Source organism: Candidatus Manganitrophaceae bacterium (assembly GCA_016200325.1).
In the GTDB taxonomy this organism is placed as follows: domain Bacteria; phylum Nitrospirota; class Nitrospiria; order SBBL01; family Manganitrophaceae; genus Manganitrophus.
Genome location: JACQEZ010000005.1, coordinates 57,672 through 111,500 on the forward strand (window position 1 = coordinate 57,672; position 53,829 = coordinate 111,500).

Below are 53,829 nucleotides of genomic sequence, written 5' to 3' on the forward strand. Positions count from 1 at the left end.
CGGTCGGCGGCGATCTTCTCCGCCCGCTCGAGGTGGGTATCGACGACCCCAACGAGCTCGACCCCGGGGAGCTCCGAGTAGATCCGCGCATGGTGCTCCCCCAGATAGCCGACCCCGATGACCGCCACCCTGATCTTGTTTTTCGTTTGTTCCGTCATGTCGTTGTCTGTCCTTGCTGCGGCGGCCCCCCCGCGTGGCCGGAGCGATCAGACCAGCCGACGACCGCGATCCCCGCGGCCGCAGCCTCCCGCAGGAGCTTTTCTTTTTCGAGCAAGAGGGTCTTCCCCGCTTCGACCGCCAAGACAGCGGCCCCGACTTCGATCATCGCTTCGATCGTCCCCGGTCCAACGGCCGGAACGTCAAAACGGAAATCTTGTTGCGGCTTACAAATCTTGATGACGACCGCTTTTTCTCTCCCGAGGCCGCCGCCGCGCCGAATGGTGGCGTCGGTCCCCTCGATCGCCTCGACAGCAAGCACTACGCCGTTTCGGACAACGATGCACTGCCCGATGTCGAGCGCGCCGATCTGCTTGGCGACCGGCCATCCCCACTCGATCTCTTCCCGCTCCGCCGCGGTCATACGCCGGGTCATCTCCCCCTCCACGGCGAGCAACGAGGAGAGATAGAGGGTCGACTCCCGAATCCGGATCTCTTCCCGCTCCAGCTCTCCGGCGAAGGCCCGGAGCATCGCGTCGTCTTTTTTCTCCCGCATCCGGGCAAGCAGGGTGAGCGCCCGAAAATCGGGCCGCATCTCGAAGAGGCGCGTCTTCCGAATGCCGCCCGCCATCACCGCATCCGAGATGCCGGCCTTCTTGAAGAAGGAGATCAGCTTTCCGATCTGGCCGACGCGGATCCAAAGGATCTGATCGACCTTGTCGGAGAGCTCCGGCTCGGTCTCCCCGGTATGGGCGACGGCGACGACCGAGAGACCGGCCTGCTTGGCGGTCTCGGCGAAGATCAATGGGAAACGCCCATTGCCCGCGATCAACCCGATCTTACGTGGAGCGATTTCCATCTGGATGCCGCAAGCCTCCCCGCCCTGTCTCGCTGCTGCCTGATCTGATCATCGAGAGATTCCCCTCTCCGACCGCTCCACAAAGGAGACGAGCGATTCGACCTCGCCGACCTCTTTCCACTTCTCCCGCGCCTGCTTGGCCGCCTCGCGAAACGTCAACCCAGAGCGGAAGAGGAGCTTATAGGCCCCCTTCAGCGCCTCGATTTTCTCCTTCGAGAAACCGTGACGCTTCAGTCCGATGAGGTTGAGGCCATACAGCTTCGCCCGATTGCCAGCGACGCTGACGAACGGGGGAACATCCTGCGCCACCGCCGAGCATCCGCCGATCATCGAATAGGCGCCGATGTTGACGAACTGATGGATCCCGGACAGTCCGCCGAGGATCGCATGATCGCCGATGGTGATATGTCCCGCCAAGGTGGCGGCATTGGCCAGGATCACCTGGTTGCCGACGATGCAATCATGCGCCACATGGACATAGGCCATGAAAAAGTTTCGATCGCCGATCACCGTCTCCCCGCGCCCCTGCGCCGTCCCCCGGTTCAGCGTCACATACTCCCGAAAGGTATTCTGGCGGCCGATCTTCAGCCAGGTCGGCTCCCCTTTGTATTTTAAATCTTGCGGCGCCTGGCCGATCGAGGCGAAAGGGTAGAAGGTGCAGCCTTCGCCGATCTCCGTCCACCCGTCGATGACGACATGCGCTCCGACCTTTGTCCCACCGGCGATTTTGACATGCTCGCCGATCACCGAATAGGGGCCGACCTCCACCGTCGGGTCGAGCTCCGCTTTCGGGTGGACGAGGGCGCTCGGATGAATGCTCACTTCTCTATTCCTCCCTTGGCCCCCTGGCCGAGCATCGCCTTGAGCTCCGCTTCGGCGGCGAGCTTTCCGTCGACGTATGCCATTCCTTTCAATTTCCAGAACGGCGGCCGTTCTTGAATGACCTCGACCTCGATCCTCAGTTGGTCGCCGGGATAGACCGGCTTCCTGAATTTTGCCTTGTCGATCCCGAGGAAGAATACCAGCTGCCCCTCGCTCCCCTTTGCCGATTTGAAGGCAAGGACCCCGCCGACCTGCGCCATCGACTCGATGATCAACACCCCCGGCATGATCGGATGCTTCGGAAAGTGTCCCTGAAAGAACGGCTCGTTGATCGTCACATTCTTAAAGCCGACGATCCGCTTTCCCGGCTCGATTTCGATAATCCGGTCGACCAGCAAAAAGGGATAACGGTGCGGCAAGATTTCCGTGATCTCTCCGATATCGATGACCTGCTCCTTAATATCCATCAGTCCCTCTCGTCAGGTTGAGCGATTCTTTGTCGCAGTGTCTCGACTTCCTTCTCCAGCGCTTTGATCCGTTCCCGCATTTCGGGAAGATGGGGAAAGGAGGCCTGCGCCTTCAACCAATCCCGATGCGGAAGGGGCGGAAACCCGGAGACGTTCTCCCCCTCCGGGATATCTTTGGTCACCCCCGACTTCCCCCCGACCACGACATTGTCGCCGATGGTCAAATGACCGGCCACACCGACCTGCCCCGCCAAGGTGACGCGCCGTCCGATTTTAGCGCTCCCGGAGATCCCGACCTGAGCCACCAAGATCGAATCGGCGCCGATGACCACATTGTGGCCGATCTGAACCAGATTATCGACCTTCGTTCCGGCCCCGATCACCGTGTTTCCCAAGGTCGCCCGATCGACGGCGACATTCGCCCCCAGCTCGACATCGTCTTCGATGATCACCCCGCCGACCTGCGGAACTTTATGATATCGCCCCTTGTGCGGGGCGAAGCCGAAGCCGTCGCTGCCGATCACCGTCCCGCTATGAAGGATCACCCGCTTGCCGATCCGAACCTTCTCCCGGATGGTGACGTTTGGATAGATCAGGCTCTCCTCCCCGACCTCGCTCCCCTCGCCGATGAACACACCGGCGCCGAGTTGAACGCGATCGCCGATCCGGACCCGGTCTTCAAGGGTCACGAAAGGCCCGATCGCCACCCCTTCACCGAGAATCACCCCCTGGCCGATCGCCGCCCTCGGATCGACGCCGGCAGGCGCGCGGCGGGAGGGATGGAAATGGGAGAGCAATCGGGTGAAGGCGAAATAGGGATCGTCGACCAACAACAAGGCGCAAGGAGCCCCCTCAATCCGCTTGCCGACGATGACGGCCGAAGCGCGGGTCTTCATCGCTTTGGCGAGGTACTTGGGGTTCGCGAGAAAAGTAATCTCCCCCGGCTCCGCCTCGTCGATTCCGGCGATTCCACGGATGGGCAGATGCGGATCTCCGGCGACCTTTCCCTGGACAAGATCGGCAACTTCCTGCAACGCCATTTCAATCATGATCGAACATCTCCGGCGGGCAAAGCGCGTAAGCGCCTCCACCCGCCTTGAAAGGGTCGCCTTACTTGGCCGGCGCAGCCGGTGTCGCGCGGTCGACCTGCTCGATCACTTTGGGAGTGATATCAAAACTCTCCTTGGCATAGAGGACGGAGCCCCCTTCGCCATTTTTATCGAGCACGAAGGTATACCCTTCTTTCTCGGCGATCTGCCGAACCGCTTCTTCCAATTTTTTGTTGAAGTCGCGCAGGGTGTCGAACTTCTTTCCCTGCACTTCTTTGTTCAGGTCGGTCGCCCTCTTCTGGTACTCCATCAGCTTTTTTTGGAAATCATCCTGTTTGACCTTCTTGGCCTCCGGGGAAAGAAGCGCCCCTTGGCGGGTGAGGTCCTCTTCGAGCTGCTTTAACTCCGTCTCCTCCAGGTCGATGATCTTCTGGCGGCTCTTTACATATTCTTCCATGTTGGTCTTAACGCGCTTTCCTTCCTTGGAGCTCTCGAGCACCTTCTGGGCATCGACGAAACCGACCTTTAGATTCTGAGCATGTCCTTTTCCCAGCATCAGCGAAAACAAAATAACCATCGTAAAAATTGTTACTTTTTTCAATTCTTCCTCCTTGATGGAACGGGAACCGCGGACTCCCTCCGAATCCGCCTCCCCGGTCCTTGTTCTAAAAAAGCGTTCCAATGGAAAATTCCGGAATGAAGCCGGTATTCTCACCCGGCTCGGGATTTAAATTTTTCCCCATTTCAATCCGAAGCGGACCGATGGGAGAAATCCACCGCAGCCCGAATCCGGCCCCTTGCCTAAGCTGCGAGAACCGGATCGCTTCCGAATCATCGAAAGCCCGACCGAGATCATAGAAAAAGAGCCATTTGATTTTCGCCTCGGGCACCAAGGGAATCAGGTACTCGACATTAAAGAAGAGCTGCTTGTTTCCCCCCAAAATTTCGCCGGTGTCGGTCACAGGACCGGCCTTGCCGAACTTGAAACCTCTGACGGTATTGATGCCGCCGACAAAGAAGCGCTCTCCGGCCGGGAGCTCTTTTCCGGCGATGCCGATGGCATATCCGAAGCGGCCATGCACGGAGAGGACATGCTCCCACCAGAGGGGAAAATACCGGCTGGAGTCGACGATGACCTTGTAGTAATCGTTGTCGCCGCCGAGAAAAGTGCCGGCATACTCGAAAGAGATGGAGTTGCGGCTCCCCTCCTTCGGATCGAAAATAAAATCACGGGTGTCCCTCGCGAGTGAGAAGCCGAGTGCGCTCGTCAGCGTTTTTCCCAGTTTGGCCTGCTCTTTAATTAGATCAGGCGCCTGGTCTTGGACATTACGGATATTGAGCGTTTCCAAGGTGTAGCTGACGCTTGCACTGACATACTCCCCGAATTGGCGTCCGAAGATGAGATCGCCGCCGACCCGCTTCTCCTCATAGGAGTTGAAGCTCCGAACCGAGTTAAAGAGATCGGTGGTCTCCGAGACATTCGTGTCGAAAAGATAGGGCTCCCTGAAGGTGAGGCTATATGTTTTTCGGCGCCCTCCGATTTCGGCCTTCGCGCGCACGAGCTGCCCCCGGCCGAAGAGATTCCCCTGGGTGATCTCCGTCGTCGCGATAAACCGATCGACCGAGCTGTAGCCGCCGCCGATGCTAAAGGTGCCGGTCGGCTTCTCCTTCAATTTTACATTCAGATCGACCCATCCCTTCTCGACCTGCTCCGGGACAATTTCGATGTTCTCGAAGAAATTAAGGTTGTTCAGCCGCTGAAAGCTCCGCCGCAACAATTTGGTATTAATCAGCTCCCCTTCGTTGACACGGACCTCCCTTCGAATCACCTTGTCACGGGTCTTATCATTGCCGGTGATCCGGATCTCCCGGACCTTGACCGGGTCATCCTCGGCGACCTGAAAGGTGATGTCGACCGTTTTATCTTCAAGATGCGGGTTGAGTTGGGGGACGACGTTGGCAAAGATATAGCCTCGCTCTCCATAGAGGTCGACCATGCTCACAATGTCTTGCCGGACCTGTCCCCGATTGAAGATCTCCCCCTCTTTGCTCTTCGTCAATTCAACCAGCCGATCGGTGTCGAAGAGCTGATTTCCCTCATAGTGGATCTCTTTGACTTTGAATTGGTCCCCTTCTACGATCGGAAAGGTGATGTCGAACCACTGCTTGTCCTCGCTCAAGTCGACCTTCGGCGGCGCCACCTGGACCTGAAGGTAGCCGTGGTTCAGATAAAACTCTCGGAGACGATCGACGTCGCCGTCGATTGTCTCCGCTTTATAGCGGCCCGACTCGGTCATCCAAGAGGTCAGCCAGAAATATTTCGATGTCTCGATCTGCTTTCTCAACTCCTTGTCGGTAAAGGTCTGGTTTCCCCTCATCCGAATCTGACGGACATAGGCGCGATCCCCTTCTTTGATCAGGAAGGTCAACAACGCCTGGTCTTCCGAGACCCGTTGGATGATCGGGGTGACTTCTGCACTATAATACGCCTCCGCCTCATAGGCTTTCTTGATTTTTTCCACGTAGGTGTTGATCTCTTCCGTATCCAAGAAGGTCTGCGTTTTGATCGGCACCTTCTCCTTTAATTTGTCCTTATCGAGATGTTCATTTCCCTCGTAAACGACATCGATGAGAAGCGGCTTTTCATGAACCGAGAAGGTCATCGCGAGTCCCCCCTCAAATCCCTCGGTCTCCACATCGACCCGATCGAAATATCCCAATCGATACAGGGTCTTTACATCCTCCCGGATCTGCGCCGGGGAGAAGAGATCTCCCTCCTTGAGAGAGATCTTCGATAGGATCGTGGCCCTATCGATCTTTCGGTTCCCTTTCACGTCAATCAGCTTGATTCGAATCTCGTTGTCCTCTGCATGACCCAGGGAGGAAAAACCAACCAAGATAAGCACGAAAAGAAGGGAGACCGTGCCGAGAAATTTTAGCAACGGGTTTGCTTTCCTCCAAGTTCAAAATCTCCGTAATTTAACATTTTTGTCATTCTCTGTAAATAAAAAACACGCCGATTCAACTGGATGAATGCAGTCATCGGAGAGTAGAAGGGAAGGACACCATCGCGAATTGAATAAGGTATCGGAGAGTTTATTTCTTCCTGTTCATCAAGTAAGATTGGATTTGATCCAGTGGAAGGGTGTTGATGACATCTTCTTTAGAGAGCCATCCTTTACGGGCAATGCCGACACCGAACGTCATATCGTTGATTCCCTCGATGCCGTGTGCATCCGGGTTGATGCTCAGCCGCACACCCGCTTCTTTGACCGGCCGGCACTGACGCCAATCGAGATCAAGCCGATACGGGCTGGCATTTAATTCGATAATTACCCCATGCCGACGCGCCGCATCGATCACCTCCGGAAGTGCCAGCGGATAACCTTGCCGGGAGAGAAGAATCCGCCCGGTCGGGTGCCCTAAGAAGGTCACTTTCGGGTGGCTCATCGCCCGGACGACCCGGTCGGTCATCTCCCGCTCGGACATGTTGAAACGGGAGTGGACGGAGGCAATCACGAAATCAAATGAGGATAAAACGCGATCGTCGTAATCGATGCGGCCGTCGGGAAGGATATCTGCTTCGATCCCTTTGAAGATGTGAATCTTCTTGAAACGTCCGCGAAGCCGCTCGATCTCTTCATGCTGCTGTTGAATCCGATCTTCTTTCAGCCCATTGGCATAGCTGGCGGTCTCGCTGTGATCGGAGATGCCGATATATTCAAGGCCTGCGCGCTCCGCCGCTTCGATCATGTCGGAGAGCGAGGCGGAGCCGTCGCTGTAGGTGCTGTGAACATGGAAGATGCCGCGAATGTCCTTTTCTTCGATCAGCGGAGGAAGCAGACGGCGCGCCGCCGCCTCGATCTCACCCCGGTTTTCTCTCAGCTCCGGCTCGATGTAATCCAACTCCAAGGTGGAGAAGATCTCCTTTTCCTCCTGGCAGGGCAAAATATGGTCTTCCAAAAAGAGACCATATTCGCTGATCCTGATTCCGTAGCGTTTTGCCCTCTCTTCCAGCGCGGCGTGATACTCTTTGCTCCCTGTGCAGTGGTGCAAGACATGAGGGAACCGATCGTCCGTCGTCGCATGGAGGTCGGCCTGGATCCCCGACTTTAAGGTCACCCTCGCCCGCTCTTCCGACCGCGCGACTTCCCGCTCCACCTCCGGCAAGGCGCAGAAAAAAGAAATCAACTCGGAGGGAGAATCGCCGCTGACGATCAGGTCGATGTCCTGGACGATTTCATTTCTCCTCCGGAGACTCCCCCCCAGCGCGGCGCGAATCACCGAGGGGTTCCCCTTCACCTTCTCCAACAGCGCTTCCCCCGCTCGGCGCGCGACATGAACGTGATAAAATCCGATCCGCTTCTTCAGAGAGGCGATCTCTTGCAACGTTTTCTCTTGAATTTTTTTTCCAAATCCGGTCAGGTCGGCCAGACGGTTTTCAATGCAGGCATATTCCAAATCGACGAGATCTTTGATGCCGAGCTTTTCGTAAATGGTCCGAACCCGCTTCGTACCGAGCCCTTTGATCTTCAACATTTCCAGAAGGCCGGGGGGGGTCGTCGCCTTCAGCTCGTCATAAGCGCCGAGCCGGCCGGTGGCGGCGGCCTCCGAGATTTTCTCAAACATCGCTTTGCCGATCCCTTTGCGCTCCAACAGAGATCGATCCTTAATCGCTTCATTCAGGTCGGTTTCCATCTCTGCAATCGCGCGGGCGGCGTTCAGGTAAGCGCGGCATTTAAAGGGATTTTCCCCCTGCAACTCCAGCAGGAGCGCCGACGCTTCAAGTTGTTCGATGAGGAGTTCTTTCGTAATCATGAATGCTAGGTGGTCGGCTTCTTCCGCTTTTTCTTAATGAGCCAATTGACGAACATGTAAAGAAAGTAGGAGCCGAAAAATGCCCCGATCAAGAAATAGAAGTTACCGATAATGTGCGAGTAGTTCTCGGCCATATAAAAAATAACCGATAGGATGAGTGTAATTGAGAGAACCAGCAGCCATAAGATGAGCAGTGGATTCATAGACCCCCTTGCGTCAATTTAAATAATTTATTTTAGTGCTCTTTTTGTAAAACGGCAACCCTCGAAGGGGGAGTGCGGATATATCCCGCGTCCGAAAAGCTGAAGTAACGTGAATCTCCGATGATCACATGGTCTAATACATGAATTCCCATCAGATCACCGGCCGAAACCAGACGCTTCGTTAGCTCCTTGTCCTCCTGACTCGGAGCCGGATCACCACTTGGATGATTGTGTAAAAAGATCACCGACGCCGCGGAGTCACGGACGGCGGGGTTAAATACCTCTCTCGGATGAACGACGGTCAGCGTCAAGCTCCCCTCGGAAACCACCACATCTCGGATGACTTTGTTCTTTTGATCGAGCAGAACAATTTTGAATATTTCTTTTTTTACATTCTGAAAAAATCCTGAAAAATGGCGGAAGATATCTTGACTGGAGTTGATTTTTATTTTTTGGGCGGCCGGCGGTGCGAGGGCCCTTCTGCCGAGTTCAAATGCCGCTTTCAACTGTGCCGCCTTGGCAGGACCGATGCCTCGGATCGAACAAAGCTCCTTTATACTTAAATTAGCAAAGTTCTGCAATTCCCGGAATTGATCGAGAAGCTCTATCGCCAGCTGGACCACATTGGTCCGGTCGGAGCCTGTCCGGAGAAGAATCGCCAGGAGCTGCGCGTCGGAGAGGACATGGGGACCCTCTTTGATGAGTCGCTCCCGGGGTCTCTCGCCCGTCGGCCAATCTTTGATTTTGACCATCCAGACCTCTAGAATTTTTCGGTAGATTCTTACCCAACGAGGTGACAAATTTTGTCACAATCTAGAAAAAATAAGACTATTTCCAATCGATGTTTTATTTTATTTAATAGTTATTTCAGTAGCATAGAACATTTTAACTTCAGTGGCATGTCAATTGCTAATCTAGAATAATTACACCCCTAATTCAGGAGCGGCCAATGAAGTGTCCCAAATGTGACGGTTTAATGTATTTAGAGCGACTCTCTGACTTCTTCATCGTTTTCCACGCTTGGAAGTGTATTAACTGCGGCGCTTTGATGGATAAAACGATCATTGATAATCAGAAAAAGAGCGCCCCTTTCTTGGAACCGGTGGCGACGGCAGCGGACGGCGAAGAGATCTAGGGAATCACTCCAGTGAACGCCTTCTTTCAGAATTAGCTTGTCCCGTCACAGGAGAATGGAAACGAGAAGCTTTTTTTCTCGCCACTTTCTCGGACGGCCACATCCAGCTCGAGTGTCACCTCTTTACATTTTTTAGGGCTCACCTTCTTAAAGAAGATGAGCCCTTCTTTTTTGCCTCCCGATTCAATCTCGCCCCCTCTGACCCTCGCCGCCCGGATCTTCTTTGTTTCATCTTCGATAATGGCGCTCGATTTTGGAATCAGGGTGACGACCGGCTCTCCGCTGCTATTCATATAATATTGAATTGCCTCTTTTTCATTCAGGGAGAAACTCTTTTGGTCTACGCTGGCGAGACGGGCCGATCCGGGATCGAATGTGATCTCCGTATTGGTTCGATTAATAATCCGAACTTCAAAGGCGGTAAAGTAAGAAGAGAGATCGACCCCCCATTTTTGTTCGTCTTCCGATCGAATCCCGCTGGTCACGACCGGCTTCACCACAACCTGGATCGTTTCCGAGCCATCAGGTGCGTTCGAATGATCCAGAGGCGACAAGGAGGGGGATAAGGAAGTACATGCGACAACGAGGGTAAATAAAAGAAAGATCAGGGACTTCATAAGGTCCTCCGAGCGTGGTATTATAGTTAAACTTAAAATGAAAGTCAAAAGAAGCAATTTATTATTCTACGCGCTTTCTTACAAATTTCAACCATAGATAACCGATGCGAATCGTCTCCGGTGCTTTAAAGGGAAGAAAGCTCTACGCGCCACCCGGCTTGGATGTGCGCCCGACCTCCAACAAGGTGAAACAGGCGCTCTTTAACATTTTATCCGACCGAATCCAGGAAGCCTCCTTTCTCGATCTTTATGCAGGCATCGGGTCGGTCGGCATCGAGGCGCTGAGCCGGGGCGCCGGCGAGGTGACGTTCATCGAGAAGAGCAAGCGGCACATCCAATATCTCAAGAAGAATCTTTCCATCGCCTCCTTTGATGATCATTTCAGAATCTTATGTATGGAGGCCGTTCAATTTCTACGGAAAAAAGAGGCCGCGCGCCCCTTCGATTTTGTTTTTGTCGATCCCCCTTATGAGGGCGAAGAGATTGAAAAAACGTTGCCATTGCTGGGAGAGGGTGATATGATAGCCGACAACGGATGGGTCATTGTCCAACACTTCCATAAGAAGGTCTTCTCCGAAGCATTCGGTCGGCTGCACTTTCTGAAGAAGTACAAGTACGGTGAAACGATCCTCTCTTTTTATGGCAAAAGCTGAAAAACTTAAACTCGCCGTCTATCCCGGGACATTCGATCCAATCACAAATGGGCACATCGATATCATCCGACGGGTCTCACGGATCTTCCCGAGCGTGCTGGTTGCGGTGGCTCCCAATCCGAAGAAAGCGCCCCTTTTTACCCTTGAAGAACGTCTCAGGATGATCCGAACGGCAACCGAAGGGTTGTCCGACCTCGCCATCGAGCCGTTTCAGGGCCTCCTCACCCATTACCTGCGCGAAAAAGGGGCCACCGCGATTGTAAGGGGGGTCCGGGCGATCTCCGATTTTGAATTTGAATTTCAGATGGCGATGATGAACCGAAAGCTCGACCCGAACATTGAGACGGTCTTCCTCATGCCGAGCGAGGAACACTCTTATATCACATCGACGTTAATCAAAGAGGTCGCAAGTTATGGAGGCGATGTCTCCGACTTCGTCCCCAAAGGGGTCTCTCAAAAACTCTTGGAGAAGTTTCCAACAGGAAAAAAATGAAGTTTGCCCGACGCATTGATCAGATCAAACCCTCCCCTACGATGGCGATGGCGGCCAAAGCAAAGGCAATGTTGGCCAAAGGGATTCCGATCACCGACTTTGGACTCGGAGAGCCCGACTTCAATACCCCCGAGGTCGCCGCGGAAGCGGCGATCCGCGCCATCCGAGATGGTTTCACCAAATACACCCCTCCCTCCGGAATCGAGGAGCTCAAGGAGGCGGTCTCTAAAAAGTTAAAGTCGGAGAACCGCCTTGACTATGAGAAAAAAGAAATTATTATCTCTTGTGGGGCAAAACATACACTTTACAATATTGCGCAGGTGCTCTTTGAGCAGGGAGATGAGGTCATTATCCCCGCCCCGTATTGGGTCTCCTACCCCGATCAGGTTTTGCTGAACGATGCAACCCCGGTCATCGTTCAGACGCGGGAGGCAGATCAATTCTTGATGACCCCGGAGCAGCTCAAGCGGGCGATCACGCCGAGAACCAAGGCGGTCATTCTGAATTATCCGTCCAATCCAACCGGATCGGCCTATGCCGCAAAACAGCTCGAGGGGTTGGCCGAAGTTCTGACCGGTGCATCTGTTTGGATTGTCTCGGACGAGATTTACGAGAAATTTCTCTATGACGGCGCAGCACACACCAGCATCGCCTCGTTGGGGCCGGAGTTGAAGAAAAAAACCGTTGTCGTCAATGGCATCTCGAAAGCCTATGCGATGACCGGATGGCGGATCGGATACGCGGCCGGTCCCAAGGAGATCATCGACGCCATGGGAACCGTTCAGAGCCAGAGCACCTCCAACCCAACCTCTATCTCTCAAAAGGCGGCGGTGGCGGCGCTGACGGGAGGGGTGACTTTTATTAACACGATGGTCGAAGAGTTCAATCAAAGGCGACTGTTGATGGTCGATCAGCTCAATGCGATCTCCGGCGTCCGCTGTCCCCGTCCCGCCGGAAGCTTTTATGTCTTCCCGAATATCAAGGGACTGCTTGGCACCCGGTATAAGGGATATCAGATCGATCGCTCGAGCGATCTGGCCTCCTTCCTGCTTGAAGAAGGAGGGGTCTCGACGATCCCTGGAGAAGCCTTTGGCGCCGACGGATACCTGCGACTCTCCTACGCGGTTTCGAAAGAGGTCATCAACGAAGGCCTTAAAAAGATTAAGAGCGCAGTGTCGAAGCTCTCTCGGTAAGAAGGAGGTATCTGGTTTGCCAATTTATGAGTACGAATGTGAGAAGTGTAAAAAGCGGATTGAAATGCTGCAACGGATCGCCGATCCCCCTTTGGCGGCCTGCACCGAATGTGGGGGACCGGTTCATAAAGTGATCTCCTCCCCCTCCGGTCTCCTCTTCAAGGGGAACGGATGGTACGTCACCGACTATGCCAGAAAAGGGGAGAAAAAGGACGGCGACGCCGCACCGGCGGCAAAGGCAAAGGGAGAGGAAAAATCGACCTCCAACGGCACCAGCGGAAGCGCCCCGAAGGAAGCGGCCCCCAAACCGAAGCCAACCTCCCCGTCCGAATAATCGTTTTTTTCTAAAGAATAAAAAAGAGGAGGGGTCGACAAAGACCCATCCTCTTTTTCGTTGTAGATGAACGGACTGCTTCGATGCGGCTTATTTTTTTCCGGTGGTGCTCGCCTTGCCGGCCGATGCCATCCGGATGGAGCGCGCGACCATTTTCCCATCTTCCTCCGTCGCCTTGGCGACGACTTTGTCCCCCGCCTTCAGATCGGCAAGCGATTTCTTAATCTTACCGGCCGTAATGACCGTCTTGTCGGTCACATTCATCGTGACCTCTTTGTCCTTGTCTTTGATCTTTAGATTATTCCCTGCCGGATCCACCTCAGTGACCTCTCCCTTGATGCTGGTCAATTTCCCCTTTTTGGCGGCCGGCATCGCCTTCATGTCACCCGACTTCATCTCGCCGGCCGGCTTTTCCGTCGCCATCTTTCCGCCCGCGGCCTCTTCCGCCGTCACCGTTGCGGCGGTGAAAGCGCCGACACACAACAACGAGAGAATGAAAGAGATTGATTTACGCATTTTAAAACCTCCTGCTCAAATAAATGATGAATGGATCTAATCTAAACGTGCTCACAACCTGAATTTGAGCAATCCCTATGCCAACCGTGGATCAAAAGCAAAGGGAATGATTTCATTATACTTATGCAAATTATCGCGAAGGATTCCAAAAGCGCCGCGAGTTTTATTTCCCTTTTGGTGCGGGAGGTATCCCTTTTGGAACAGATTCTTCCTCTTTTCGGAGATTAAACTTCTCAAGCCGATACTGCAGTGTCCGATAGCTGATTCCGAGGAGCTTCGCCGCCTTTGCAATGACCCCGCCGCTCTTCTCCATCGCCTTGATCAGCAATTCCTTTTCAAAATCTTCGAGAGAAAATCCTTGGGGCGGAATGTCGAAAGGGATCCGATCGTTCGCAAAGGTTTTCAACCGGACCTCCTGCGGAAGATCTTCCGGCTCGAGCGTCTCTCCCTCACAGAGGAGAACCGCCCGCTCGATGGTCGACTCGAGCTCCCGGACATTCCCCGGCCAGCTGTAATCGAGAAGAAGGCGAAGCGCCGGGCGGGCGATTCCCCGGATCTTCTTGTCCGAGCGCTGGTTGTATTTCTCTAAAAAATGATGGGTCAGTGCGGGAATGTCGGTGGCGCGCTCGGCGAGCGACGGAAGGCGAATCGAGATGACATTGAGCCGGTAAAAGAGATCTTCCCTGAAATTCCCCTCTTGAATCTCCATCTTCAGATTCTTGTTCGTGGCGGCGATCACCCGGACATCGATCTTGATCTCTTCTCTCCCGCCGACGCGGCGGACCTCGCGCTGCTGAATCGTCCGGAGGATCTTCGCCTGCATCGTCAGAGAGAGGTCCCCGACCTCATCGAGAAACAAGGTTCCGCCGTCGGCCGCCTCGAAGAGCCCGATGCCCCGGCCGGTCGCCCCGGTGAACGCCCCCTTCTCGTAGCCGAAGAGCTCGCTCTCAATGAGGGTGTCGGGAATCGCGGCGCAGTTGATGGCGAGAAACGGCCGATCTTTTCGAAGGCTGTTGTAGTGGATCGCCCGCGCGATCAGCTCTTTGCCGGTGCCACTCTCTCCCAACACCAAGACCGTCGCCGTGCTGTTGGCAATCTTCAAGATCGTTTTAAAAATATCCTGCATCTTGATATGGTTGCCGATGATGTTCGAGAGGCCGAACCGCTCGGAGAGCTGCTCTTTCAAGAGCTTGTTTTGGGTGACCAGGTTCATCTTTTCAAAAGCCCGCGCCACCGAAATGAGGAGCTCCTCCCGGTCGAGCGGCTTCGTCAGATAATCAAACGCCCCCTTCTTAATCGCCTCGACGGCCGAGTCGATCGTCCCATGCGCCGTCATGATGATCACACAGGCGCCGGCATTGATCTTGAAGAGACGATCGAGGATGAAGAGGCCATCGTTGTCGGGCATTTTCAAATCGCTGAGGACCAGATCGAACGACTCGTCTTCAAATAACTTCAGCGCCTCGGTCGTGCTCCCGGCGGTCTGAACGCCGTATCCCTCCGACTTGAGAATGACCTTGAGAATATCCCGTTGCGACTTCTCGTCATCGATAACGAGGATCTGCCCCTTTCTCAAATAGACCTCCTTCGGACCGGCAGTTTCATGGTGACGATGGTCCCCTGTTGAAGTTGACTTTGAACCAGGATGCTGCCGCCATGCTCCTCCACGATTCTCTGGGTCATGGCCAAGCCGAGTCCGATCCCCAACTTCTTCGTCGTAAAATAAGGCTCGAAGATCTTCCTCAAGTCCTCCTCACTGATCCCCGCCCCATTGTCGCGAAAGGTCAATTCAACCTGTTCGGAGACGGCCGGCTCCTCCTTCTCCCCCGCTTCGGACGGCACCCTGTGGATTTGAATCTCCAGCTTCCCCCCCTGGGGCATCGCTTGGATCGCATTCAGGATGACATTGATTAAACATGTTTTCAAGAGCTCTGGATCGCCGTCGATCTTCGGAAGGACGGCGACCTCGCCGACAACGATTTCGACTCTCTGCTCGCCGGCCTTATGTTGGGCCAATCCGAGCACCTCTTGAAGGAGGGTTTCGAGGTCGACCTCGGCGTAACTCAATCGAAGCGGCTTCCCATATTTGAGAAAGTTCTCGATCATGTGATTGAGCCGGTAGATTTCCACCTTCACGTTCGAGATAATCTCCTCCGCCTCTTTTTGCTTGAGGGTATTCCAATCCGGGAATTGCGATTTGAGATGATCGATGCTCAAGTTGATGAGGTTCAGCGGATTCCGGATTTCATGGGCAATGCTGGAGGCCATCTGGCCCAAGACGGAGAGCTGCTCCGCATGCCGAAGCCGCTCCTCCAACTCTCTCTGCCGGCGAAGCTTATCGACCATCTCGTTAAAACTCCGCGTCAAGTCGCCGATCTCGTCGCGGCGCTGCGCGGGAAGGGTTTGGGAGAGGTCTCCCGAAGCGACCTTCTTGGCCGCCTGAACCACCTCCGCGATCGGCTGGGTATATTTGATCGAGAGAAAAATCGAAAGACCGATGCCGACCATGAAGATGAAAAGGGTGGTGATCAGCCGGCGCTCGTGGTTGTCTTTCAAAAACTGACCATAATCTTCGAGCCGCATGTCGACATGGACGAAGCCCATCCGCTCGCCGTCGACGACGATCGGCACCAGCAGGTTGTACTCCCGGTGCGGTCCGGTGCTGTCCTGCTCATCCCCGACCTTCGCCGTGATGAAGAGGTCTTTATGTTTCGGATCGACCTTTGTAATGATCTTCGACCCGACCCGCTTCGGGTTGGAGCTGGCGATCACCTCCTGCTCGTTGCTGATAATCGAGATCTCCTTGACCCCTTTGTTCTTCAGGCGGCCGACGTAATCGGCCAGGCGCGCCTCGTCGCTCCGCTCCGTGCTGGTCAACTCCTCCACGCTGATCTTGATCGCCGTGGAAAGATCTCCGATATTCTCCTCCACCTTTCGAATAAACTCATTCTCGCTCCGGACGTTGTAAATGTAGGAGACCGCCAGCGATAGGAGGGTCAGGAGGATCATCATCAAAACGAGCTTGGTGGTGAGATTGACCCGGTCTAAGAAATAACGCATCTCTGTCCTTATCCGAACTTATTCGATTATGGCGGCGAGCTGCGCCGCGGAAACACGCCCTTCGCGCACGATCCGCGGCGGGGTGACGGTGACGTCCAACACGGTCGATGGAAGGGGGGTGCAGGGGCCGCCGTCTAGAATCGCGTCGACTGATTCACCGAGGGTCTGCTCGACCTCTTGCGCCGACGCCGGCGACGCGTCGCCGGAGCGATTGGCGCTCGTGGCGGTAATCGGGATACCGACCGTTTGGATCAGTTGAAGCGGAAGGGGTGCGCTTGGCAGACGAACGCCGATCTTTCCGCTCCCGCCGGTTAATAAAGGGGATAAGCGCTTCGACGCCTGAAAAACGAGCGTAAGGGGACCGGGCCAAAAAGCGTCGATGAGTTTCTCCGCGATCGGAGGGATCTCTTCAATCAAAGGGGAGAGCATCGCCCGATCGGCGATGAGGAGGAGGATCGGTTTGGAGTAGGCCCTCCCCTTGATCGTAAAGAGGCGGCGGACGGCATCGGCGTCGAAGGGGTCGGCGGCAAGTCCGTAGAAGGTGTCTGTCGGAATGGCAACCACCCCCCCCTTATGGATCAGCGCGGCAATTTCTTGAAGGACCCGCCGCTCCGGATGGTTCGGATCAACCGGGATGACCTTTCTCATGAAACCGTTTCCCCTTGGCTTCGACTTCTTCAGCAAGGGACTTCTTGTAAGAGAGAAGGCGCTTGGCGAGATCGGAGGAGCGGCGCGCGAGAATCTGCGTCGCCAGAATCCCGGCGTTTTTGGCGCCGGCCTTGCCGATTGCCACCGTCGCAACCGGAATGCCGCTCGGCATCTGGACGGTGGAGAGTAGGGAGTCCAGACCATTCAACGGGGAAGAGCTGATCGGAACGCCGATCACGGGAAGAATCGTCTCTGCCGCGATCACCCCGGCCAGATGGGCCGCGCCCCCCGCCCCGGCGATGATCACATCGACCCCGCGCGTTTCGGCTTCGTGGATCAGCCTTTTCGTTCGCTCGGGAGAGCGGTGGGCGGAAGAGAGGGTCATCTCATACGGCACCTCGAATTCCTTCAAGATTTTGGCCGCCTCCTGCATGACTTCCCAATCCGAATCGCTCCCCATCAAAATGAGAACAGAACCTTTTTCCGTCATCGCATCCCCTCGTAAATGAATACGCCAAGTTAACATAGCTTTAAGAAGGGTGTCAAGGGAACCGGCGGCTAAGGGAGGCCCTTATTATTAGCGGAGACGGGTTGGATAACCCCTGGCTTTGAATGCCGAAAGTGGAGGAGTAATATGATGATAACTCGGTCGGAATCGGCAGCTCCTTCCGACTCAGCTCCTACATGTTTTTATTGAGATCGCCTCAAGCAGAGCCGCTCATCCTCCATCATTTATCATTAACGATGTAAAATTTTTATACTACTCCTTCATAGAATACCGTCCCTTCTTTGCTCACTCCGTTTCGGATCATTAGATCTTCCTTCGCTCCGATCTCTCACCTCCACTCTATTGGCTTATCTCCCATTGGCATTGATCTTGCTGATTCCCAGGTTAGGTATTGAACGAAACAGGATAATCCAGGGAGAGGTATTGCTTATGTTACCGACGATAGAAAAGTTAGTCTCGGGAAAGATTCATTCCATCGAATCAGAGCAGAGCGTCCGGAATGCGGCGGAAGCAATGGCGGCGAACCGGATCGGAAGCCTTCTCGTCGCAGAAGATGGAACCTATATCGGAATTATTACGGAAGTCGATATCATCCGGAAGGTGGTGGCGAAGGGACTCGATCCGGCCACCATGGCAGTTCAGAAAGTGATGACCTCGCCGCTGATCACGATCGACGCCGACCGGTCGGTCCTCGATGCGAACGACATCATGGAGCGGAAGAAGATCCGCCACCTGGTGGTAACCCGAAGAGGAAAGGTGATCGGGATGGTCTCCGTCCGGGACTTTCTCCATCCCCTCGATTTTGAGGAAGACGAAGAGAGCGGGTATGAACGGGCGAGCGGCTTTTGATTTGGATTTTTAAGTGAGGAGGAATTGCAATGTATCAGATGCGTTTTTTGAAAACTTTCTTCCTGAGCACGAGCTTTCTACTTTTCGGAATACTCGGACTTGCGCAGGCGGCCGGTCGGCCAGTTGAGCCTGATCAATGGGTGCTCGGGGATTATCTTCTGGCTGGCGCGCTGTTTCTGATTGTGATTGCTTTTCTGACGGGCGCTTATGCGCTGCTGTTCAGCAACAGCCGGCCATTAATCAAACGGGCGTTTCTTTATCCTTTGTTTAAGGTAATAGGAATGGAGGGGGAGAAGAAGCCGCTGATTACGAAAAAATAAGCTTATCCAAAAACTCGTTGTCACGAATAATCATCAGAAACGTCGGAGAGGAATAGAACCACATCAAGAACAAGAGGACGAACCACCCCCGCAGCCACCGGATCCGGATGAGGTACCTCCCGAAGAAGGGTATCTAGGCAAAAAGTTCGACACGTGTTAACGAAAGGGCTTCGAGAGGGGCCGTCGGATTGTCTCCGACGGCCCCTCTCCTTTTTGTTTTTACAACAGAATCTCAATGTGCATTCTGAGCGTTACAAATCATTCTCCAAGACCCCAGATAGGACTCGAACCGATCTTACCTCTGTGGGATTAAATATTCTTCCAAAGGAGGGTCGAGTTCAGGACGGAAAGAATCATTCATTAACACGAATCTCCCACTTGTTGACAACTGCATTTGAACCTCTCTTTCCAACCGGTCCTCTCCAGCTTGACGACACAGTACCAGGAGAAGGCTGAGATCGCCTGTACCTTAGGGAGGCAATTCTTTGACTCCGGAGATTTTGAAGTCGCGCTCCTTCAATGGGAACGAGCAAAGGTTCTTCTGCCCTCGCTTGAAGCATACTCAGGCATCTCCCAAAACGCTTCGTTACGCCATCAGATTCTGGGCGCACGCTTAGCGAATCACCTGCTGCTTCCGGAGAGATTTCATAATCACGGACACATAGTTCTCGATCAGGTCCCGATGATCGCTCCGGATCAGGGTCTCGCTGGCCGCGGACCAGATGAGCTTGTCCGTGGCGACGTCGTAGAGGTTCGCTTCCGCAATGGCATATTCGTCCTCCGTCATGTAAGCCGGTTGGTAGATCGTGTCGTAGCCTCGGCTGTAATAACCGCCCCAGGAATTGTAGTATGCGGGGTATCCCGGGCTGTGGTGTCCCGCTGCAGGAACATAATTCAGGTCGGTGCGCCTATCGACCACCCTCGTCAAGAAAAGGACGTCGGCGCCCACTTCTTTGAGCTGCGCGGCAATCACCTCTTTTTCGGCCAGTTCTTCACCAGGCAAAATCGTATAGCCCGCCACGGCGTCAACCCCGCCCGCCTTCAACTGTTGAACGAAAGTGTCTTCAATGAGCCGCCGGTTCGCCGGCTTTTGGAGCATCCCCAGAACCAGAATCTTTCGGGGCGTATTTTCATAGTCGGGATCCTTCCAGACGGACGTCAGCTTTGTCGATGCGCACGAGGTCGCCAGGAGCGATGCCGCGAGCAGCCACGAGACCAGACCGGTACAAATGTTCCTATTCTTCTTCATCTCTTTCTCCTTTTTTGGATCTGCACCGCAGGCGCGCTCCCCGCCTGTGAGGGCGCGGTTGGCGAGCGGATAAAACAAGGGCAAACCCACTCCGATCGAAGAATTCCTCGGATGGAAGGCGTTTCCTTCTTCCCCCTCCCGAGGGGCAGAGAACGCGACCAGCATGGGTACGCCTCTCACGACGCAGATTCGTAAACGTTCATATCGTTCTACTTGTGGAAAGAGATACTCTTACAGCATCCAGGAAATGACATCCAACCTCCAGGTGTTGAAATCCGGGAGATGCGACGCCTCGTCGATATCGATCCATACCTTATTGTAATTGGCCCGTCATCCGAACGGGCGGTTGATCTCGAACAGAACGGCGACGGCGGTGTTGTAGCTCAGGTCGTTTTCCGTCTTGGTCGAAACATCGTCGCTCCGTGAGCTCCTGCTGATGACACCGTTTAATTGAAAATGATCGTTGAAGTTGTAGCCGAGGGTTCGCCCGCCCGCAATCATGGCCTGTCACGCTTCGGCCCGGATCGGCTGGAGCAATCCCTCTGTCAGAGCACTCGCCGTCCCTTCGGCTCAAAAATTTTAAATCAATTTTAAGAGAATCGTTCCCCTCGCGATGCAACGGCTCTTACAGACCAGATCAGACGGACTAAGCAAAAATGGAAGATAGTTTCACCGAGGCAAACCACTCCATAAAGAAAGCCCCGGCGAAGGAGAGGAAGATAACGGGCTGCCCCAAGCCGAATGCTTACGTCGTCGTCTGTCCGGAGGGGGCCGTTCCTGACCCAGATCGGGTAGGCCCTTCCGGCCGAGAAGACAGGGTTCGTGAAGGCATGGAGGAGGGCAGGTGACGGTTTTTCTACAGAGCTTCGGCCACGTGTTTGCAGCCCTTTTTCCCGTGGTCAATCCCCCGGGCATGGCGTTGCTTTTTCTTGCCATGACCCGACGGGCGAGTCGGGCAGAGCGGACCCTCCTCGCCGGACGGATTGCGGTATACGCATTCTTGGTCGTGAACGTGGCCTACTATGTCGGAACGGTGATTCTCCATTTTTTTGATATCTCGTTGCCGGTGCTTCGGGTGGCCGGCGGTATCGTGCTCGCCTCCTCCGGCTGGCGTCTTCTGAATGAAACCCGATCGGGCAGCGACGCCGGCCTGGACGTCGGCGGCGGTTCGGGCGATTGGGCCCGTGTGGCGTTTTATCCGCTGACGATGCCGGTCACCACCGGACCCGGGACAATTTCGGTGGCGATTGCGTTGGGCGCCATTCTGCCGAAGAAAGTTCCGGTCATGCTGGGAGCCCTGGCGGCGAGCGGTCTCGTATCGGGCGCCATCTATCTCTGCTACCGATATGCGGACCGGATCGAAAACCGGCTGGGGCAGACCGGCTCTGAAGCGCTCTCCCGCCTCTTTGCCTTCATCCTCATCTGCATCGGCATTCAGATTTTGTGGAACGGGTTCTCGGAGCTGTGGGCCTCGTTGCCCGCGAAATAAGAGTCCTCAACGGCGTGGAAGGTCGGTCACACAAGAAGGGGTCAGATCTTATCTTTTGACATTTCTATTAGACAATAGGCCTGGCACAGCCAGTAATATCGCCGGTTGATCTTGTATAGAATGCGTCTAAAAAGAGCTCCCGGTCTTCTTTACTCTGTAAGGATGGCTTTTTTGTCGTTCCCTCGGGTGGTGATGTGGTAGAGGGCTCCGTCATATTCGATACTCAAGGGTCTGGCCATGAGGCTTATTTAATGCTCCTCCAGTGAAAAATGCCAAGATCAAAGACCTGACCCTTCTTCTACAAAGTTTTCTAGACGTTTTTAAATGACCATGGACAGAAGTAGGAATGAATCAAGAACAAGAGGACGGGCCACCCCCGCAGCCACCCGATGACGTACCTCCTGATGAAGGATATCTATTTTCACCTGCCCTCAGCTTGGGAGGTTGCATGGGGGGTGGATTAAAAAAGCCGGCGAAAAAAACGGGACCGAGAATTGGAACAAAGATAATAATTGTCCAGAATAATTTTTCTGACACATTTCTAGCTGCGCGCCATAGATAAAAACTGCATCCAAGTGAGACCAGTAAGCTTACTAATACGACAATATTCTAAATATTTAATAAAGGGGGTAAATCGAAAGGCTCGATTTAAAGTTCGCGCTTGCATACCCGGTCAGTAGGGCTCGGCACGGCGGGTGTGTTGCTGGAAATTACTCGAAGATGTGGCTGAGAGAAATTTGAAGTTCGGGAAGGAGGGAGGTGGAGAGGACATCATTCGTCTCTCGGGAGAGCTCGGCGGTGCGTAGACAACCTTGATCGGTCATCCGATAAACCTTCACCGTCTCCAGCTCCGGGTCAACGACCCGATATTCTGAGACGCTATATTGCTCATAAAGCTTCCGCTTAATCACCTCGTCGATCTTCCGAGTCGATTCAGCGACAATTTCAATCACAAGGTCGGGCGGGCCCTGGACATTTCTGGCTACTCCGCCGATGCCCCAATATCCTTCCGATATTGCATCCCCCGAAAGGAAATGCAATCGACCGCCTGATAGGCGCGGCGGCGCGCCTCCGGAACCGTCTTGCCGAGCGCGGTCACACCCAACACCCGCCCTCCTTGGGTGATCCACTCCTCCCCGCGCCGCGCGGTTCCGGCGTGGAAGACGACGACATCGGCGACGATATCGGATAGATCGATTCGGTCAAGGCCGGAGATCACTTCCCCTTTTTGGTAGGGGCCGGGATAGCCTTCGGAGGCGAGGACGATACAGACCGCTGCCTCTTCTCGCCATTCCAGCTTCATCTGGTCGAGGCGATGATCGAGCGCCGCCTCCATCACATCGACCCAATCGGTTTTCAAACGAGGGAGAACCGCTTGCGTTTCCGGGTCGCCCCAACGGGCATTGAATTCTAAAACATGAGGACCGAGCGACGTAAGCATCAGCCCGGCATAGAGAACCCCGCGATAGGGCGTTCCCTCCGCCGCCAAGCCGCGCAGCGTCGGATAAATGATCCGCTCCATCACTTGCGCTTCAATCTCGGGAGTGATTCTCGGCGTCGGCGAGATCGCCCCCATCCCGCCGGTGTTCGGTCCCTGGTCGCCATCATAGATTCGCTTGTGATCTTGCGCGGAGGCGAGCGGCAGGGCGCGGATGCCGTCGGTGATCACGAAGAAGGTCGCCTCGATCCCTTTGAGATACCGCTCCAGAATAATTCGATTGGCCGCCTCTCCCATCGACCGGAAGCCGTCGAGCCCTTCTTTCGCCTCTTTCAAGTCGCGGGCGATCACCACCCCCTTACCGGCGGCCAGCCCCTCGACCTTTAAAACAACCGGCATCGGAATCGAAGTGATCCGAGCGTAGGCTTCATCCAGAGTGACCACCTCCGCCGCGGCGGTTGGGATCTGATATTTTTGCATTAATTTTTTGGAGAAGACCTTGCTTGTCTCGATTTCGGCGGCGGCGCGGTGCGGCCCGAAGATCCGAAGCCCGTGCGCCTCGAACCGATCGACGATGCCATGCGACAGCGGCAGCTCCGGCCCGACGACGGTGAGATCGATCGGTTTCTCCTTGGCAAAAGCGAGGAGCTTTTCGACCTCGTCGACGGCGACCGGGACGATCTCGGCCTGCGCCGCGATCCCCGGATTTCCCGGCGCGCAATAGAGCTTGCGAACGCGCGGGCTCTGTGCGATCTTCCAAACGAGCGCATGCTCCCGCCCTCCGCCTCCGATCACAAGAACATTCATTTTGCGTTCGTCCTAAAATGGATGAGAGCGATTAATGTCGGAAGTGTCTGAAGCCGGTCAAGACCATCGCTATGTCGTGCTCGTCGGCCGCCTGGACGATCTCCTGATCCCGGATCGACCCCCCCGGCTGAATCACCGCGGTAATCCCGGCCTGGGCTGCGGCATCGACCCCGTCGCGGAAGGGGAAGAAGGCATCGGAGGCCATCACGCAGCCGGCGGTCGGCATCTGCGCCTTCATCGTCGCGAGCTTTACCGAGTCGACCCGGCTCATCTGACCGGCGCCGATGCCGACCGTCTGTCCCGGTTTTGCGAAGATGATCGCGTTGGACTTCACATGTTTGCAGACCCGCCAGGCGAAGAGCATCGCCGAGAGCTCTTCCGGGGTCGGCGGTCGGCGGCTGACGACCTTCAACGCCTTCGGATCGTCGATCATCGCGCTGTCGATCTCTTGGACCAGCAATCCCCCGCCGATCCGGCGGAAATCGAGCCGGCCGGCGTTCGAAGATGCAATCGAGCCACTTCCCGCCTCCAAGACACGCAGGTCTTTCTTCTTTTGTAGAATCGGGAGCGCCTCAGGTGCGATCGTCGGGGCGATGATCACTTCCATAAAGGTGGAGGTGATCTCCTGCGCCGTCTCGGCATCGAGCGGCCGATTGAAGGCGGCCACCCCGCCGAAGGCCGAGACCGGGTCGGTCGCCTTCGCCTTCTTGTATGCTTCGACGAGCGATGCGCCGGTCGCAACACCGCAAGGATTATTATGCTTGATGATGACGGCGGCCGGCTCTTTGAACTCTTTGACCAGCTCGAAGGCGGAGTGGGTGTCGAGGAAGTTGTTGTATGACATCTCCTTCCCCCAGATCTGTTTCGCGGCGGCAACACCCCCTTCGGTCCGTTGGAGCTCTCGGTAAAAGGCCGCCTGCTGATGCGGGTTCTCGCCGTAACGGAGCGATTGAACCTTTTCGAATTGGAGGACGAGGTGGTCCGGGAAGGCCTCCCCCTTCTTCACCCTTCCTTCCAGATAGGAGAAGATCGTTCGGTCGTAATCGGAGGTGGTGAAGAAGACCTTCTTGGCGAGATCGTACCGCTTCTCTTCCGAGAGGGCACCGCCGGAGCGCTTCATTTCATTGAGGACCGCGGCATAGTCCTTGGGGTCGATGATTACGGCGACATCGTGGTAGTTCTTGGCGGCGGAGCGGAGCATCGTCGGCCCGCCGATGTCGATGTTCTCGATCGCCTCTTCCAGCGTGACGTTCGGCTTGGAGATCGTCGCCTTGAAGGGGTAGAGGTTCACCGCGACGAGATCGATCGGCTCAATCCCCTGCGCCTTCATTTGAGCTTGGTGTTGGGGATCGTCGCGCCGCCCCAAAATCCCGCCGTGGATCTTCGGGTGAAGCGTCTTCACCCGGCCGTCGAGCATCTCCGGAAATCCGGTATGCTCCGAGACCTCCTTCACGGCGACGCCTTTTTCCTTGAGAAGCTTGAACGTTCCCCCGGTCGAGAGAAGTTCCACCCCCATCGCCTGCAGCCCTTGGGCAAACTCGACGATTCCTTCTTTATCGTAGACACTCAGGATTGCTCTTTTTATTTTTCCCATCACCCAGACCTCGTTAGATCAATAAATTTTTATCTTTTCCGGTCGATGCTCCCCCCGGTTTGCGGCTGGAAGGAGCCACTCCCCCGAACAGCTTGCGAAGGAGGGCGCGCCCCTTCTGCTTTAAAAAAATCGCCTCTTTCTGAAGGAAGACCCCTTTCTCCAAGGCCTGCTGTTCTTCTTCGGTCAGCAGGTGCGGCGCGCGGTTGTGTTTTAATTTGGCAATTCCCAGCAGGTCATCCTGATGAAAAAGACGATAGATTCCGTTTTTCAAAAAATTGAACCGACCCCCTCGTCCAAAGGCGGTCGCAAAGTCAATTAGATAGGGCTCGCCGTCATCCCCTAAGACGACATTCTTGATGTTCCTCAAATCGCAGAGAACGATCCCCCGATCATGAACCGAATCGATCAAGGCGCGCAGCTTTTCAAAAAACCGAGGGGTCAGCTCTCCCGGCTGAAGCTCGGAGGCATTCCTTCCTGGAATATATCCAACGGCGATGGCGTAGCGGTCGATCGCACCGATATACGGCGGAATGCCCTTCAATCCGCCGAGCTTCTGATAGATTAGTCGCTCTCTGCGGTTGGAGAGGGCCCCGACGAACATCCGAAAGAAGAACGGCTTTGCGGCATAATCCTTCACGATCAGCCGCTTTCCATCTTTCATCAAGAGAAAAACATCGGGCTTCCAGGGATACCCCTGGCGAAGGGTCTCCTTCACATGCTGATGGAATGTGGCCCGCTGCAATTCGATGAGAAATCCCCTTTAAACAAAGAATCGAATCGATAAGATGATGATCCCCACCGCCGTCACCAGGGCGGTTTGATGCTCGCTGTTGGAGACCACCCGGGACCACTCCCAGGGATGCCGGCCCCGCTTCTCATAAGGGGTCCATCGAGGGATATAATCGGGGACGCTCCGATCGTATTCATCCCAGCTCGATCCGAAGATCTTCCGGAGCCGGTCCGACTCCGCCTTCTTTTTGAAGGGCGCATAATAAGAGAAAAACCCGATAAGACCGACCCCCAGGATAATCCACTGGCTGGCAAGCAAACAGAAACCGACCATAATCAAAAAGGTGCCGAGGTAGAGCGGATTTTTCACGTAGGCGTATGGACCGGTCGTGGTCACCTCCCGGTTCTTGCTGAGATGCCCCGCCGCCCAAAGACGGAGCGCCTCTCCCGCAAGAATCAGCGGCAATCCGAAGACAAAAAAGCTCAGCTTCGGCCTGGCCAGATAAACCAGGGCGGCCAGGAGAAGATAGACCGGAATCGTCTTCAGGGTGATTTTTCGAGCCAGGTTCTTCAAGCTAACTTCTCCCGGAATTGAGATGGAGGGAGTATATCAAATCAATCCAAAAATTCAAGCAAAGTATGACCAATCCAGACCTCTATAATCAACTAGAATCTGGCTCAATTTAAGGAAAGGTCCACCCGTCTTAAGGTAAAGGAAGGAAATGAGGCAAGCGCTTTATTCGGTAAAAAAAAGGGGGAAGATCTTTCGATCTTCCCCCTTCCCATTCGCAATCTGTGATTAACGAATTGAAAATACCTCTTCTACTGGACCGTACCCGATATCGTTTTGGTCGCTACAATAGGACCATAGCCGGTTACATTCCAGGTGACGGTAATCGTCAAAACGGCGGCCTTCGCACCTGGGGCAGGGACTGTCGCAGGATCGGTCGCGCTAGAGAGGATAAAGTCAAAACAGGTTGGACCCAGGATGATATCGGCCAACGTGAATGAACTTGAGCCGGAAAGCGTTCCCACACCATTGGTGGTCACTGCAATGGTGCTTCCCGCCATTAGCGAATTGCCGTTGCCATCGGCGACGCAGGCGGTAAACGTACGGCTGTTCCCAGATGTTATTACAAAAGCATTCCCATTATTCAGAATCTGAGTCGGCGCGCCTGAGAAGGTCATCGGAACCGTTCTCCAAATCATGATATCGCCATCCCAGGTCCCATTTGGCCCGTCATAGACTCCATTACTATTAGCATCTACAAAAAACTCTCCCGCATCATACTGGCCATTATTGTTCGCATCAATATAGGGTTCTCCCAGATCACAAGAGGCCGGAAAGGCATCCACAACAGGGCCGTCATAGACTCCATTCCCGTTGCTATCGGTAAAACACTCCTCTCCTCTCGTCGCGGCAATCACTGTTGAGATACCGTCCAGCGGATTACCTGTTCCTCCTAAGCCGGTAAAAGTGGCCATCGCCGGCGCCGCCGTTGAGACGGGGTGGACCGGAAGAGGATCTTGCGTTCGGAAGGTCACCGTTGTCGCTCCTGTTGCATCTGTGACATTGTTCCGGTCTACGGCTCCCCCTTCTGCATAAAAAGAAACGGACGTTCCCTGGAGGACGTTAAAGTTTCCGAATCGATCGGCAAGAAAGGCGGAGATCGTCGACTGCAGATTCACATAGTTCAACCCAGCAAGGTTATGCTGATTCGTTACCAGTGAGAAGTGAGAATAAGAGGGAAGCCCGCCGCCGATCGATACACCCGTGGAGGAGGATGAAATCGTCACCCCCCTCACGACGGTGCTCCCGGCAATCCGAACAGGTCCGGCCACTGTGCCGCTCTGAAGCGTTGTCTTGGCGAGACCCCCACTTGTAGATGCGATGAGGGGATTCAAAGCCTCTCCCCCCTGCGGACCGGAAAGAGTAAAGATGACGCTGGTTCCATCTGCCACCGGCTGTCCATTCACATCATTCACTGAAAAAGTCACTACCGAATTTTCTGCCTGTCCGGAACCTTTCAGACCGATTACATTCGGTGTTGCCGAGACGAACTGGATGCTGCCGACATCGGCGCCCAAGATGGTGATCGAAGCCGAAGCGGAGACGGTGCCCGCCTTAACCGTGATGCCCTCCGTCCCTGCGATGTTTCCCGCGGTAAAGGTGGCATTTGCAATCCCGGACACCGTGGTGGCCGTCGGCGTAATAGAGCCCAGTGTGGCGCTGCTCACCGTAAAGGTCACCGTCGTTCCATCCGCCACGACCGCTCCTGCTGCATCTTTCACTGTAACGGAGACGGTGGCGGTACCCAATGCACTTAATCCGCTTGACGGAGTAATGGAAGCGACAACCGTTGCGGGAACGCTTCCGCTGACGGTGCCGCCCGTAAGACTCGCCGCGCTGAAGGTCGTATTTCCGGTTGGTTTAAAATCGGTGACGGAAGAATCAGAGGAGCAGCCGCCGATCGTGAAGTAACCGAGAAGAAGAAACCCTGGGACAAGATAAAATAATTTTCGCATGGAGCCCCTCTTTGTTATGAACATTTCGTGACGGTGAATGTTCCCGTCCAGAGCTTGCTTCCGCCGCCGGCGCTCGCGCTCACTGTTCCGGTGATCACCAGATCCTCCGTCGCAGAACAAGCCGGAAGGGCAATGAGGAAAGAGGCGCGCGCCAGACCGCGCGCATCGGTCTTGGTTTTGAAGTAGGACGGCGTATTGGCGTCCAATGGGTTTCCGTCGAGATCGGTTAAGATACCCCCGCCGCCCGCGAACATTTCCACCTCTACCCCCGGCAGCGCCATCGTGGCATCTTTATCGTGCACCTGAAAGTCGAGCGCTTGAACGATCTGTGTGCCGCCCCCGGGAGGATTGACCTTAAAATCGGCGTCATCCGGTCCGGTCACCGTGGCATCGAATGGAGCGCGCGGGGTGTCGCCACATCCCGAAAAAAACAAGACCCCATAAAGTAAAATGGCCAAAGCCGCTTGTCTTCTCATTTGGATTCCCCTCATCGTAGACTCCACCTCTCAGAATATTCTTTCACTCGACTTCTCGGTCCCTCATGGATCCAGAGGGAAACTCCGAAACATTTATGCGCTCAAAAATGCTTTCAATACTTTTCGGTCGACCGGCGCGATTCGAACGGAGCCGATCTTCTCGGGCAAGATGAAAAAGATTTCTCCGCCGGCCACTTTTTTGTCATTTTCCATGACCTCCAGTATACTGCTGGGGTCTAATTTCGGCAACTCCGTCGGGAGGTTGAATGCCCTGAGCAGCGCGATCTGTCTCTGGACAACCGGCAGCGTCGTCATGCCGAGCAGATAAGAGAGCTTGGCCGCCGACGCCATCCCGATCGCCACCGCCTCGCCATGCTTGTATCTTCGATAACCGGTCAGCGTCTCGACGGCATGGCCCAGCGTGTGTCCGTAATTTAGAATTTTTCTCAGCCCCGATTCCCGCTCATCCGCCGCCACCACGCGGGCTTTGGCTGCAGCCGACTTTTTAATACAAAAGTAGAGCTTCTCCGGATTCATTTTCAGGATCGCCGCGGCGTTCGATTCCAGGTATCGGAAGAAACCGGCGTCCTGAATCACCCCGTACTTCACGACCTCCGCCAGGCCGGCGATAAACTCCCTTTTCGGGAGGGAGGCGAGGGTTGAGGGGTCGACGCAAACGAGCTTCGGCTGATGAAACGCGCCGATTAAATTCTTCCCCCGCGGATGATCGACGCCGGTTTTTCCGCCGATGCTCGCATCGACCTGCGCCACCACGGTGGTCGGCACCTGGACATAACGGATGCCGCGCAGGAAGGTCGCCGCCGCGAACCCGGTCATGTCTCCGATGACCCCGCCGCCCAGGGCGATCAGAGTAGAGCTTCGCTCGAATCGGTGGTGAACCAGCTGGTCATAGATCCGCTCAACCTCGTCGGTCGTTTTATACCGTTCTCCGTCCCGGACGCGGATCGTCGTCGGCGAAAAGCGGGCCGCCTGGAGGCTCTTTCGAACGCCTGCGCCATAGAGTCGATCGACCACCGGGTTGGTGACGATTGCCACCTTTCCTCCCAGAGACAGCTCTTGAAGGTATCTTCCCAGCCGGTTTCGGACCCCGTTTCCGATCACGATGTCGTAGCTGTTGGCACCTAAATTAAGATGAACTTTTTCGACTTTCACTCTCTAAAACCTTTCTCTTGATCTGTTTAACCACATCCGCCAAACTCATTTCCGAGGTATCTAAGGCGAAGTCGGCCCGCTGATAGAAGGGCTCTCGTTCGGCCAGCAGCCGTTTGATCTCCGACAAGGGATCGGGCGACTTTAACAGCGGCCGCTGTCCGACCCGCTTTTGTACCCGCTTAAAGATCACCTCGGGGGTCGATCGGAGAAGGACCAACATGCCATTCCGGCCCAACACCTCCAGGTTCGCCGGGTTCAGAACGATCCCTCCCCCGGTTGAAATCACACATTTTGTTCGATCGGCCAGGGTGAGGACCACTTCCGATTCCAGACGCCGGAACGCCGGCTCCCCCTGCTCGGAGAAGATCTCCGCTATTTTTTTCTGCGTCTTCTCCTCAATGACTTGATCGGTATCGACAAACTGATAATGGAACTCCCCAGCAAGCCGTCTCCCGACGGCGCTCTTCCCTGTTCCCATAAAACCGAGCAATACGATATTTTTCATCCGACGACCAGCAACGAATCGATGTTATTTCATGATTCGGGGGGTCAAGAAGACGAGGAGTTCGGAGACATCCTCCCGTTTGGTCGTTGTTTTAAAGAGCCAGCCCAAGACCGGGATATCCATCAGGTAGGGAATCCCGCTGATCGAATCCGATTTGGTGGTCTCGTAAATGCCGCCGATGACCGTCGTCTCACCATCCCGGACGAGGACGTTCGTGGTGGCTTCTTTCCTCAAAATGCTCGGACCCGATGCGCCGGGCCGGGTCTCGGCCGGGGCATTCTTCGTCACCTTCACCTTCATGATGATCCCTCCGTCGGGAGAGATATGCGGGGTAACGAGAAGGGTCAGGTTCGCATCGACGAAGGTCGTCTGCGTTCCCTGCTGAGAGGTGGTCGCAAACGGGATCGATTCACCCTGCTCGATTTTCGCTTCCTGATTATTCAGGACGGAGACCTTCGGTGTGGAGATCACCCGGGTCAATCCTTGCGACTCGCCCGCCGAAAGACGGAGGTCGAGGTTGAAAGGGTTGTCGGTAAACCGACCGAAGGTAAATCCAAGACCGCCGAAGTTCGGAGCGGAAGGCAAATTGACCGCAAAAGAGGGGTCGGGTGTGCCGAAGACCGCATTCGGCGTTCCGCCGCCGCCGCTCAATCCGATCACATTAGGACTTCTCACATCACGCAGGGTCGCTCCCCACTGAATTCCCAAGCTTCTATTAAAGGTCGGTGCAACCTGGACGATGCGCGCCTCGATCACCACCTGAGGGGTCTCTTTATCGATCTTCTTCACCAGACGCCCGATCTCATCGATATTTTTCTCGATGTCCTTCACGATGAGGGCGTTGGTTCGATCATCGATCGTCAGATCTCCCCGGGTCGAGAGGACTTTCTTCATCGATTCCACCAGGTCTCTTGCCTTGCCGTAATTGACATAGATGATGCGCGTCTGGAGATCCTCCGCCCGGACCTTCGTCTCCTTCGCCTTGGCTTCCTCATCCTGTTGGCGGGCGATGTTCGTCAGCGTGGCGATCCGGATGATATTCCCCTCCCGAATCTGGCCCAGATTGTTCATCTTCAAAATCATATCAAGGGCCTGGTCCCAAGGAACGTTGATCAATTTCAGCGTCACCTTCCCTTTGATATCCTCTCCGAGAACGACATTTAGGTTGCTCACATCGGAAATCAGGCGAATGACATTGGCAATGTCGGCATCCTGGAAGTCGAGCGAGACCCGTCTCCCGACATACTTGGGCGAAGTGACTGCATCTACTTTCCCCTTCTTCTCAGACTCATCGGATGATTTTCCCTGCTCTTCCGGCGCCTCGGCGCTCTCAGGGGCAGTCTCAGCTGTCTCGGCAACCGGCGGCGCCGGCACCTCGGTTTTGGGTGCTTCTTCTTTGGACGCCGGCTTGGAAGGCGCCGGAGCGGGCGTTTCCGCTTTCAGCTCCGCCTTCGATCCGGGAGAGGCCACCGGCTCGGCTTTGGCATCGGCGCTCGCCAGCGTCACCGGCGGCGGCTCCACCTTCGGGAGGGTCATCCCCGCGAGCGGCGCAGGGGAAGGAGGAGAGACGACTGCCGCTGCCACCTCGGAAGAAGGAGCGGTCTCCTGCTTCTCCTTTTTAGGCTTGGAGGAAGCCGCTTTAATGTGAACATAGAATTGATTCCCCTCCTGGTGAAGGGTATAGATCACCGGTGCGGCAAGATCGAGGACGAGCCGGACCTTGTCGGAATGAAGCCCGATCCGGGCCTGTTTTACGATCTGATCTTTCACCGGAACCGCTTTCATCTTGGAGGCGAGCTTGACGTTGGGAAGGTCGATGACAAGCCGCTTCGGATCGAGGAGAAAAACATTGGGAGAAAGCTGTCCGTCCGAGGCGATCACGAGCTGAAGATCTTCTTTCCGATCGAACCGGATGCTTTTTACGACCTTCGCAGGCTGGAGATTTTGCTCTTCCCGGATCGGCGCCTGGATCACCGCCTTGTTTTCTTCGGGTGTTGCATTTTCTGCAGGCTTCGCCGCGGCGGTGTCTGCCGTTTTCAGACCGGCGCGGGAAACGTCGATAATCAGATTGGTCCCTTCGGTCCGGACATTGGTTTCCGCGGAGGGGTCGACCTCGATTTCAAGACGCCCGACCTGGTTCTCCTCGCCGGCCACGGGAAGGATGGAATGGACCGGGCCTTCAGCGACCGGAATCTTCTCTTTGAATTTTCCGAGACTGACGCCGGCCAGGTCGACGATGAGGCGATTTGGATCGGTCAGATGGAAGGTGGTGTAAATCATCGCCTGTTGACCGGCCACCACCACCTCGGTTTTCTCGGCGCCGTTCACCACCCGGATATCGACAATCTCCGTCGGAGCGGCCGATTCGGTCTTCACCTGAGAGGTCTTGGGAGAGCAAGACTGTAGGAGTATCAGCGATAAAAATAAAAAGACCCATCTATTTCTCTGCCCGATCATTCTAGACCCTCCTTTTGGGGATGCAATTCCATGACGACACTTCTCACCTTGGTCTCCCCAAAAATATCCTGAAATTTTTCCTCGACCACCATCTCTTTATTCGTAATCTGGCTGACGAGACCGTTGTTGGTTCCAATCCGCGTTCCTTTTCGAACCGGGTAGCCTTTTCCGTCCGGCGTCTGAACGATCGCGCCGTGCCCGAAATTTCCCCAAACGATGCCGATTAACCTCATCTCGGAGAGCTCCTTTCTCTGTAAAGGAGGAAGACTCTCGGAGATCGTCCGCTTCCCAGAGGCGACAATAATCGACTTGAATGGATCTCTTCTCCCCTCCGGATTATATTGGAAGAGGGCGGCCGGATCCTCTTTCTTAACCAATCCCGTCGAGGGAGCAGCCTCTTCGATCTTCGGCTTCGGCACCACCGCCGAGATGGGAGACGGGGTTGCCTTCGGCACCGCCGGCGGAGCGGCTTCTCCGCACCCGAAGGAGAGAAGCCCCAGGGAAAGTAGGGCGCCGTTTAGAAAAATGCGTCCGTTTCTCATGGCGTTTTTCCTTTTTCTGAAACCGGAGGCGGCGGCGCGGCGGCCCCTCCCTCCACCACGGCAAAGGCCGTTGCGCTGAAGCTGGTTTGGATCGAGACCCGATGCTGATCCGGTTTTGAACTTCCCATCCGAATATTCGAAACATTCACAATCCGGGGAAGCTTGCTGATTTTATCAAAGAAAACCCCCAGCGCATGGTATCCCCCCGCCACCTCGACATCGACCGGAATCTCGACATAAAGTCCGGAGGCGTTCGGCTTCCGTTGCGCCGGTCTCCAGAGCTTAAAATCGAGACCGGTTCTCGCTCCCAACTCGGAGACCTGCTTTAAGAGAATCTCCACCTCCGCTTCCGGGGGGAGCTGCTCCTTTAATTGGGTCAATTGGTGTTTCAGCTCCCGATTCTCGCTGACCAGCTCATCCAACCGTTTCACTTTGGTTCGATGAACATTGATCTCATTGTTCAATTCCGCGATGTCTGAATTAAATGCCGCAATCTCCGCGCTCTTCGGAATGAAGACAAACCAGACAAACGCGCCGGAGGCGATCACGATAATCAGAACCAGCGAAACAAACTTCTGGGTGTTCGTTAAATTCTTTAATCGTTCCAGATTTAATGCCATAGTCGCGAGCCGCTCCCGATCGTTCTAAACCAAAGACCATTTCAATTTAAATGTATAAACGGAGATGGTCCCCTCCAAATTCTGTCTTGACTCCAAGATCTGGATGTCTTTAAAGAGAGGAGATTTCTTGAGACTGTTGATGAAGTCGACGATCTCGCCGTTCGTTGTCGCCTTTCCTTCCAGGTCGACCGTTCCATTCTGCTGGTTGATGTTCACCAGCCAAACTTTGTCGGGAAGGCTTTTGCTGATCTGATCGAGGAGAAAGACCGGAACCGATTGATTCTTCCGGAGCTGCTCGATGATATTAATCTTCTCTTCGACCGCCTTTTTATCCTTCTCGTAATTCTCGACCTCTTTGACCTTCCCCTTGAGGACGCCGAGTTCCGAGGTCAATTTTGTTTTCTCGGCCGCCAAACCGTCCACCTTTTCATTAAGAACGATTCCGATATAACCTAAAACCAAGAGGAGCATCGACAGAACCACCGACGCGATGATGATCTGCGATTGGAACTCGACCTTCTTCTTGGTCTTCTTTGTCTTTTGCGTTGAGAGCAGATTGATCTTGATCATGAATCAACGATCTCCCACTTTTCGAATCGCCAAACCCATCCCGACCGCGGCCAAAGGGGCGACTTCCTGGATGTAATCCAGATCGAATAGCTTCTTTGGAATATCAACCTTATGGAACGGATTCGTCATTTCAACCGGAATCCCCGACTTCTCCGCAAGCTGTGAAAGAAAATCGGGAAGCTTCGATGCGCCGCCGCTGAGAAGGATGCGATCGATATTTTCATTCGTCGAGGTCGTCTTAAAATAATCGAAGGAGCGGATCACCTCCGAGGCAATTTCGGCATTGAGGTTTGTGATGATCGTGGAAAGGGCCTGGGGATCGACCCCTTCTACCGCCTCGCCCCGCTTTGCCTTTTCAGCCTGTTCGTAGCTGAGGTTAAACTCTCTCTGAATGGTCTCGTTATAGCGGTTGCCGCCGATCGAAATGTCGCGCGTAAAGGCGAAGGTGCCTCCCTTCAGGACATTGATATTCATCACGCTCGCACCGATGTTCACCAGGGCGACCACCTCCCCTTCCCGCAGGTCATAATTGACGCCATACATATTCTCCAGGGTAAATGCATCGACGTCGACGATCACCGGATTGAGGCCGGCCTCCGTCACCAGGGTCGTATATTCGGTCAGCTTGTCTTTCTTCACCGCCACCAGGAGAACCGCCATCTGCTCCTTCGACTCCTGCGGGTCGGCCGTTCCCAAGATATGAAAGTCGATGTTGACGTCGTTAATATCGAACGGGATGTACTGCTCCGCTTCCCATTTGATCGACTCTTCCAGCTCTTCTTCCGTCATCGCGGGAAGACTGATCTTCTTTACGATCACCGAGTGACCCGACACCGAAACAGCCACGTCCTTGGTTTTAACCGCCTGCTCTTCCAACAACTCTTTGATCGCCGACACCACCCGGCCCGCGTCCATGATGGTTCCATCGACGATCAACTCGGAGTCGAGCGGCTTGACGCCGAACTTCTGTAATTGATAGCCTTTTGCGGTTTCTTTCAATTGAACCAGTTTGATTGCACCGGAGCCGATATCGAGTCCGATTAAATCCCTTTTTTTGGAGAAGGAAAGCGAAAGTCCCATCAGATTAAACACCTCAACTCTTCTTAAAAGATCCCTGACTCGGCAAACGGCGGGAGATAATCCTTTTGATCTCCTTAATATTCTGCTCGGAGTAGATCCGCCAGTTTCTCCAGTCCCGCCCGACATTGGATATCCGCCCCTCGCTCTCCCAACGGAACAAGGTCGCCTTGGAAATATCAAAAAGGCTGCAGATATCTTTTGTTTTATATTTTTCGTTTTTTCTTTGAGCCATTCGCTGTGGTCCTCGAATATCCCGGAATATCCCGCTGTGCAATTTGACGATAGTAAGTATACTTACTATTTGTTGTTTGTCAAGAAAGCGGAGATTTTAAATCAAAACTTAATTATTTAGGAAGACGGTGAAGAGAGAAAAAAGACAAGAGATCTGACTTTTAACCGGATCGCGACGAAGGAAGCAAGCCATTATTGTCCCGCCCGCTTCGCCTGCAGCATCCTCGCTGCCGTACCGCGAATGACTTCCGGAATTCCTTTGTTTTTTGAGAGGCCGGCGAGTTCCTTCACTTTTATTAATTTAATGAAATTGAGAGAAATACCGACGGGTGTTTTGGGGTTGTTGACCAGACCGACGATCACCGCATAATTCTTGGTCCAGTTCCGATTGTTGGCGACCACCCGTAAAATTTCATCCGAGACACTTTTCGATTGGGCGATCGTCACGATTTCTTGTTCCGTGATTCTGGGGCTGTTCAACACGGCGAGCACCACCTGTTTATTCGTATCCTTTAAGAGAAGGGCCCTTGCCTCTTTATTTCCCTTCAGAGCGAGATGAATTTTTTCGGACGCGCCCATTTTTTGGACCTGCCGAAAAAGGCTTAGCTTTTGGATCTCCTCTTCTGGGACCGTCTCGGAAGACGCCTGTCTCCCCGCCATCCATTGGCGATCGGAATAATCTCCGAACACCCGAATGTACTGGAGCGTCGTCTCCCAAGTCCGAGGATGACGGAAGAGCTTTTCGATCAGCGATTCCGTCGTCAAAAAGTATTTTGCAATCAGATCGAGGAGCGCCGCCTCGGTGGCGGAGTCTTCCACGAGAAAGAGAAGTGTTTCCGACTGAAGAAGCTCTACTTGAAGGTGGGGTAAAAAGAGACGCGACTGAGAAACCACTTTTTACCTGGCGGTTAATATCGCGAGGACGGCAAGGTCTCATCGCGCGGGTTATTGGATTTTGGGATCGGCTTGACCTTCTTCTCGGCCAGCCCGAGCGTCGCCTTAAAATTCTCCCCCAAGAAGAGCTCCGTGAGAACCTCAATCCCGTTCTCTTTATTGTCGGTTCGGATAATCTTCGCTCCCTTCACAAAGGAGGAGATCTTTTTACCCAGCTGAGGGTCTTTCCCCGCCAATTCCGAAACGGTTTTTTTCGAATCGGTCTGCAGCATCATCACTTGCGATTCCAACTTTACATACGCGTCGACCTTGGCGCGCTGCACCGCTTGAATCCGCTCCGAAATCGACCACTCTCCTTGAATCGGGCCGACGCCGACCGCATGGAGGGTTACATCGGCCCAGTCGGCATGCGGTGCGAGCTCCGGGGTCGATTCGCAAGAGACGATGAAGAGCGCGGAGAGAGCTAAAAAGAACGGCTTCCAATAAGACATTTGTTTATTCTTCCTTCCATCGTGCATAGAGCCGGTTTTCGATTCGCAGACTGTCCAAGACCCGTCCCACGATGAAGTGGATCAGATCGTCGATCGACCGGGGGTGGTTGTAAAAAGCGGGCATCGCCGGAATCAAAATCGCCCCCATTTCGGCCAGCAGGAGCATGTTCCGAAGATGGATCTGGCTGAGCGGCGTCTCCCTGGGAACCAGCACCAGCGGCCGCCGCTCCTTGAGGGTGACATCGGCGGCCCGCTCGATCAGATTGGAAGAGAATCCGTGCGCAATCGCCGCCAAGGTCTTCATCGAGCAGGGTGCGATCACCATGCCTTGCGTCGGAACCGATCCGCTGGCGATCGGAGCGGTCATATCCTTCTCGTCACAATAGGTCAAGTCAACGCCGGAGTATTTCTTTTTGAGGATCTGAGCGGTCTCGGGAAAAGCGGCTCCCCAATCGAGCCCCATCTCCTCTTTGATGATGATCCGCGCTTCGTGAGAGAGGGTTAAGTAGACTTTATGTTTTTCCTTGAGGAGGTAGTCGAGAAGGCGAACGCCATAGACGGCGCCGCTCGCTCCTGAAATCGCCACCACGTAGCTCGGCATGATTTACCCCGGCTGTCCCAGGTCCCGATGTCGGCAATGAACCTGCAGTCCCTTTCCTTGAAGGTGCTCCCGCAAGAAATTGACGATCGAGACGGAGCGGTGCCTCCCGCCGGTGCAGCCGATTCCGATCGTGAGATAGCTCTTCCCCTCTTTCTCATAGAGCGGAACGAGAAAGTCGAGAAAATCATATAGCTTTTCCAGGAAGAACTTTGCCTCCGGTTGGGCCGTGATGTAGTTTTGAACCCGGGAGTGTTCCCCCGTGAGCGACTTTAAATCCCGCTCAAAGTTGGGATTGGCCAAAAAGCGGACGTCAAAAAGCAGATCGAGATCGTAAGGAATGCCGAATTTGTATCCGAATGAAATAAGGGAGATGTTGAGGTGCCGATTGTCGCCCTTCTCCAAATAGTATTGGGTGATCACCTCTTTGAGCTGGTGGACATGGTAGTTGGAGGTGTCGAGGATTTTATCGGCCCGCCGCCGCAGGTCATTCATCTTTTGGCGCTCGAGACGAATTCCCTCAACGATCGATCCATCCCGGGCCAGCGGATGCGGCCGCCGCGTTTCTGAGAAGCGTCTGACGAGGACCTCATCGTCCGCCTCCAGAAAGAGAAGCTCCATCTGGTAGCCTTCTTCCTTGAGCTGGTCAAAGATATTGAGGAAGTGGCCGAGAAAATCCCGTTCTCGGATGTCGATGCCGAGCGCCGCCTTGGTAATGTTACTTCTCGATTGGTTGCAAAGTTCTACGAATTTGGGAAGGAGCGGGGGAGGAAGGTTGTCGATGCAGAAAAAGCCGAGGTCTTCGAAATATTTAATGACATAGCTCTTCCCGGAACCGGAAAGGCCGCTGATAACAACCAGGCGGACATTTTTCGCACCACCCATAGAGAGGACGCCGAGATCAATCGGCGTGATGTCACGAAGCCAGGTTAATAAATGGGCTCAAGGAGCCCCGATGTTCGATCTTTCCCCTCCAGAGAAGACGATCATGACCCCGCCCGCTAATAGGGTCTCTTTCGTCGACTGGCCGGGGGAATCTTAAGCCAGGCGCGATACTTCGTGACGGTCCGTCTTGCAATGTCGACATCGTTCTGTTTGAGCCGCTCGACGATCTCCTGGTCTTTTAACGGACGGACCGGATCTTCTTCCGCAACCATCTTCCGGATCATCTCCCGCACCGCAATCGAGGAGAGGCTGTCCGCTCCATTGCCGACGCGGGGGAGGCTGCTGTTGAAGAAGAATTTTAGCTCAAAAATCCCCTGAGGGGTATACATATATTTATTGGTGGTCACCCGGCTGACGGTCGATTCGTGCATGCTGATATCATCGGCGACCTGTTTCAAAATCAGCGGCTTCAGATAGCTGATCCCCTTTTCCATAAATTCGTACTGGAACTGGACGATGCTCTGCGCCACCAATTGAATCGTCCGATTTCGCTGCTCGATGCTCCGAACCAGCCAGAGCGCCGATCGAAACTTTTCTTCGAGATAGGTTTTGGTCGTCTCCGCCACCGATTCCTTTGATCGAAGGAGGCTTCGATAAAAAGGGCTGATCTTTAACTTCGGAAGCCCGTCATCGTTTAATAAAACAACATACTTCCCCTCCGACTTCACGACAAACACATCGGGGGTAATATAAAGGTTATCGGTCGATGCGAAGGGACGTCCCGGCTTCGGCTCCAGATGTTCGATCACTTTAGAGGCTTGCAGCACCTCTTGCACCGACACATTACACGTTTTAGCGATATGTTGATACCGTTTTTTTTCAAGATCCTCCAGATGTCCCTTGATCACGGCGTCGACCAAGGAGCCGCCCAATCCGAGCTGCGCGGTCTGAATAAGCAGGCATTCCTTTAAATCTCGTGCGCCGACCCCGGTCGGATCAAACCCCTGGATCACCTTCAAAACCCGTTCGACCACCTCCAAAGGGGCGGAGAGCGATTGGGATATCTCTTCCAACGACCCGCTCAAATAACCGTTGTCATCAATGTTTCCGATGAGGAGCGTTCCGATCTGCTTTTCCCGCTCGGTCACCGAAGAGAGGCCCAATTGCCAGATCAGGTGATCTTCGAGCGAAGCGGCCTTCGCCAACGTCTGCTCGTACGAAGGTCTCTCCTCCGTGGAGGCGGCGGAGTAATTTCCTCCGTCCTCCCGGTCGTCATCCATGTAATAGTCTTCCCACTTCAGATCGAACTCGTCGGAAGATTTTTCGGAGGCGGCCTCTTCTTCTCTTTCCCGCTTCTCCCCCTCTCCATCGAGCGTCGTCGAGGTAGAAGGCTCTTCCTCGGGCGCATCGGAAACCAGGTCTTCCAAAAGAGGATTCTCCAGCATCTCCTGATTGATCACCTGGCTTAACTCAAGTCTTGAAAGCTGTAGAAGCTTGATCGCCTGCTGAAGCTGAGGCGTCATAATCAGCTTCTGCGTCATTTTCAAATCGAGCCGGGCTCGCATTCCACTTTCTGACCAAGACATACCTAAACCTCTATATCAAACGAAATAAGCCAATTAAGGTTGAAGAGATCTCGCATTTCGATCCTGCCAATGGAATCGCTCGCCCAGATAGATCGCCCTCGCTTGAGGGCTGTTGGCAATTTCCGAGGAGGTCCCGGAAATCAAGATCTCCCCTTCGTAAATAATATAGGATCGATCCGTAATCTCCAGCGTCTCCTGAACATTATGGTCGGTAATTAAGACGCCGATTCCTCGCTGTTTTAGTTGAAAAATAATTTTTTGGATGTCGATTACAACAATCGGATCAATGCCGGCGAACGGCTCGTCGAGAAGGATAAATTGGGGGGAGATAACTAGCGCCCGGGTGATTTCAAGCCGCCGCCGCTCTCCCCCGGAGAGGGTGTATGCTCTGTTCTTCGCCAAATGTGCAATATTCAATTCACCCAGCAAGGCCTGGAGCCGCGATTGTCTTTCGGAAGCGGAGAGATCGAGGGTCTCCAAAATCGCCATGATGTTCTCTTCGACCGTCAGCTTCCGGAAGATGGAGGCTTCCTGTGGAAGATAGCTGATCCCCTTTCGCGCCCGAAGGTACATCGGCATTCCGGTGATCTTCTCCCCATTCAAGGAGATCTCCCCCCGGTCCGGAGGGGTCAGACCGACCATCATATAAAAGGAAGTGGTTTTCCCGGCGCCGTTCGGCCCCAACAGGCCGACGACCTCCCCCCGATTGACCTTGAGGGTGGCATTTCGAACCACCTTGCGTCCTTGATAACTTTTTTCGAGTCCCGTTGCTTCCAGCATCTCGTTTTTCGTTTTAAGACCGATAGACTACTTGGTTCCCAGGTTCAAATTCTTCGCCCCGGACTGAATGAGGACCTGGCTTCCCCCCTCGACCACGCTTCGGTTTTCCGCGATATAAAGGGTAATCATTTTCCCTTTGACCCGATAATCGTTCTCCCACGCCTCGGGGTTCGGATCCCCCGTCAAGATAATGGTGTCTTTCTTCTGATCGTAGACTCCCTTTTGCGCCTTGGCATGTTTGTCGCCTTGTTGGATATCGACGTTCCCGAACGCTTCAATCCGAGAGATATCTTTCCCCCCTTTGGCCGTCGGGTTCTCGAAAAGAGAGGGGGTTTTGGAAGACCCTCCCCCTCCTTGCTGCTCGGCTAAAAAGACTTCGGCTCGGTCGGAATGGATCGTTAAGTCCCCTTTTTTGATAAACACATTCCCTTCAAAGATAATTTTATTTTCCTGGTTCTTAATGGTCATCTTATTAGAGGTAATGGAAACCGGGTCCAGCGTGTTATCTTTCGCCGGTATCTCTCCCGCGGTCACGAGTCCGCTCCGCCACAGGTAGATGAGGATGATGAGGAGGAGAAGAAAAAAATCGAATTTAATGGACCAACGCTTGAACACGGCCCGAGATGGTTACCTCTTGAGTTTCGGCTGCGATCTGCAGCTCGCTTCCGTCAATTTCTATCTGAGGGCCGGTGATGTGCGCGGGTCCGTCTGCCACGATGACTTTCCGATCATTAAACCAAGAAATGGCGGGAGTCTTAATGATATAGCCGTTGCTCATTTGAATGGCCATCAGGTCGGCTTGTTTTTGGAGGTGGAAGTCTTTTCGTTCGGTATCGATCGAACCTGAATCTCCTTCCATCGAGAGCTCAAGCCCCTCCGGGGTCTTCATCTTCACGGCCACCGTTTCGAGCTGCGCTTTTTTATCCTTCTCGAAAATCTCGGCGCGATCGGCCTTCAACTCCCAATTTTTTATCCCGTCTTGCGATTGAACAAAAGAAAACCGTCCGATTTTTACATCCGCTTTTCCGCCAATGTCATTAAAGATGACCGATATATTTCTTTTCTTCATGCCGGAGAAAAGCGAAAAAGATAAAAACAGGAGAAACATCATGATGAGTGCGAGCAAGATCTGTTTCGACTGTATCCGCAGCGTAAACACGGTCTAAATATAACACAAAAGAAAATACGAGTAAAGCAAATCCCCACCGCACGCCTGCGCTCTGATCGCACCTGCGATTCCCTCACAACCAGACGGCGATTCTCATCGATTCGAAGAAATTTCGACGGCTGAAAATATACCATAATGAGATTTTACAGAAACCCATTTCAGCCCATTTATTCTTCCGATGGCCGACTCAGATTCCATCCAAACCGATGCCGGAATCCGGGAAACCGGGACGAGATCAGGACCCCAGACAAGGTATCGGGAGAGACGGTCGGCCCCCTTACCCTTCCCGTTTTCAAAAACCGCTACGGCATCGATTTCTCTTGACACCCATCGTGAAAAAAGCTAGAAATAGCGGTAACTGCCACCCACCCGTTAGGAGAGGATAAGGATGAGCAAAAAATCGAGCTTTTTGTTTTTTCTTCTGTTTTTTCTATTGACGGCCTCCTTGATCTTCATTCAGGCCGTCGAAGCCCAAGCCCCCAAAGGTCCTGTCGAAAAAATCTATGCATTGCCCTACGAACAAGTGTGGGATAAGGTGGTCGAGGTGTTAACGGAAAAAGGGCTGTCCGAGCATCCGCACGGCAAGATGTCTGCCGATAAGGAAAACGGAAAAATCACAACCCCGACCTTCCGCTACTTTAAAATTTACTCGGCCAAGCCAGTGGTGAAAGAGATCGATTACCGGGACACCTATACGATTACGGTATTAGAGGAATCGGCCGCCAAGGCGAGAGAAGCCAAGAAAAAAGCCGAGGAAGCAAAAGCGAAAGAAGAGGAAGCCAAAACCTTAACGGGAGACGAGGCGAAACAGGCCGAAGCCGAGGCCAAAACGATCTCGGAAGCAGCGAAGAAAGCCGATCAGGAAGCCAAAGTGCTGTCGGGAAAACCGAAGGTCGTAAAGGTGGCGATTCATCGGAAGTTTGAAATCCACGACGACACCAAGCGGCAATGGGTCGAGTCGGATCCGAACGTTGAAAAATTGGGAATCAGCGAGGATGTCCTCTTCAACGCGCTGGATGCAAAGTTGGCCCCCCCCGCCGCCGCAGCGGCGGATGCGAAGGGGGACGCGGCCAAGAAAGAGGATGCGAAGAAATAAAAAGAGTGGGATTTAGGTTTACGTTCTAAGGAAGTTTTCTTTATGAGGCAGGTTTTGCGGAGGCCGCTTCTTCCGCGCCTGCCTCTTTTTCTTTCTTTTCTTTTGTCGCCTTGGTCGTCTTGGCTCCCTTTGTTTCTTTCTTTGCCGACTTCTCGGCTTTCTTTGCCTCCGTCAACTCCACGATCACCATCGGCGCTCCGTCGCCATAACGGACCCGTGTTTTAATTAAACGGGTGTAGCCTCCCTGTCGGCTCATAAAACGGGGCGCCACATCGGCAAAGAGGGTGGAGACCACATCCTTGTCGAGAATATAGGAGGCCGCCATCCGCCGCGCATGAAGATCGCCCCGCTTTCCCAGCGTGATCATCTGATCGGCGATCGCTCGAAGCTCTTTTGCTTTCGCCTCGGTCGTCTCGATCCGCTCATAACGAAGGAACGAGGTAACCAAGTTTCGAAAAAGCGCCTTGCGGTGCGCGCTGTTCCGCCCTAAAGGACGGCCTGCTTTTCGATGACGCATTTCATTCCCTTTCTAACAGATTTTCCCAGAGGAGGTTAATTACCCTTCTTTCTGTGCCGCTTCGTTCGAATAGCCGTCGAGCTTCATCCCGAGCGAGAGTCCCATCTCGGAGAGAATCTCTTTGATCTCGTTTAACGACTTTCGCCCGAAATTCTTTGTCTTGAGCATTTCTGCTTCGGATCGCTGAACCAAATCGGCGATCGTCCGGATATTGGCGTTTTTCAAACAGTTCGCCGCCCGGACCGAGAGCTCTAATTCGTGGACGCTTCGAAGCAGATTTTTATTGAACTCCTTCGCCTCATCCCGCGCCAGCTCGACCGGCTGCTCCTGCTCTTCAAAATTGATGAAGATGCTCAGGTGATCTTTTAAGATCTTGGCCGCAAAACCGAGGACGTCGTCCGGCTTCACGCTCCCGTCGGTCCAAATTTCGATCACCAGCTTGTCATAATCGGTCACCCGGCCAACGCGGGCATTCTCTACGGTAAAATTGACTTTTCGAATCGGAGAGAAAATCGCGTCAATCGGAATCACACCGATCGGCATCCCCTCTTCCTTGTTTCGCTCGGAGGGGACGTAACCCCGGCCCATTTTCACCACCAGCTCCATATCGAGATTTCCGTCTTTATCGAGTGTGGCGATATGAAGATCGGGTGTCAGGATCTCGACATCGGCATCATGGCTGATGTCCTTTGCAAGCACCTCTCCCGCCCCTTTTTTCTTGATGTGAATGACCTTCGGCTTATCGGTGTGGAGCTTGAGACGGAGGTTTTTGATGTTGAGAATAATATCGGTGACATCTTCCTTCACACCCGCGATCGAAGAAAACTCGTGCAGCACCCCCTCGATTTTGATCGAGGTGACCGACGCACCCGCAATGGAAGAGAGAAGGACGCGCCGAAGCGAATTCCCGATCGTGCTGCCGAAACCCCGCTCAAACGGCTCGGCGTAAAACTTTCCGTAGGTCTTTGTCAGCGTCTCTTTCTCGACTTCAAGTTTCTTTGGAATCTGAAAATCTTTTGTTCTAATAATCATAAGATCCTCACCCGTTTTGAGTGGGAGCGACCGATGATCCTCAGGGAGATCACTCCCGATCACCGGATTGCTCAATGCTTTTATCTGGAGTAGAGCTCCACAACCAGCTGTTCGTTGACAGGAAGCGCAATTTCTTCCTTGCTCGGCTGTGATTTCACCATCCCCTTCATCTGGTTCTGATCCAATTCCAACCAAGAAGGAACACCCCGGGTTCCAATTCCCTCGAGCGCGCTTTGGATTGCCAGAAGAGTGCGGCTTCCCTCCTTCACCTCGATCGCGTCGTTCACACTGACCAGATAGGACGGAATATTAACCGCTTTCCCATTGACCATAAAATGATTTTGCCGAATCAGCATCCGACCCTGCTTCCTCGATGACGACAGCCCGAGACGATAGACGACATTATCTAGCCTTGATTCGAGGAGCCTCAACAGGTTCTCGCCGGTGATCCCCTTCTTCCGTTCCGCCTTAAAGAAGTATTGCCTGAATTGGCGCTCCAGAAGTCCGTAAATCCGCTTCAGCTTCTGCTTCTCACGCAGCTGTGCGCTGTACTCCGAGGCGCGCGGCCGCGCCTGACCATGCTGGCCGGGCGGATAGCTGCGCCGATCGATGGCACATTTTTCGGAATAACAGCGGGTCCCTTTAAGAAAGAGCTTAATCCCTTCCCTTCGACACAACCGACATACTGGACCGACATATCTAGCCAAGCAAACACCTCCTTGAGAATAAAAAAGAAACGACGAATCTTCCGCCGGATCGACGCTACACCCGTCTCCGCTTGGGAGGACGACAGCCGTTGTGGGGGATCGGGGTGACATCTTTGATCAAGTTGATCTTCAACCCCGTCGCCTGAAGCGCCCGAATCGCCGATTCCCGGCCCGAGCCCGGCCCCTTCACATAAACATCGACCTGCTTCATGCCGTTGTCCATCGCCTTTTTCGCGACGATTTCCGCAGCCCGTTGCGCCGCGAAGGGGGTGCTCTTCCGAGAGCCTTTAAACCCTTGGCTGCCGGCGCTCGCCCAGACGATCACGTTTCCCGCCATGTCGGTAATCGTCACCAGCGTGTTGTTAAAAGAGGCCTGGATATGTGCGACCCCGGTTTGGACATTCCGTTTCTCTTTCTTCTTCGCTCCCTTTTTGGCAACCATTCGGAACCCTTTCTTTGACTATGAAACGCGCTTAAGCCTTCGTCTCTTTCCTTTTTGCACCGACCGTCTGCTTCTTCCGGCCCTTTCGGGTCCGGGCATTGGTGCGCGTCCGCTGACCCCGCACCGGCAGGCCGCGGCGATGACGAAGGCCCCTGTAGCAGCCGATATCCATCAAACGTTTGATGTTCATGGAGACTTCACGGCGAAGATCCCCCTCGACCCGATGCCCCCGCTCGATCGCCTCGCGGAGCCGGACCACCTGGTCCTCCTGGAGGTCTTTCACCCGGATGGCCGGATCAATGTTGGTCTCCTTCAAAATCTTGAGGGCGGTCGGACGGCCGATTCCAAAAATGTAGGTCAGACCGATTTCGACCCGCTTCTCCCTCGGCAAATCAATTCCTGCGATTCTAGCCATGAACGCTCCTTAACTGATTAACCTTGCCGCTGTTTGTGACGGGGATTCTCGCAAATCACGCGGATCACCCCTTTTCTTTTTATAATTTTGCATTTGGCGCAAATCGCCTTGACGGATGACCGGACCTTCATCTTAACTCCAATCTTTTGTCTACCCGCTTCCGGTTACTTACTGAAGCGGTATGTAATTCGACCTCGGGTTAAATCATACGGGGAAAGCTCCAGCGTCACCTTATCCCCAGGTAGAATTTTAATATAATGCATCCTCATTTTCCCGGAGATGTGGGCCAGGACGCGATGGCCGTTCTCAAGCGCCACGCGGAACATGGCGTTCGGCAAGGTCTCAATAATCGTCCCTTGCACTTCAATTACATCTTCTTTCGCCATTTTGTTTCCCGAAGTACTCAAATAAATGTCAGGTTAAATTACGCCCGCCCCAAGCTGGGTCAAAATAACAGGACCCTCTTTCGTGACGGCAACGGTATGCTCGAAATGGGCGGAGAGGCTTCCGTCGACCGTGACCGCCGTCCAATGATCATCCAATACCCGAACGGCGGCGCTTCCAATATTCACCATCGGCTCAATCGCCAGGACCATTCCCTCGCGCAATCTCGGTCCCCGACCCGGCGAGCCGAAGTTGGGAACCTGCGGCTCTTCATGCAGCGCGCGGCCGATCCCATGCCCGACAAAGTCGGTCACCACCGAAAAGCCGGCGCGTTCAATGTGCGATTGCACCGCATGCGAAATATCCGAGAGCCGGTTCCCCTCCCGGGCCTGCTCGATCCCGGCATAGAGTGACTCACGCGTCACCTCGATCAGCCGCTCCGCTTCAGGCGTCACTGCTCCCACCGGAACGGTCACGGCGGAATCACCGTAGAAGCCGTCATAAATCGCGCCCAGATCGAGCCCCACGATGTCCCCCTCTTTGAGCACCTTTCCAGAAGGGATTCCGTGAACCACCTCCTCATTGACCGAAATACAAAGAGTGGCCGGATAGTTCCGGTAGCCTTTGAACGCCGGAATCCCGCCCCGTTTCCGGATTTCTTTCTCCACGAAGAGGTCGAGCTCTTTCGTCGTCATCCCCGGCTTCAAATAGGCACGGAGCGCTTCAAGCGATTCCGCGACAATCCGAGAGGCGGTGGCGATCTTTGTGACTTCCGCTTTAGACTTTAAAATAATCATTTTCTTCCCTTGGGGTCAACCAGCCCGGCCGAGCCCATCAGGGTCTCTTTTTCTGTAAGAGGGCGGCGTCTTCGACCCGCTTTGTAATGGTGTCGACGCTCCCGTCTGAATCGATCTGCGACAATAGCCCCCGGTCACGGTAGAATTGGATGAGAGGGGTCGTCTCATTTCGATAGACCGCCAGGCGTTCCTTCACCGTCTCGGGCCGATCATCCTTGCGTTGGATCAGCGCCGTGCCGCAGCTGCAGACCCCTTCTTTCGGAGGAGGGTTGAACACCGTATGATACACCTTCTGACAGGAAGGACAACTCCTCCGCCCCGCAATTCGCTTTACCAATTCTTCTTCGGCCAAATCAAAATAGAGAACCCGATCGATCTGCCGGCCGCTCTCCTCTAAGATTTTCGAAAGCGCTTCGGCCTGCTTGATCGTCCTCGGAAACCCGTCGAGGATATATCCTTCCTTGGTATCCGGCTCCTTCAGCCGCTCGCGGATGATATTGATGATGACATCATCGGGAACCAGCTTTCCGGCATCGATATAGGATTTCGCTTCCAAGCCGACAGGGGTCTTTCGGGCGATCGCCCCCCTCAAGATATCTCCGGTCGCAATGTGGGGCGTCCGGTAACGCTCCGATAACTGTCCCGCCTGTGTCCCTTTTCCGACCCCCGGCGGTCCGAGGAAAATCAACCGCATTGCTCGATCCTACTCATGAAATAGCGACCCAATCAAACGAAAAAGGATGCCGTATTATAAAATACTATCAATCGGTGCGGCGGGCTAAAACCCTCGACCCTTCATCTTCCCTTTTTTAAGAAAGCCCTCATAGTTCCGGGTCAGCATATGGGTCTCAATCTGCTGGGCCGTATCCAAGCCGACGCCGATTACAATCAGAAGCGAGGTGCCCCCAAAGGAAAACGGGACGTTAAATCGATAGATCAAAATCTCCGGAATGATCGCCACCATCGCCAGGTAGATCGCGCCGGCAAAGGTAATTCGCGTTAAGACGCGATAAATATAATCCGAGGTCCTCTGGCCGGGGCGGATGCCGGGGATAAACCCGCCGTACTTCTTCATGTTATCGGCCATATCGACCGGGTTGAGAACAACCGCCGTATAGAAAAAGGCGAAGAAGATGATCAACAGCGCATAAAGGATCGTGTGAAAAACGGTTCCCGGGGTCAAATTCCTTCCGATCGCCTGCACCCAAGGCACGGTGATAAACCCGGCGATCGTCGCCGGAAAGGCGATGATCGAGGAGGCGAAGATCGGCGGAATCACGCCGGCCGTGTTGATCTTCAACGGAATGTGCGTGCTCTGGCCGCCATAAACCCGCCGGCCGACCACCCGTTTCGCATATTGAACCGGAATTTTTCGCCGGCCGCTCTCCAAAAAGACGATGGCGACAATCGTTGCGATCATTAAGAGCGTCAGGAAAAGGATCAGGAAGAAGCTGATCTGTCCCGCCTGAAAGAGCTCAAACGTATTGTACATGGCGGCCGGCATCCGGGAGACGATCCCGGCGAAGATGATCAGCGAGATGCCGTTTCCGATTCCCCGCTCCGTGATCTGCTCGCCGAGCCACATCAAAAAACCGGTACCGGCGGTGATCGTGATCATCGTCATCAGCCGGAAGCTCCAACCGGGGTTCTGAACAAACGCCCCCTGGTTCATCCCTTCCAGCCCGATCGCGATCCCAAGCGCCTGGACCATTCCAATGCCGATCGTTCCGATCCGGGTATATTGGATGATCTTCTTTCGACCCCGCTCCCCCTCTTTTGCCAGCTTGGAGAGGGTGGGGATCACCACCGTCAACAGCTGCAGGATGATCGATGCCGAAATATACGGCATGATCCCCAAGGCAAAGATCGTCAAGCGAGAGAGTCCGCCGCCGGAGAAGATATCGAGGAAGCCCATCAAGGCGCCACCGCGCTCAGTTAAAAACTGGCTCAGCGCTTCATTGTTGATCCCCGGGGTCGGAATATGCGACCCGATCCGGTAGACCACCATCATGATCGCGGTGAAGAGGATCCGTTGTCGAAGCTCGGCAATCTTGAAAATATTTTGAACGCTGGTGATAAATCTTTCGAGCAATGGATTCTCCTTCAGCCCCGGCAATGTCCCAGGGGCGCCTCTCCTTAAGAGAGGACTTCGGCACGCCCTCCGGCCGCCTCGATCTTCTTCAACGCTTCCTGGCTGAACTTATGGGCGGCAATCACGAGCGGCTTCGTCAGCGTCCCCTGACCCAACACCTTAATATTCTCATTCAACTTTTTGACGATCCCCGCCTCATGGAGAAATTGAGGATTGATCACCGTGTCGGCCGAGAACTGTTCGAGTCGGTCCAGATTAACAATCGCATACTCTTTCCGGAAGATATTCCGAAAGCCCCGTTTCGGAACCCGGCGGATCAGCGGCTGCTGTCCCCCCTCAAATCCGGGCGCTTTCGTTCCCCCGGAGCGCGCCGCCTGGCCTTTGTGGCCCTTGGTCGACGTTTTGCCATGTCCCGATCCGGGCCCGCGACCGATCCGCTTCTCTTTTTTCTTCGCCCCGGCCTGGGGTTTCAAATCCGATATTTTCACGAGAGCTCCTTTACCTCGAGCAGATGCGCAATCTTCGCAACCATTCCCCGGGTCTGAGGGGTGTCGACGCGGATGACGGTCTGGTTCATCTTACGCAGTCCCAGCCCCGCGACGACCTTTTTGTGTTTCCCCGGACGTCCGATGAAGCTTCGCACCAACTTAATCGATAATTGCTTGTCTGTCGATTTTGGCTTTCCGGTCCTTGGCATCTTTATCTCTCCGACAGAGCGAGGGCCGTTGTCTGCCGCCGCCGTACGATTTCCGCAGGATCCCTCAACTTCGAGAAACCCTCCAGCGTCGCTTTAACGACATTGAGCGGATTTCCGCTGCCGAGCGACTTGCAGAGGATATTTGAAATTCCGACCATTTCCATTACGGCACGGACCGGCCCTCCCGCGATGATTCCGGTTCCATCGACCGCCGGCTTCAGCATCACCTCTTCGGCGCCGTAGTGGCCGGTGATCTCAAAGGGGATCGTCGATTCTTTAAGGGGAACCTCTATCAAGTTCTTTTTTCCGTTCTCGATCGCTTTGCGGATCGCTTCAGGAACCTCGGCCGCCTTTCCCTTTCCAACACCGACATGTCCTTGGCCGTCTCCCACCACCACGACCGCAGAAAAGGAGAATCGCTTTCCCCCCTTCACCACCTTCGCAACGCGGTTGATGAAGACCACCTTGTCCTTTAACGTCAGCTCTTCTGGATTAATCTTTGCCAAGTATTGCCTCCCTCATCCGGCAAAGCCGGGAAAAATAATTCGTGAGGACAACCTCTCTTCCCGCCCTTGATATTAAGGACGCTAGAAAAGAAGTCCCCCTTCTCGGGCCCCATCCGCCAGCGCCTTCACCCTTCCATGATAAAGGTAGCCGCCTCGGTCAAAAACCACCTTGGTGATATTTTTTTCCTTGGCCAGCGACGCGAGCTTCGTGCCGATCTTCTTCGCCGATTCGAGGTTTCCCCCGCTCTCGCCCCCCTTGGTCAGGCTCGACGCAGCGGCCAGGGTCTTTCCGGAAAGGTCATCGATAATCTGCGCATAAATGTGGTTCAAACTCCGAAACACCGAGAGACGCGGCCGCTCGGGGGTCCCGAGGATCTTCCGACGGACCCGACGGTGCCTTCGCTCTCGTGCAATCGCTTTCTCTTTTGCCATGATCGTCATCACAAAACCCCAATAAGAAGGCGGGAGGATTCACCCACCCTTGCTTTTCTATTTACCGGTCTTTCCTTCTTTCCGGATGATCTTCTCTTCGCGGTACTTGATCCCTTTTCCCTTGTACGGCTCCGGCTCGCGCAAGGCGCGGATGTTCGCCGCCACCTGTCCGACCAGATACTTATCGATCCCCTTGATCGTGACGATCGTCTGCTTCTCAACAGAGGCGTCAATCCCCTTCGGAAGCTCAAAATGAATTTGGTGCGAATAGCCGAGGTTTAAAAGGAGCGTCCTCCCCTGGACGACGGCACGGAAGCCGACGCCGTTGATCTCCAGAATCCGCTCGAACCCTTGGGTCACCCCGACGATCATGTTCTGGATCTCGTTTCGAGTCAAGCCATGGAGGGATCGGATGAAGCGATCTTCCGAGGAGCGGGAAACGGTTAAGTCGCTTCCCTCGACCGCCACTTTGATCTCGGGCCGGAGCGGCTTCTGGTTCTCTCCTTTGGGACCTTTCACCTGGACAGAATCGGGATTGACCTTGACCGTCACTCCATTTGGGACTGTAATTTTCTTTAAACCGACTCGCGACATGATATCAACCTCTACTTTATGTGAGGGCCTCTGCGGCAACTGTAAGGAGAAGGTCCTCCAATGCCGCCGCGCCCCGCGGCTGCGCATCGGCGCAGCCTGCTCCTCGTCTTCTTTATCTAATGAGCCGATGTCGAGATTACCAAACGTAGCAGAGAACTTCTCCGCCCACTTTTGCCTCGCGCGACTTCTGATCGGTCAGGAGTCCCTTCGGCGTCGAAAGGATCGCGATTCCGATCCCCCCTTTGACCGAAGGAATTTTGTTTTTTCCGACGTAAAGCCGTCTTCCCGGCTTGCTGACCCGCTGCAGATCGGTAATGACCGATTCCTCTTGATCGATGTATTTGAGGTAGACCCGCAAATCTTTCTTCACCGCTTCTCCGACCACGCGGTAATTTCGGATGAACCCTTCTTCTTTCAGAATCCGAGCGATTTCCACCTTCAACTTGGAAAGCGGCATATCAACGACCTCATGTCGTCGCTCTTTGGCATTCCTGATTCTTGTCAGCATGTCTGCGATAGGATCTGTCATTCTCTACTCCAAAACGATAATACCAACCGGCGCCATCCCGATCAAAGGGCTGAGATCAAGGAGGCTCACCCTACCAGCTCGATTTGACCACCCCGGGAATCTCCCCCTTCAAACTCAGCAAGCGAAAACAGATCCGGCACATCGTGAACTTTCTCAGGTAGCCCCGAACCCGGCCGCAGACGGCGCAGCGACTATATTTCCTCACCGCAAACTTTGGTTCTCTCTTCGCTTTTGCAATCAACGATTTCTTTGCCATTTATTCCTCTATTTATATGTGGGGCACGTGCGGACACTGAAGAAGAAAAGTCCTCCGATGCCCCCACGCCCCGGCGGGTCACCGGCAAAGCCGGATGTCCAGCCCTCTTCTATTCTCGAGTCCATCAAGTCTGATGGATTCCACGTTATTCTCGCGGCTCGCATCGGCTAAGCAGGATGCGCACCTTTATTTGTTTTCGCCCGGCTTTCGAAAGGGGAAGCCGAGGAGCCTTAAGAGCGCTCTTCCTTCGGCGTCGTTGGGGGCGGTCGTCACGATCACGATATCCATTCCGTGGATCGCCGCCACCTCGTCATAGTTGATCTCCGGAAAGATCAACTGTTCCTTGACCCCGAGGGTGTAATTTCCCTTGCCGTCAAACGCCTTCAGCGAGATCCCTCTGAAGTCGCGGATGCGGGGGAGCGCCGCATAGAGAAGCCGATCCAAAAACTCATACATCCGCGCTCGGCGGAGCGTCACTTTGCTGCCGATCGGCATTCCTTCCCGGAGCTTGAATCCGGCGATCGATTTTTTCGCCTTCGTCACCACCGGTCTCTGACCGGTAATCTGGCCGAGCTCTTTCACCGCCGCATCGAGCAATTTCACATTGGCAATCGCTTCGCCCATTCCGACATTCACGACGATCTTCTCAATTTTGGGCACCTGCATTGTGTTCTTGTACCCAAACTCTTTCATCATCGCCGGAACGACTTCCTGGAGATAACGCTCTTTCACTGTCGCAATCGTG

At 54.3% G+C, this 53,829-nt stretch carries 69 protein-coding genes (1 of these 69 cut by a window edge); 9 read left to right on the forward strand and 60 right to left on the reverse strand.

Annotated elements, in window-relative coordinates; translation table 11 throughout:
* From HY282_03595 to radC, 10 genes are all read right to left on the reverse strand, one after another.
* Positions 1 to 158, reverse strand: the 5' portion of a protein-coding gene (locus HY282_03595) for a Gfo/Idh/MocA family oxidoreductase (protein ID MBI3802825.1). Its footprint begins 838 nt before the window's first position; only the first 158 of its 996 coding nucleotides appear in the window; its start codon is at positions 156 to 158; its stop codon lies off the left edge, out of view.
* Positions 155 to 1,015 (reverse strand): UDP-2,3-diacylglucosamine diphosphatase LpxI, encoded by an 861-nt coding sequence (lpxI, locus tag HY282_03600; protein ID MBI3802826.1) that lies wholly within the window; start codon positions 1,013 to 1,015, stop codon positions 155 to 157. The genes HY282_03595 and lpxI overlap by 4 nt, the downstream gene beginning before the upstream one ends.
* A gap of 48 nt (positions 1,016 to 1,063) precedes the next feature.
* The gene (lpxA, locus tag HY282_03605) at positions 1,064 to 1,837 is read right to left on the reverse strand and encodes an acyl-ACP--UDP-N-acetylglucosamine O-acyltransferase (GenBank protein MBI3802827.1); all 774 of its coding nucleotides are present in this window, start codon (positions 1,835 to 1,837) and stop codon (positions 1,064 to 1,066) included.
* On the reverse strand, positions 1,834 to 2,304 hold the full coding sequence (gene fabZ, locus HY282_03610; GenBank protein ID MBI3802828.1) for a 3-hydroxyacyl-ACP dehydratase FabZ: 471 nt from the start codon (positions 2,302 to 2,304) through the stop codon (positions 1,834 to 1,836). Before fabZ ends, lpxA begins: the two co-directional genes overlap by 4 nt.
* Positions 2,304 to 3,344, reverse strand: a complete 1,041-nt coding sequence (lpxD, locus tag HY282_03615) for a UDP-3-O-(3-hydroxymyristoyl)glucosamine N-acyltransferase (protein ID MBI3802829.1) — start codon at positions 3,342 to 3,344, stop codon at positions 2,304 to 2,306. Before lpxD ends, fabZ begins: the two co-directional genes overlap by 1 nt.
* A gap of 70 nt (positions 3,345 to 3,414) precedes the next feature.
* Positions 3,415 to 3,954, reverse strand: coding sequence for an OmpH family outer membrane protein (locus HY282_03620; protein MBI3802830.1), 540 nt, complete (start codon positions 3,952 to 3,954; stop codon positions 3,415 to 3,417).
* 64 nt (positions 3,955 to 4,018) lie between these two features.
* On the reverse strand, positions 4,019 to 6,295 hold the full coding sequence (gene bamA, locus HY282_03625; protein ID MBI3802831.1) for an outer membrane protein assembly factor BamA: 2,277 nt from the start codon (positions 6,293 to 6,295) through the stop codon (positions 4,019 to 4,021).
* Positions 6,296 to 6,449: 154 nt separating this feature from the next.
* Entirely contained in the window at positions 6,450 to 8,168 is a 1,719-nt protein-coding gene (gene polX / locus HY282_03630; GenBank protein MBI3802832.1) for a DNA polymerase/3'-5' exonuclease PolX, read from the reverse strand.
* 8 nt (positions 8,169 to 8,176) lie between these two features.
* A complete protein-coding gene (locus HY282_03635; protein ID MBI3802833.1) occupies positions 8,177 to 8,374 on the reverse strand; it encodes a hypothetical protein in 198 nt (65 codons plus the stop codon).
* 32 nt (positions 8,375 to 8,406) lie between these two features.
* Entirely contained in the window at positions 8,407 to 9,126 is a 720-nt protein-coding gene (gene radC, locus HY282_03640; GenBank protein ID MBI3802834.1) for a DNA repair protein RadC, read from the reverse strand.
* 197 nt (positions 9,127 to 9,323) lie between these two features.
* On the opposite strand from radC, the gene HY282_03645 reads away from it, so the two are divergent.
* On the forward strand, positions 9,324 to 9,509 hold the full coding sequence (locus HY282_03645; protein MBI3802835.1) for a hypothetical protein: 186 nt from the start codon (positions 9,324 to 9,326) through the stop codon (positions 9,507 to 9,509).
* A 32-nt stretch (positions 9,510 to 9,541) separates the two neighbouring features.
* Here the strand turns inward: HY282_03645 and HY282_03650 are convergent, their stop codons facing one another.
* Positions 9,542 to 10,126: a hypothetical protein gene (locus HY282_03650; protein ID MBI3802836.1), complete on the reverse strand. Its 585-nt coding sequence runs from the start codon at positions 10,124 to 10,126 to the stop codon at positions 9,542 to 9,544.
* A 104-nt stretch (positions 10,127 to 10,230) separates the two neighbouring features.
* On the opposite strand from HY282_03650, the gene rsmD reads away from it, so the two are divergent.
* Genes rsmD through HY282_03670 form a run of 4 tightly spaced genes read left to right on the forward strand, consistent with a single transcriptional unit; the run spans position 10,231 to position 12,799 of the window.
* A complete protein-coding gene (gene rsmD / locus HY282_03655) occupies positions 10,231 to 10,779 on the forward strand; it encodes a 16S rRNA (guanine(966)-N(2))-methyltransferase RsmD (protein MBI3802837.1) in 549 nt (182 codons plus the stop codon).
* The gene (coaD, locus tag HY282_03660; protein ID MBI3802838.1) at positions 10,766 to 11,272 is read left to right on the forward strand and encodes a pantetheine-phosphate adenylyltransferase; all 507 of its coding nucleotides are present in this window, start codon (positions 10,766 to 10,768) and stop codon (positions 11,270 to 11,272) included. The genes rsmD and coaD overlap by 14 nt, the downstream gene beginning before the upstream one ends.
* Entirely contained in the window at positions 11,269 to 12,465 is a 1,197-nt protein-coding gene (locus HY282_03665) for a pyridoxal phosphate-dependent aminotransferase (GenBank protein ID MBI3802839.1), read from the forward strand. The genes coaD and HY282_03665 overlap by 4 nt, the downstream gene beginning before the upstream one ends.
* Positions 12,466 to 12,481: 16 nt before the next feature.
* On the forward strand, positions 12,482 to 12,799 hold the full coding sequence (locus HY282_03670; protein MBI3802840.1) for a hypothetical protein: 318 nt from the start codon (positions 12,482 to 12,484) through the stop codon (positions 12,797 to 12,799).
* A 90-nt stretch (positions 12,800 to 12,889) separates the two neighbouring features.
* Here HY282_03670 and HY282_03675 read toward each other — a convergent pair whose 3' ends face one another.
* From HY282_03675 to purE, 5 genes are all read right to left on the reverse strand, one after another.
* Positions 12,890 to 13,315, reverse strand: a complete 426-nt coding sequence (locus tag HY282_03675) for a hypothetical protein (GenBank protein MBI3802841.1) — start codon at positions 13,313 to 13,315, stop codon at positions 12,890 to 12,892.
* A 163-nt stretch (positions 13,316 to 13,478) separates the two neighbouring features.
* Positions 13,479 to 14,891 (reverse strand): sigma-54-dependent Fis family transcriptional regulator, encoded by a 1,413-nt coding sequence (locus HY282_03680; GenBank protein MBI3802842.1) that lies wholly within the window; start codon positions 14,889 to 14,891, stop codon positions 13,479 to 13,481.
* On the reverse strand, positions 14,888 to 16,375 hold the full coding sequence (locus HY282_03685; GenBank protein ID MBI3802843.1) for a HAMP domain-containing protein: 1,488 nt from the start codon (positions 16,373 to 16,375) through the stop codon (positions 14,888 to 14,890). Before HY282_03685 ends, HY282_03680 begins: the two co-directional genes overlap by 4 nt.
* An 18-nt stretch (positions 16,376 to 16,393) precedes the next feature.
* Positions 16,394 to 17,023 carry a threonylcarbamoyl-AMP synthase gene (locus tag HY282_03690; GenBank protein MBI3802844.1) on the reverse strand — a complete coding sequence of 210 codons (630 nt, stop codon included), beginning with the start codon at positions 17,021 to 17,023 and terminating at the stop codon, positions 16,394 to 16,396.
* On the reverse strand, positions 17,001 to 17,513 hold the full coding sequence (gene purE, locus HY282_03695) for a 5-(carboxyamino)imidazole ribonucleotide mutase (protein MBI3802845.1): 513 nt from the start codon (positions 17,511 to 17,513) through the stop codon (positions 17,001 to 17,003). The genes HY282_03690 and purE overlap by 23 nt, the downstream gene beginning before the upstream one ends.
* 447 nt (positions 17,514 to 17,960) lie before the next feature.
* On the opposite strand from purE, the gene HY282_03700 reads away from it, so the two are divergent.
* Both HY282_03700 and HY282_03705 read left to right on the forward strand, forming a co-directional pair.
* Positions 17,961 to 18,380 carry a CBS domain-containing protein gene (locus HY282_03700; GenBank protein MBI3802846.1) on the forward strand — a complete coding sequence of 140 codons (420 nt, stop codon included), beginning with the start codon at positions 17,961 to 17,963 and terminating at the stop codon, positions 18,378 to 18,380.
* A gap of 29 nt (positions 18,381 to 18,409) precedes the next feature.
* Positions 18,410 to 18,700, forward strand: a complete 291-nt coding sequence (locus tag HY282_03705) for a hypothetical protein (GenBank protein MBI3802847.1) — start codon at positions 18,410 to 18,412, stop codon at positions 18,698 to 18,700.
* A 613-nt stretch (positions 18,701 to 19,313) separates the two neighbouring features.
* On the opposite strand, the gene HY282_03710 is transcribed toward HY282_03705, so the two are convergent.
* Both HY282_03710 and HY282_03715 read right to left on the reverse strand, forming a co-directional pair.
* Positions 19,314 to 19,949 carry a hypothetical protein gene (locus HY282_03710; GenBank protein MBI3802848.1) on the reverse strand — a complete coding sequence of 212 codons (636 nt, stop codon included), beginning with the start codon at positions 19,947 to 19,949 and terminating at the stop codon, positions 19,314 to 19,316.
* A 330-nt stretch (positions 19,950 to 20,279) separates the two neighbouring features.
* On the reverse strand, positions 20,280 to 20,450 hold the full coding sequence (locus HY282_03715; GenBank protein ID MBI3802849.1) for a hypothetical protein: 171 nt from the start codon (positions 20,448 to 20,450) through the stop codon (positions 20,280 to 20,282).
* A gap of 343 nt (positions 20,451 to 20,793) precedes the next feature.
* Here HY282_03715 and HY282_03720 point away from each other — a divergent pair, with 343 nt between their 5' ends.
* Entirely contained in the window at positions 20,794 to 21,438 is a 645-nt protein-coding gene (locus HY282_03720) for an NAAT family transporter (GenBank protein MBI3802850.1), read from the forward strand.
* A gap of 351 nt (positions 21,439 to 21,789) precedes the next feature.
* Here the strand turns inward: HY282_03720 and HY282_03725 are convergent, their stop codons facing one another.
* The 24 genes from HY282_03725 to lptC form a co-directional block, all read right to left on the reverse strand.
* A complete protein-coding gene (locus HY282_03725) occupies positions 21,790 to 22,044 on the reverse strand; it encodes a PLDc N-terminal domain-containing protein (GenBank protein ID MBI3802851.1) in 255 nt (84 codons plus the stop codon).
* Positions 22,045 to 22,148: 104 nt separating this feature from the next.
* Complete coding sequence (locus tag HY282_03730) at positions 22,149 to 22,391, reverse strand: Uma2 family endonuclease (GenBank protein ID MBI3802852.1); 243 nt, start codon at positions 22,389 to 22,391, stop codon at positions 22,149 to 22,151.
* A 29-nt stretch (positions 22,392 to 22,420) separates the two neighbouring features.
* Complete coding sequence (gene purD / locus HY282_03735) at positions 22,421 to 23,683, reverse strand: phosphoribosylamine--glycine ligase (GenBank protein MBI3802853.1); 1,263 nt, start codon at positions 23,681 to 23,683, stop codon at positions 22,421 to 22,423.
* Between the two features lie 31 nt (positions 23,684 to 23,714).
* Positions 23,715 to 25,277, reverse strand: coding sequence for a bifunctional phosphoribosylaminoimidazolecarboxamide formyltransferase/IMP cyclohydrolase (gene purH, locus HY282_03740; protein MBI3802854.1), 1,563 nt, complete (start codon positions 25,275 to 25,277; stop codon positions 23,715 to 23,717).
* Between the two features lie 13 nt (positions 25,278 to 25,290).
* The gene (locus HY282_03745; GenBank protein ID MBI3802855.1) at positions 25,291 to 26,019 is read right to left on the reverse strand and encodes a hypothetical protein; all 729 of its coding nucleotides are present in this window, start codon (positions 26,017 to 26,019) and stop codon (positions 25,291 to 25,293) included.
* 18 nt (positions 26,020 to 26,037) lie between these two features.
* Complete coding sequence (locus HY282_03750) at positions 26,038 to 26,580, reverse strand: isoprenylcysteine carboxylmethyltransferase family protein (GenBank protein MBI3802856.1); 543 nt, start codon at positions 26,578 to 26,580, stop codon at positions 26,038 to 26,040.
* A gap of 248 nt (positions 26,581 to 26,828) precedes the next feature.
* Positions 26,829 to 28,532, reverse strand: coding sequence for a hypothetical protein (locus HY282_03755; protein ID MBI3802857.1), 1,704 nt, complete (start codon positions 28,530 to 28,532; stop codon positions 26,829 to 26,831).
* A 14-nt stretch (positions 28,533 to 28,546) separates the two neighbouring features.
* Entirely contained in the window at positions 28,547 to 29,008 is a 462-nt protein-coding gene (locus HY282_03760) for a hypothetical protein (protein MBI3802858.1), read from the reverse strand.
* Positions 29,009 to 29,101: 93 nt separating this feature from the next.
* Positions 29,102 to 30,181 (reverse strand): 3-dehydroquinate synthase, encoded by a 1,080-nt coding sequence (locus HY282_03765; GenBank protein MBI3802859.1) that lies wholly within the window; start codon positions 30,179 to 30,181, stop codon positions 29,102 to 29,104.
* Positions 30,156 to 30,686, reverse strand: coding sequence for a shikimate kinase (locus HY282_03770; GenBank protein ID MBI3802860.1), 531 nt, complete (start codon positions 30,684 to 30,686; stop codon positions 30,156 to 30,158). The genes HY282_03765 and HY282_03770 overlap by 26 nt, the downstream gene beginning before the upstream one ends.
* A 24-nt stretch (positions 30,687 to 30,710) precedes the next feature.
* On the reverse strand, positions 30,711 to 33,062 hold the full coding sequence (pilQ, locus tag HY282_03775; protein ID MBI3802861.1) for a type IV pilus secretin PilQ: 2,352 nt from the start codon (positions 33,060 to 33,062) through the stop codon (positions 30,711 to 30,713).
* Between the two features lie 77 nt (positions 33,063 to 33,139).
* On the reverse strand, positions 33,140 to 33,685 hold the full coding sequence (locus HY282_03780) for a pilus assembly protein PilP (protein MBI3802862.1): 546 nt from the start codon (positions 33,683 to 33,685) through the stop codon (positions 33,140 to 33,142).
* Complete coding sequence (gene pilO, locus HY282_03785; protein ID MBI3802863.1) at positions 33,682 to 34,305, reverse strand: type 4a pilus biogenesis protein PilO; 624 nt, start codon at positions 34,303 to 34,305, stop codon at positions 33,682 to 33,684. The genes HY282_03780 and pilO overlap by 4 nt, the downstream gene beginning before the upstream one ends.
* Positions 34,306 to 34,329: 24 nt before the next feature.
* The gene (locus HY282_03790) at positions 34,330 to 34,875 is read right to left on the reverse strand and encodes a PilN domain-containing protein (protein ID MBI3802864.1); all 546 of its coding nucleotides are present in this window, start codon (positions 34,873 to 34,875) and stop codon (positions 34,330 to 34,332) included.
* A gap of 3 nt (positions 34,876 to 34,878) precedes the next feature.
* Positions 34,879 to 35,955 carry a type IV pilus assembly protein PilM gene (gene pilM / locus HY282_03795; protein ID MBI3802865.1) on the reverse strand — a complete coding sequence of 359 codons (1,077 nt, stop codon included), beginning with the start codon at positions 35,953 to 35,955 and terminating at the stop codon, positions 34,879 to 34,881.
* A gap of 13 nt (positions 35,956 to 35,968) precedes the next feature.
* The gene (locus HY282_03800) at positions 35,969 to 36,187 is read right to left on the reverse strand and encodes a MerR family transcriptional regulator (protein MBI3802866.1); all 219 of its coding nucleotides are present in this window, start codon (positions 36,185 to 36,187) and stop codon (positions 35,969 to 35,971) included.
* Between the two features lie 191 nt (positions 36,188 to 36,378).
* A complete protein-coding gene (locus tag HY282_03805) occupies positions 36,379 to 37,080 on the reverse strand; it encodes a hypothetical protein (GenBank protein MBI3802867.1) in 702 nt (233 codons plus the stop codon).
* Positions 37,081 to 37,094: 14 nt separating this feature from the next.
* Positions 37,095 to 37,571 carry a hypothetical protein gene (locus HY282_03810; protein ID MBI3802868.1) on the reverse strand — a complete coding sequence of 159 codons (477 nt, stop codon included), beginning with the start codon at positions 37,569 to 37,571 and terminating at the stop codon, positions 37,095 to 37,097.
* A gap of 4 nt (positions 37,572 to 37,575) precedes the next feature.
* On the reverse strand, positions 37,576 to 38,172 hold the full coding sequence (locus HY282_03815; GenBank protein MBI3802869.1) for a UbiX family flavin prenyltransferase: 597 nt from the start codon (positions 38,170 to 38,172) through the stop codon (positions 37,576 to 37,578).
* Positions 38,173 to 38,175: 3 nt separating this feature from the next.
* The gene (gene rapZ / locus HY282_03820; protein MBI3802870.1) at positions 38,176 to 39,054 is read right to left on the reverse strand and encodes an RNase adapter RapZ; all 879 of its coding nucleotides are present in this window, start codon (positions 39,052 to 39,054) and stop codon (positions 38,176 to 38,178) included.
* 116 nt (positions 39,055 to 39,170) lie between these two features.
* Positions 39,171 to 40,619 (reverse strand): RNA polymerase factor sigma-54, encoded by a 1,449-nt coding sequence (rpoN, locus tag HY282_03825; GenBank protein ID MBI3802871.1) that lies wholly within the window; start codon positions 40,617 to 40,619, stop codon positions 39,171 to 39,173.
* Positions 40,620 to 40,673: 54 nt separating this feature from the next.
* Positions 40,674 to 41,420: an LPS export ABC transporter ATP-binding protein gene (lptB, locus tag HY282_03830; protein ID MBI3802872.1), complete on the reverse strand. Its 747-nt coding sequence runs from the start codon at positions 41,418 to 41,420 to the stop codon at positions 40,674 to 40,676.
* A 27-nt stretch (positions 41,421 to 41,447) separates the two neighbouring features.
* Positions 41,448 to 42,035, reverse strand: a complete 588-nt coding sequence (locus tag HY282_03835) for a hypothetical protein (protein MBI3802873.1) — start codon at positions 42,033 to 42,035, stop codon at positions 41,448 to 41,450.
* The gene (lptC, locus tag HY282_03840) at positions 42,013 to 42,546 is read right to left on the reverse strand and encodes an LPS export ABC transporter periplasmic protein LptC (protein ID MBI3802874.1); all 534 of its coding nucleotides are present in this window, start codon (positions 42,544 to 42,546) and stop codon (positions 42,013 to 42,015) included. Before lptC ends, HY282_03835 begins: the two co-directional genes overlap by 23 nt.
* A 430-nt stretch (positions 42,547 to 42,976) precedes the next feature.
* Between lptC and HY282_03845 the strand changes: the two genes are divergently transcribed.
* A complete protein-coding gene (locus tag HY282_03845) occupies positions 42,977 to 43,684 on the forward strand; it encodes a hypothetical protein (GenBank protein MBI3802875.1) in 708 nt (235 codons plus the stop codon).
* A 40-nt stretch (positions 43,685 to 43,724) separates the two neighbouring features.
* On the opposite strand, the gene rplQ is transcribed toward HY282_03845, so the two are convergent.
* The 18 genes from rplQ to rplE all read right to left on the reverse strand — a co-directional run bounded on the left by rplQ (position 43,725) and on the right by rplE (position 53,825).
* Entirely contained in the window at positions 43,725 to 44,201 is a 477-nt protein-coding gene (gene rplQ, locus HY282_03850) for a 50S ribosomal protein L17 (GenBank protein ID MBI3802876.1), read from the reverse strand.
* A 39-nt stretch (positions 44,202 to 44,240) separates the two neighbouring features.
* A complete protein-coding gene (locus HY282_03855; GenBank protein MBI3802877.1) occupies positions 44,241 to 45,233 on the reverse strand; it encodes a DNA-directed RNA polymerase subunit alpha in 993 nt (330 codons plus the stop codon).
* 80 nt (positions 45,234 to 45,313) lie between these two features.
* Positions 45,314 to 45,940: a 30S ribosomal protein S4 gene (gene rpsD, locus HY282_03860; protein ID MBI3802878.1), complete on the reverse strand. Its 627-nt coding sequence runs from the start codon at positions 45,938 to 45,940 to the stop codon at positions 45,314 to 45,316.
* Between the two features lie 55 nt (positions 45,941 to 45,995).
* Positions 45,996 to 46,382 (reverse strand): 30S ribosomal protein S11, encoded by a 387-nt coding sequence (rpsK, locus tag HY282_03865; protein ID MBI3802879.1) that lies wholly within the window; start codon positions 46,380 to 46,382, stop codon positions 45,996 to 45,998.
* Between the two features lie 31 nt (positions 46,383 to 46,413).
* The gene (gene rpsM / locus HY282_03870) at positions 46,414 to 46,797 is read right to left on the reverse strand and encodes a 30S ribosomal protein S13 (protein ID MBI3802880.1); all 384 of its coding nucleotides are present in this window, start codon (positions 46,795 to 46,797) and stop codon (positions 46,414 to 46,416) included.
* Positions 46,798 to 46,814: 17 nt separating this feature from the next.
* A complete protein-coding gene (rpmJ, locus tag HY282_03875; protein MBI3802881.1) occupies positions 46,815 to 46,928 on the reverse strand; it encodes a 50S ribosomal protein L36 in 114 nt (37 codons plus the stop codon).
* 33 nt (positions 46,929 to 46,961) lie between these two features.
* A complete protein-coding gene (gene infA / locus HY282_03880; protein MBI3802882.1) occupies positions 46,962 to 47,183 on the reverse strand; it encodes a translation initiation factor IF-1 in 222 nt (73 codons plus the stop codon).
* Between the two features lie 33 nt (positions 47,184 to 47,216).
* Positions 47,217 to 47,978, reverse strand: coding sequence for a type I methionyl aminopeptidase (gene map, locus HY282_03885; GenBank protein ID MBI3802883.1), 762 nt, complete (start codon positions 47,976 to 47,978; stop codon positions 47,217 to 47,219).
* A 37-nt stretch (positions 47,979 to 48,015) separates the two neighbouring features.
* Positions 48,016 to 48,672, reverse strand: coding sequence for an adenylate kinase (locus HY282_03890; GenBank protein ID MBI3802884.1), 657 nt, complete (start codon positions 48,670 to 48,672; stop codon positions 48,016 to 48,018).
* Positions 48,673 to 48,756: 84 nt separating this feature from the next.
* Positions 48,757 to 50,070 (reverse strand): preprotein translocase subunit SecY, encoded by a 1,314-nt coding sequence (gene secY, locus HY282_03895; GenBank protein ID MBI3802885.1) that lies wholly within the window; start codon positions 50,068 to 50,070, stop codon positions 48,757 to 48,759.
* Positions 50,071 to 50,114: 44 nt separating this feature from the next.
* Entirely contained in the window at positions 50,115 to 50,558 is a 444-nt protein-coding gene (rplO, locus tag HY282_03900; protein ID MBI3802886.1) for a 50S ribosomal protein L15, read from the reverse strand.
* Positions 50,555 to 50,767: a 50S ribosomal protein L30 gene (gene rpmD, locus HY282_03905; protein ID MBI3802887.1), complete on the reverse strand. Its 213-nt coding sequence runs from the start codon at positions 50,765 to 50,767 to the stop codon at positions 50,555 to 50,557. Before rpmD ends, rplO begins: the two co-directional genes overlap by 4 nt.
* A 2-nt stretch (positions 50,768 to 50,769) precedes the next feature.
* Positions 50,770 to 51,273, reverse strand: coding sequence for a 30S ribosomal protein S5 (gene rpsE, locus HY282_03910; GenBank protein MBI3802888.1), 504 nt, complete (start codon positions 51,271 to 51,273; stop codon positions 50,770 to 50,772).
* A gap of 81 nt (positions 51,274 to 51,354) precedes the next feature.
* Positions 51,355 to 51,705 (reverse strand): 50S ribosomal protein L18, encoded by a 351-nt coding sequence (gene rplR, locus HY282_03915; protein MBI3802889.1) that lies wholly within the window; start codon positions 51,703 to 51,705, stop codon positions 51,355 to 51,357.
* Between the two features lie 57 nt (positions 51,706 to 51,762).
* Positions 51,763 to 52,299, reverse strand: a complete 537-nt coding sequence (gene rplF, locus HY282_03920) for a 50S ribosomal protein L6 (GenBank protein ID MBI3802890.1) — start codon at positions 52,297 to 52,299, stop codon at positions 51,763 to 51,765.
* A 136-nt stretch (positions 52,300 to 52,435) separates the two neighbouring features.
* Positions 52,436 to 52,828 (reverse strand): 30S ribosomal protein S8, encoded by a 393-nt coding sequence (rpsH, locus tag HY282_03925; protein MBI3802891.1) that lies wholly within the window; start codon positions 52,826 to 52,828, stop codon positions 52,436 to 52,438.
* 70 nt (positions 52,829 to 52,898) lie between these two features.
* Positions 52,899 to 53,084, reverse strand: a complete 186-nt coding sequence (locus HY282_03930) for a type Z 30S ribosomal protein S14 (protein ID MBI3802892.1) — start codon at positions 53,082 to 53,084, stop codon at positions 52,899 to 52,901.
* Positions 53,085 to 53,270: 186 nt separating this feature from the next.
* Positions 53,271 to 53,825, reverse strand: a complete 555-nt coding sequence (rplE, locus tag HY282_03935) for a 50S ribosomal protein L5 (GenBank protein ID MBI3802893.1) — start codon at positions 53,823 to 53,825, stop codon at positions 53,271 to 53,273.
* Positions 53,826 to 53,829 lie beyond the last annotated feature (4 nt).

What these genes read in the sequence shown, in the direction of transcription:
- HY282_03665 (MBI3802839.1), top strand. Translation starts at nt 11,269, where the DNA reads ATGAAGTTTGCCCGACGCATTGATCAGATCAAACCCTCCCCTACGATG.
- rpmJ (MBI3802881.1), bottom strand. Translation starts at nt 46,928, where the DNA reads ATGAAGGTCCGGTCATCCGTCAAGGCGATTTGCGCCAAATGCAAAATT.
- rpmD (MBI3802887.1), bottom strand. Translation starts at nt 50,767, where the DNA reads ATGCCAAGGACCGGAAAGCCAAAATCGACAGACAAGCAATTATCGATT.
- HY282_03930 (MBI3802892.1), bottom strand. Translation starts at nt 53,084, where the DNA reads ATGGCAAAGAAATCGTTGATTGCAAAAGCGAAGAGAGAACCAAAGTTT.
- HY282_03800 (MBI3802866.1), bottom strand. Translation starts at nt 36,187, where the DNA reads ATGGCTCAAAGAAAAAACGAAAAATATAAAACAAAAGATATCTGCAGC.
- HY282_03690 (MBI3802844.1), bottom strand. Translation starts at nt 17,023, where the DNA reads ATGAGAAAGGTCATCCCGGTTGATCCGAACCATCCGGAGCGGCGGGTC.
- HY282_03760 (MBI3802858.1), bottom strand. Translation starts at nt 29,008, where the DNA reads ATGAGAAGACAAGCGGCTTTGGCCATTTTACTTTATGGGGTCTTGTTT.
- HY282_03755 (MBI3802857.1), bottom strand. Translation starts at nt 28,532, where the DNA reads ATGCGAAAATTATTTTATCTTGTCCCAGGGTTTCTTCTTCTCGGTTAC.
- pilO (MBI3802863.1), bottom strand. Translation starts at nt 34,305, where the DNA reads ATGGCATTAAATCTGGAACGATTAAAGAATTTAACGAACACCCAGAAG.
- lpxI (MBI3802826.1), bottom strand. Translation starts at nt 1,015, where the DNA reads ATGGAAATCGCTCCACGTAAGATCGGGTTGATCGCGGGCAATGGGCGT.
- rpsH (MBI3802891.1), bottom strand. Translation starts at nt 52,828, where the DNA reads ATGACAGATCCTATCGCAGACATGCTGACAAGAATCAGGAATGCCAAA.
- HY282_03845 (MBI3802875.1), top strand. Translation starts at nt 42,977, where the DNA reads ATGAGCAAAAAATCGAGCTTTTTGTTTTTTCTTCTGTTTTTTCTATTG.
- HY282_03645 (MBI3802835.1), top strand. Translation starts at nt 9,324, where the DNA reads ATGAAGTGTCCCAAATGTGACGGTTTAATGTATTTAGAGCGACTCTCT.
- HY282_03810 (MBI3802868.1), bottom strand. Translation starts at nt 37,571, where the DNA reads ATGTCTTATTGGAAGCCGTTCTTTTTAGCTCTCTCCGCGCTCTTCATC.
- HY282_03715 (MBI3802849.1), bottom strand. Translation starts at nt 20,450, where the DNA reads ATGATTGCGGGCGGGCGAACCCTCGGCTACAACTTCAACGATCATTTT.
- rpsM (MBI3802880.1), bottom strand. Translation starts at nt 46,797, where the DNA reads ATGGCTAGAATCGCAGGAATTGATTTGCCGAGGGAGAAGCGGGTCGAA.
- HY282_03780 (MBI3802862.1), bottom strand. Translation starts at nt 33,685, where the DNA reads ATGAGAAACGGACGCATTTTTCTAAACGGCGCCCTACTTTCCCTGGGG.
- map (MBI3802883.1), bottom strand. Translation starts at nt 47,978, where the DNA reads ATGATTATTTTAAAGTCTAAAGCGGAAGTCACAAAGATCGCCACCGCC.
- HY282_03635 (MBI3802833.1), bottom strand. Translation starts at nt 8,374, where the DNA reads ATGAATCCACTGCTCATCTTATGGCTGCTGGTTCTCTCAATTACACTC.
- HY282_03710 (MBI3802848.1), bottom strand. Translation starts at nt 19,949, where the DNA reads ATGAAGAAGAATAGGAACATTTGTACCGGTCTGGTCTCGTGGCTGCTC.
- rplR (MBI3802889.1), bottom strand. Translation starts at nt 51,705, where the DNA reads ATGGCAAAAGAGAAAGCGATTGCACGAGAGCGAAGGCACCGTCGGGTC.
- HY282_03700 (MBI3802846.1), top strand. Translation starts at nt 17,961, where the DNA reads ATGTTACCGACGATAGAAAAGTTAGTCTCGGGAAAGATTCATTCCATC.
- HY282_03855 (MBI3802877.1), bottom strand. Translation starts at nt 45,233, where the DNA reads ATGATTATTAGAACAAAAGATTTTCAGATTCCAAAGAAACTTGAAGTC.
- rpsK (MBI3802879.1), bottom strand. Translation starts at nt 46,382, where the DNA reads ATGGTTGCCAAAAAGGGAGCGAAGAAGAAAGAGAAACGGAATGTCCAA.
- rplF (MBI3802890.1), bottom strand. Translation starts at nt 52,299, where the DNA reads ATGTCGCGAGTCGGTTTAAAGAAAATTACAGTCCCAAATGGAGTGACG.
- pilM (MBI3802865.1), bottom strand. Translation starts at nt 35,955, where the DNA reads ATGGGACTTTCGCTTTCCTTCTCCAAAAAAAGGGATTTAATCGGACTC.
- purH (MBI3802854.1), bottom strand. Translation starts at nt 25,277, where the DNA reads ATGGGAAAAATAAAAAGAGCAATCCTGAGTGTCTACGATAAAGAAGGA.
- HY282_03790 (MBI3802864.1), bottom strand. Translation starts at nt 34,875, where the DNA reads ATGATCAAGATCAATCTGCTCTCAACGCAAAAGACAAAGAAGACCAAG.
- rpoN (MBI3802871.1), bottom strand. Translation starts at nt 40,619, where the DNA reads ATGCGAGCCCGGCTCGATTTGAAAATGACGCAGAAGCTGATTATGACG.
- radC (MBI3802834.1), bottom strand. Translation starts at nt 9,126, where the DNA reads ATGGTCAAAATCAAAGATTGGCCGACGGGCGAGAGACCCCGGGAGCGA.
- HY282_03705 (MBI3802847.1), top strand. Translation starts at nt 18,410, where the DNA reads ATGTATCAGATGCGTTTTTTGAAAACTTTCTTCCTGAGCACGAGCTTT.
- HY282_03815 (MBI3802869.1), bottom strand. Translation starts at nt 38,172, where the DNA reads ATGCCGAGCTACGTGGTGGCGATTTCAGGAGCGAGCGGCGCCGTCTAT.
- HY282_03770 (MBI3802860.1), bottom strand. Translation starts at nt 30,686, where the DNA reads ATGAAAAATATCGTATTGCTCGGTTTTATGGGAACAGGGAAGAGCGCC.
- purD (MBI3802853.1), bottom strand. Translation starts at nt 23,683, where the DNA reads ATGAATGTTCTTGTGATCGGAGGCGGAGGGCGGGAGCATGCGCTCGTT.
- HY282_03890 (MBI3802884.1), bottom strand. Translation starts at nt 48,672, where the DNA reads ATGCGGTTGATTTTCCTCGGACCGCCGGGGGTCGGAAAAGGGACACAG.
- rsmD (MBI3802837.1), top strand. Translation starts at nt 10,231, where the DNA reads ATGCGAATCGTCTCCGGTGCTTTAAAGGGAAGAAAGCTCTACGCGCCA.
- coaD (MBI3802838.1), top strand. Translation starts at nt 10,766, where the DNA reads ATGGCAAAAGCTGAAAAACTTAAACTCGCCGTCTATCCCGGGACATTC.
- HY282_03685 (MBI3802843.1), bottom strand. Translation starts at nt 16,375, where the DNA reads ATGCGTTATTTCTTAGACCGGGTCAATCTCACCACCAAGCTCGTTTTG.
- purE (MBI3802845.1), bottom strand. Translation starts at nt 17,513, where the DNA reads ATGACGGAAAAAGGTTCTGTTCTCATTTTGATGGGGAGCGATTCGGAT.
- lpxD (MBI3802829.1), bottom strand. Translation starts at nt 3,344, where the DNA reads ATGGCGTTGCAGGAAGTTGCCGATCTTGTCCAGGGAAAGGTCGCCGGA.
- infA (MBI3802882.1), bottom strand. Translation starts at nt 47,183, where the DNA reads ATGGCGAAAGAAGATGTAATTGAAGTGCAAGGGACGATTATTGAGACC.
- fabZ (MBI3802828.1), bottom strand. Translation starts at nt 2,304, where the DNA reads ATGGATATTAAGGAGCAGGTCATCGATATCGGAGAGATCACGGAAATC.
- HY282_03650 (MBI3802836.1), bottom strand. Translation starts at nt 10,126, where the DNA reads ATGAAGTCCCTGATCTTTCTTTTATTTACCCTCGTTGTCGCATGTACT.
- rapZ (MBI3802870.1), bottom strand. Translation starts at nt 39,054, where the DNA reads ATGGGTGGTGCGAAAAATGTCCGCCTGGTTGTTATCAGCGGCCTTTCC.
- HY282_03675 (MBI3802841.1), bottom strand. Translation starts at nt 13,315, where the DNA reads ATGCGTAAATCAATCTCTTTCATTCTCTCGTTGTTGTGTGTCGGCGCT.
- rplQ (MBI3802876.1), bottom strand. Translation starts at nt 44,201, where the DNA reads ATGCGTCATCGAAAAGCAGGCCGTCCTTTAGGGCGGAACAGCGCGCAC.
- lptB (MBI3802872.1), bottom strand. Translation starts at nt 41,420, where the DNA reads ATGCTGGAAGCAACGGGACTCGAAAAAAGTTATCAAGGACGCAAGGTG.